Here is a 50,409-nt window from a genome sequence, read left to right on the forward strand (position 1 = left end):
TACCTTTAGCCGTTTCCTCCTTCAATGTCATCATCTGCAAAACTTTTTTCAAGACGACCATTCCTGACGGGCTGATTGAATCAGCCGAAATCGACGGAGCAGGTCAATTCCGCATCTTCTTCACAATTGTACTTCCGATCTCACTGCCTGTTCTAGCAACGATTGGCCTTTTCCTCTGCTTCTCGTACTGGAATGACTGGTTTCAATCGATGCTGTATATCGACGACCAAACTTTGTATTCGCTGCAGGCACTACTGAACAGCCTGATGAGCAACGTTGACGCGCTGGCTAAAAACGCCTCGACGATGGGTATAAGCTACGCTGAACTTGTCGCCACCATGCCCAAAGAATCGGCACGTATGGCTGTTGCGATCATTATTGTACTGCCCGTTGCTCTGGCCTACCCCTTCTTCCAGAAATACTTTATCTCCGGTTTGACGGTGGGTGCAGTCAAGGGATAAATCAAAATAAATCTGGAATGTTCAGGTTTATCATAATTTCGAGCAGGATTGGTGCGTGTCAACTTAAGGGGGGAATAGAGGAATGAGAACAAGGTTTAAAGCATGGATGAAAGCTCCGCTTTTGATCGGAGTGGTAACGCTGGCTATCTTTGGATTAACAGGCTGTTCCGGCTCAGACAACAATAACGCGGCAAACAACACGCCAGCGGAAAACTCGGGATCGAATGCAGGCGAAGGTTCCGGCGAGGTGCCTACGTTGGTATGGTGGACGATCGGCGGACAAGTGCCAGCCAATTTTGATAAGGCAATTGAGAAGATAAACGAATATACGGCGGAGAAGATTGGTGTGAAAATCGATCTCCGCGTTGCCAGCTGGGGCGATTGGGACACCAAGATCAATACGATTGTAAACTCCGGTGAGCCTTTCGACATCATGTTTACGAATAACGGAAAATACAGCCAGCAGGTCAATATGGGCGCATTCACGGATATTACCGACCTTGTGCCAGGCACGGTGCCGGATCTGCATAGCTATATCCCGGAAATGGTATGGGACGGAACGAAGATCGGGGGCAAGATTTACGCTGTTCCAACCTATAAGGATTCTTCTTTAACCCAGTACTGGGTGTTTGACGATGCGCTCGTTCAAAAGTACAACATCGACCTCAGCAGCATCAAGACACTGCAACATCTGGACAAACCATTCCGCGACATCAAGGCCGGTGAAGGCAAAGGATTCTACCCGCTGTCCTTGACTCAGGGCGAAGGTATTAACGGTTTCTTTAATGATTATGACGATATGACTCTCGGTTTTCAGCCAATCGGTGTGAAGGCGGAAGACGAGTCCCGCACAGTCGTTTCCGTTCTGGAACAGCCGGATATACAGGAAAAGCTGAAGCTCATGCATCAATGGTACAAGGACGGCATCATTAATCCGGACGCACCGACTAAGATCGAGGCCGACCCTTATCGTCCATTCTTCAGCGCCCAGGCATTCCCTGGCGCGGAAGTGAACTGGCAGATCTCCGCGGGCATTGACAAATATGACATGGTTCAAATTCTGGGTCCGATCTATACAACCAGCACGATTCAGGGATCCATGAACGCAATCTCCGCCAACTCGAAGTACAAGGAAGAAGCGCTTAAATATCTGGAACTTGTAAACACCGATTCCAAGCTGCGCAATATGCTTGCCTATGGCGAAGAGGGTGTCGATTTCGATTATGTAAACGACAATACAGTTGAACGGAAAACGGATTCGTGGCCACTGGCCGCCTATACGCAAGGCACGTTCTTCAACATGGCAGTTACGAAAGGTGCACCTGAAGATCAGTGGGATCAGGTTCGCAAACTGAATGAAGCAGCTACCTCATCCTCGATCCTTGGCTTTGCACTGGATATTAGCGAGCTTGGCACTGAAGTAGCCAATATGAAGGCGGTATGGAATAAATACAGTTATGAGCTGATCACTGGCGCATCTGATCCGGAGAAGCGGATACCGCAAATCATAGAAGAGTTGAAGAAGGCTGGCTTGGATAAGATTATGGAAGCCGCGCAAGAACAGGTCAATGCATATTTCAAATCGTAATTCTTGAGACTTGCGACAAAAACCCGAACGGAGCCGTCGTGGCCGTTCGGGTTTTCAAATCGTACTGGATGCTTTTGCATTTAATTTGAGCTTATACCGGATTGATTTGTCCGACAAATAGCTATATGTTAAAACTATAAGTCTCAATATAATCCAACTGCTAAGGAGAGCTGCATGTTTTCCTTCTTTCAAATCAAAATCTACCGCCGCAAATTTATTGCTTACGCAATTTTCACGTTATTCATGGGTCTGATTTTAAGCGTATTGACCACTCTTGTTTTACTGCAGCAGTGGTTAGAGAATGCTCAGAATCAAGCGACAGATGCATTCTCCCGAGTTGAAAGCATTCTTCAAAACGATGCCGAACGCGTTGAAGCCTATCTACAGCGAGTATACTCTAATAACGGTCTGGTAGCAGACGTACGTTTTTTTCTCTCTAACAGCGCAGAAGGTTATTTGACGGGAAGACTCCAGAACAGCCGCTATGATCAGCCTCTTGCTTCGTTTCCAGAAGACGTGAAAGCTTTTCTCGGCAGCGGGCAGGAAGATATCATTCAGGTGAGCTTACATACCGAGGAACGAGGCAACGTAGTGCGTTTCGCCAGTAATGGTGCGACGAGCTTTTTGTTTAATCTGCCCAACACGGATGAAATATTTCTAGAGACAATCCAAAGAGGATTCGTTATCCGCAAGCAGCTACTGGACGAAAATCAAATCTCACGCCAGCTCGGTGAATTTCGTTTTCTGGTCAGTAGCGATGTATTATTTAAAGGCGTGCGAAACAATCGATGGATTGAAAACGGAGTCGTCAGCGAGGCTGGGGATGTCTATCTCATGGACGTTGGAGGCAGCGCAGACCAGGATTTATTCAGAAAGGTTGCCTTGAACGAACGTAGCAAGGGCTTTATGCAGTGGGGCAAGCTGGACCGCGTGTTCTATGTGACCCATTCTTCCAATGCTTACGACTATCAATTCATCAGTATTGTGGACATGTCAGTGCTCATTCGGCAAAATGCCGGCATGCTGCTTATTGTGTTCTTAATTTTCTTGACAGCAATGGTCAGTTTTCTCCTGCTAATCGGATACAATCTTCGTGAAGACGCAGGTTTTCTGCAACGGATTATCTATTCCATTCAGCGTGTGAAATCTGCCAATTTCACGCCGATCAGTCCGACACGTTATCGGAAGAACGAGTACGGAATGATCGCGAGGGAACTCGACGATATGACGCTTCAGCTTAACCGGCATATTCGAACGGAATATTTGCTAAAACTGAGACAGAAGGAAACAGAAATGAAAGCGCTTCAAAATCAAATCAATCCTCACTTTTTGTACAATACACTAGAAATTATCCGATCCTTTGCGCTGGCAGGCCGTGCGGTTGATACGGCTGAAGCGGTAGCTACACTGGGCTCTTTATATCGTGAAATTGTGAAAAACGAAGATATTATTCTGTTGGGCAGTGAGCTGGCTTTGCTTGAAAAATACTTAAAGATTATGGAATTTAAATATCCGGACAAATTTTATTATCAGATCAATGTGGACCAGGGACTGCTGGCTCTACCTACCGTTAAATTCTGGATGCAGCCGCTCGCCGAGAATTTTTTCGTTCACGGCTTCCATTCGGACCACGAATTTAATCTGCTTGTTGTGAATGGCATGGAAAATGCCGACTCATACGTATTGGAGATTGTAGACAATGGGAACTCGATCTCGGAAGGTCGATTGGCTGATATCCGCCGTAATCTGTCTTTTGTCGGGGATTCGTCATCGGAGAGCATCGGTCTGCGCAACGTGTATACACGGCTTCATTTTTTCTATGGAAAAGGCTTTACCATGCAAATTGAAAATAATGTGGAAGCTGGTGTCAAAATTACCTTAACCATAGTGAAGGAGGCGTAACGTATGTACAAACTTCTGATCGTTGATGACGAGCCACTAATCATGGAGGGAATTAAGCGAACGTTGGACTGGGAGATGCTCGGTTTCAGACAGATCCAGACCAGCGAGACCTATGGAGATGCGCTAACGAAAGCCGTGGATTTTTGGCCTGACTTGGCGATTTTTGACGTTTGCATCGGCAAGGATCGCGGCTATAACGCCATTCACAAGCTTAATGAGCTCGGGCTCCCGACTACCTATATTATGATGAGCGGTTATGGAGAGTTTGAGTACGCCCTGGAGGCCATTCATTGTGGGGTTAAGGATTATCTACTCAAGCCGATTGATCGAACAAAGCTTCAAGCTCTGATTGAGCGAGTCATCGTTGAAAATTTGAATGGTACGCTGGAAGGTAGAAATCTGAATCACCGTGACATAGACCCCGTATTGGAAGTTCGCTACGACAGCTTATCCAAGCTAACCAACCGCATTTTGCTGATGGTTAAGGCTGAATACGACCAAAATCTCAATCTCAAAGTGTTGGCGAGCCGTTTTCGGATGAACGGAACCTATCTTGGACAGTTGTTTCTGAAGGAAACCAAGATGAAATTTTCGGAGTACATTATGGCTTACCGAATGTTATGTGCGCGAGATCGTATCCAGGCTACAAACGAGAAGATTTCAACGATTGCTCTCTCCGTCGGCTACGCCAATCTAAACTACTTTTACACGCATTTTCAAGCCTACTTCAGCAAATCGCCTTCCGAACTGCGTAGAAAGGAGTAGTGCAGAAATGATACATTCATATATCTGGAACACGTTTATCAAGGCTGTCCTGATTACAGCGATGTTGATACTACCTCTGTCCGGGTGTATCTCAAAATCGGGCACGAACGAGGAGTCTGACAAAAATATCAACACGGTGAATCTGATTTATTATACGCTCGGCAATTCTGACCCCGATCTGAAGATGGTAAACGATAAAATCAATGAAGTGTTGGCCCAAAAAATCGGAATCACGATTACATATATCAAGATTGGGTGGCAGGAGTACAATGACCGGATCAATACGTTAATTTCGACAGGAACTCCTTTTGACATCGCGTTTACCACGGATTACTCAAGCTATGTTCAGCGGGGAGCATGGCTGAGACTGAACAGCTACTTATCCAGCTTCGGCAAGGATATGTACGACGCGATCGACCCCGTATTATGGCAGGGCGTTCGCATGGAAGACGGCGGCATATACGGCGTGCCGACGAACAAGGAACTCGCGGTTCGCATGCAGTGGATGTATCCGGAGACGCTTGTCCAAAAGTATGACATCGACATTACAAAATACAACACCCTGGAGTCTCTGGACCCGCTGTTCCAAATGATCAAGGAAAAGGAACCCTCCTATCAGTTGATGGAGATAGACAAGGATTCCCAAAACTTCTTTGCCATGTACGGTTACGAATATGTGCTGGACAAACCGCTACCGCTCATGGTGCGTTCTCTGGATCCAGACGCGCATGTGATCAATATATTTGAGAGCAAGGAAGCAAGGCAGGTGCTGGATACACTCCGCAGCTATTACGTCAAGGGCTACATCAATGAGGACGCTGCCCTGAGGGAGAGCCAAAATCTCAAACGCGAAGAACGGGTTTTCTGGAAATCTGCGGGAGGAGGACCACTTTCGGAAAATAGCTGGAGCAAGGATCGCGGCTACAAGGTGGTTGCTTTTCCCGTGACGCCGCCACTGATCACAACGGAATCCGTTCGAGGCGGGATTATGGCGATAAACGCAAAGTCAGCGCATCCCGTTGAAAGCGTAAAGTTTTTGAATTTGCTCAACACGGACCCGGAGCTCCGCAATCTGTTTAATTACGGCATTGAAGGTGTGCATTATACATTGGACAAGAACGGACAGGTGCTGCTGAAATCTTCCGGAGACAGCGGCGATGACCCGGTGACAGTAGTCGGCTATGAAGGTGTGCAGTATACGCAAGGAAACTGGTTCATTCTCAAAACGATCGGCGGAAAATTTCCCGATCCGTTGGATAAGTGGGATCAGTACCGAGCAGCGAACGCGGAATACGTCAAATCGAACTTGCTCGGATTCACGCCGAATTTAACCAGTATGTCCATTCAGGTCAACCTCATAAAAATGGTTTGGGAAAAGTACTATCCGAGCCTGATGACCGGCAGTGTGGATGTGGACAGGATACTACCCAAATTCAACGAGGAGCTGAAGCAGGCGGGTCTGGACGAGGTGCGGGCGGAAATACAACGGCAGCTCGACGCTTGGCGTGTTGACCATCCATAAAGGGGAGTTGATATATATACGAAAGTTTTACTGATTTCACTAATCCCTAATAACCGGTTGCGCCTTCCTTTTATACTGGATGGCACAGCCGGTTTGTTTATAGGTGGAATACGATACGGTTCTCCGCTATATTGTCATTTAAAAAGTGTAAGGCTTAAAAGGGCTTATACAATTCCTTTGTCCATCGCTTTGCCGATCAGTGTAGCAAACAGGCTGTTGGACCAGGCGAACCATTCACGTGAAAAGTCGGAGGGATCATCCGGGTGAAAGCCTTCGTGTAAATATCCGGTATCCGCATCGGTCCGAACAAGCATATCAATTAATTCTTTGACCTCCTCATCGTTATCTGCTGTCAGCGCCTGCATGGACAATGCCATATGCCATACATAACCTCCCGGGGTATGCGGACTGCCAATGCCTTTGGCATGTTTACCCTCGAAGTAGAAGGGGTTGTCGAAGCTGAGGGCAAAGCGGCGGGTGTTCTGATAAATTTCATCCTCCACACCGACATAACCAATATAAGGAATAGATATCAGTCCTGGTGTGCCAGCATCGTCCATCAGAGAATAATTACCGTATCCATCCGTTTCGTAGGCGTAAATTCGGCCGTATTTTGGATGATTCACAATTCCGTAGGTCCGGATGCCGAAGTCGATCTCCTTGCGCAGCTTCGCTGCCCGTGCCGCCAGTCTCTCGTCCTTATAGATTACGCTTGCGATCTCGCGAATATAGTCCAGAATCACTACAGCGAACATATTGGAAGGAATATTGTAGCCGAACTCACAGCTGTCATCGCTCGGACGGAAGCCCGACCAGCTCATGCCGGTGTAATTGACAGGCATGCCGCGTCCGTTATTGTGCAAAGACTCCGTATCCTGAAGCGTCTCCCGGATGAAATGGTATGGTGATTTCTCCCCGTGGTACTGCTCCGTTTCAATAACATTCACGATGGAGGTCAGCGCCTGGTAGCAGGCAGTATCAAAGATATCAATCTGCTCCGCTTCCTTCCAGTACATATAAGCCAGCTGTACAACGAAGCAGAGGGAGTCCAGCTCGTATTTGCGCTCCCACATCCACGGGTTTAGATTGCAGTCATCCGTAGCCCGGTAATGTTTGTCACTTGCCGTTTCGTTGAAGGCATTGGTGTACGGATCAATATTGACATAGAACATCTGACGGGCGATCAGGCCGCGGAGAATCCGCTGCAGCGCAGGATCGTTTTTGGCAAAAGGAATGTAATGGCGTACCTGCTCCGTAGAATCCCGCAGCCACATGGCCGGGATATCCCCGGTAAATACGAAGGTGGTACCGTCTTCAAGCAGCTTGGTTGTTGTCTCCAGCGTATTCGGGAAGCAGTTGCGGAACAGTTGCTGCAATTTCGGGTGATGCGCAAGCCGTTCATCGGCTTCAGTAAGATACGTAGTAATGGAAGCTGGCATGTTCATAGTCTAACTCCTCCTGTAAAGTTAAGATTGTAGGATTGTACTACCGCAGAACAAAATCTTAATTTGGTTGGCATTCGTAGCAAATGTTTGCATACCTTCCCAATGAACACAATATGTCACATATGAAGTGTGATAAGAGGTTCATAATTCACATATTTGCAGCGATGCTTCGTCTGAAAATATGTACATCAAGGCAGGCCGGAAAGTACCACAGCAACGCGGTTTTATACTCTCTTAACATGACAATGCAGAACCTACATATTTACGGTGTCAACTTTGTTTCACTACACTTCGAATTGTAAGCGTTCGCAAGAAGAAATGAGCAGGAATGCGAATCAGCTACATGATTTCATGTAACGAAAAACAACTTAGAGAGGAGTGGGAGAATGAAGGGGAGTTATGCGGCAGTATCCGTGAATCCTTCAGTAAAGAACAAATCCCTTGGCAAAAGAATCTGGAAAAATTGGGAGCTCTATCTGTTCATGCTTCCCGTGTTATTGTATTTCCTCGTTTTTCATTACGGTCCGATGTACGGTATTCAGATTGCTTTTAAGAATTTCGTACCTTCGAAAGGAATTACGGGCAGCGAATGGGTCGGTTTTGACCATTTTGAACGGTTTTTCAATTCCTATTTTTTCTGGGATCTGCTATGGAACACGTTCAGCATCAGTTTCTATGAACTTGCTATCGGTTTTCCGCTTCCGATCATTCTGGCGTTGGCTTTCAATGAAGTCCGCAACGGCCCGTTCAAGAAATCGGTTCAGACAGTAACCTATGCGCCGCATTTCATTTCTGTAGTTGTTATGGCAGGGATGATCATTACTTTTTTATCACCCTCGAGTGGAATGATTGTCCGGTTCATCGAGTTTCTGGGCCTACAACCAGCGGCGTTTCTGACTGATCCGGCCTGGTTTAAGACAGTGTATGTCTTCTCGGGCGTCTGGCAGAGCACCGGGTGGGGAACTATTATTTATCTCGCGGCTCTGTCAGGCGTAGATCCCCAGCTGCATGAAGCGGCCATTATGGATGGAGCAAGCCGGTTTAAACGCATGCTGCATATCAATCTGCCGACGATCGTGCCCACCATAACTATCATGCTAATCTTGAATATGGGTAATATACTGGGCCTTGGCTTCGAGAAGATTCTGCTGCTGCAGAATTCGCTCAATATGGAGGCTTCCGATGTAATTTCCACCTATGTGTACCGCGCGGGCCTTGTGAACGCCCAGTACAGCTTCTCAACGGCTGTGGGATTGTTCAACTCGGTAGTCAACGTTATTTTGCTTGTTACTGTCAACCAGATCGCCAAACGCACCAGTGAGAATAGCCTCTGGTAGAAAGGAGTTGAAGTCTTTGGTTACTGCCATAAAAGAATCCAGGGGGGACAAGCTGTTTCTGATTAGCACCTATATCTATTTGGGCCTTGCACTGCTGGTAGTTCTCTATCCGCTAATCTATATTCTCAGCGCTTCAATCAGTTCTCCGCAGGACGTCAATTCGGGAGCAATGTGGCTATTTCCGAAGAATGTGACACTGGACGGCTACAAGCTTGTTTTTGAGAACCCGAAGATATGGAATGGTTACTGGAACACGATTATTTACACTGTGGTGGGGACTCTGGTCAATCTCGCCGTTACTCTTCCGGCCTCGTATGCCCTAAGCAGATCTGATTTTGTCGGTCGCCAGTTGTTTATGGGCCTCATTCTGTTCACGATGTTCTTCAGCGGCGGAATCGTGCCGACGTATCTGCTGGTCAAGAACCTTGGCCTCATTAACAGTATGTGGGCATTGATCCTGCCAGTGGCCGCTTCGGTTTGGAATATTGTTGTAGCCCGCACCTTTTTTCAGACGACCATCCCAAAAGAACTGCAGGAAGCGGCGCATATTGACGGTTGTACGAATTTAAAGCTGTTTATACGCATTATTTTGCCGCTGTCGGCACCGATTGTGGCCGTTATGGCCCTGTTCTATGGAGTAAGCCATTGGAACAGCTACTTCCCGTCCCTAATCTATTTGAATGATGAAGCCAAGTATCCGCTGCAGATGGTTCTGCGCCAGATTCTTGTCCTTCAGGAAATGTCGGCCGAAACCACGGGCGCTTCGATCAATGGCGAGGTGGCGAGCGCTATGAATAATAAGGCAGAAACGGCATCGTTGATCAAATACGGAGTTATAGTTGTCTCCACACTGCCCATCGTTGCAGTTTATCCGTTCCTGCAGCGTTACTTTGTCCAGGGGGTCATGATCGGCTCTGTTAAAGGCTAAACAATAGAATGTTTGTATAACAAGGGAGGAATTATTCATGCAGATTACACGCAAACCATGGAAGCTTCTGCTTTCTTCGGCTCTAGTTCTTACACTGCTGGCAGGCTGCAGCAATTCAAATGAAGGTGCAGCGAATAACAGTACCGGGGAGGTCGCTGTTTATAAAGAAGGTTTCCCAATAGTCAATGAATCCGTTACTTTGACGCTTATGGCGCCGGATGTAGGAATTCAGAACTGGGAGAAGATGGCGGTGCTCCAGCAGATGCAGGAGAAGACCGGCATTAAGCTGGAATACAAGAATGCACCGAAGGACAGCTTCGAGACCAAGAAGAATTTGGTGCTCGCTAGCGGGGATTACCCGGATATCCTTTATGCTGCCGGTCTGACGACCGCAGAGCAGATGAATTATGGAGAGCAGGGTATCCTCATACCCCTGGAGGATCTGATTGAAGAATACGCTCCCAATTTCAAGGCACTGCTGGAGGAGAATCCGGATGTCCGTAAATCAATTACAGCACCGGACGGGCATATCTATTCCTTGCCGGTAGTAGAACTTAGCCAGCACTGGTACCGCAATCCGATGTGGTATAACGGGGACTTCCTGAAGGCGCTGAATATCGACAAGCTTCCCGAAACGACGGAAGAGCTGTATACCTACCTGAAACGTGTGAAGGAGGAAGATCCAAACGGCAATGGCAAAGCCGATGAAATTCCGATTTCCTCAGTGACAACACCCGCTGCGAACCTCCGCGATATCCGTACCTGGCTGCTTGGCGCCTTCGGTATTTATGAAGAAGAAATTTACGTGGACGATGCGGACAAGGTGCATTATACACCGCTTGAAGAAGGTTATAGGGAATATTTGACCTATATGAACCGCCTGTGGTCCGAAGACCTGTTGGATCACGAGAGCTTCTCGCAGACGGCAGAGCAGAAGAAGGCCAAAACGCAGAATAATCAAGTTGCCCTCTTCTCAGACTGGCATGCCTACATGTCCAAGGGCGGAGAGCCTTCGACGGCAGATCCGATGTTTGCGCCTGTCCGCAGTGAATCCATTGCTTCTCCTGCGATTGCAAAGAACAAAGGAATCACAACTGGTGCATTTGCCATCACGGAAAGTAATCCCGCTCCGGAAGCGTCTATGCGCTGGGTGGATTATCTCTATTCTTATGAAGGGGCGATGTTCTTCAATAAAGGGCCTGAGGGCATTCTCTGGGAATACACCGACAAAGAGAATCGGGTCAAGAAGTTCTTGCCTGTACCGGACGGCAAGGAAATGGAAGATTACCGGGCAACTCTGACGCCCAACTACGGCATTCCTGCTCCAACCCTGTCCATGGATGATATTAGTAAGGGGCTGAAGACAGACTTTGACCTCTGGGTAGAGCAGGAAACCCAGCAGAAGCTTCTCGATAAAGGCGCACGGATTCCGTTCCCGACCTTGTTCTTTACCGTGGAAGAACAGACCGAAATCAGCAGCCTCAATTCTGATTTGAGAACATATGTGAATCAGATGGAAGCGAAGTTCATCACTGGTGCCGAGCCGCTTACGGGTTGGGATAATTATGTGGCGACCGTCAAGAAAATGGGTGGAGAGCGTGTTGCTGAAATCAACCAGGCTGCCTATGACCGCTGGGAATCCAACTAAACAGGCCACTGGAGACAGGCGAGGTCCAGACGATCAAACTATACCATGAACATGAATTGCAGGAGGAATAGATATGCAAATCACGAGACATCCGGATAATCCTATTGTCGTCCCGGGCGGTTATGAATGGCGAAAGGTTACGGTTTTCAACCCCGCAGTCATCATTGATAACGGCAAATTTTATATGATTGAGCGCACCGCAGGTTCCCTGACGCCATGTAAGAATTACCTGGGTCTGCTTGAGAGCGAAGATGGCGTGAACTTTACCCATGTGAGGGATGAGCCGATTGTGACGCCAGATATGCTTGGATTCCCTTATGGCAGTGTGCAGGACCCACGGATTGTCAAAATCGAAGGGACCTTCTATTTGAACTACGCCCTGCGCCCCTGTGCAATGAGCTATTATCCTACAGGGGCAGGCGTCCCCCTGCGCTCTATTCCGGAATATCCGGATGGGTGGGGGGAAGAGGAGGGGCATTGGTTGACCCGGTCCTCTATTCTGAAGTCGGATAATCTGTTGGATTGGGAGTTTGTGGCAGACACGACACCACTTGATATCAATGACCGGGACAACATTCTGTTCCCCGAGAAAATAGGCGGCAAATTCGTGCTGCTGCGCCGCCCCGAGGAATACGTGGGAGAAGCCTACGGAACGGATAATGCAGCCATGTGGATTACCTACTCCGAGGATCTTGTAAACTGGGAAGAGCCCAAGCTGCTCGCTACCGCCGGAAGTCTGTCCTGGGAATCGCGGAAGATCGGAGGCTCTACGCCTCCGGTACGCACGGACAAGGGCTGGCTGGTGCTCTATCACGGCGTCGATGAGCACATTGTCTACCGGGTGGGGGCGATGCTGCTGGATTTGGAGCAGCCGGAGAAAATCATTGCCCGGACAGCTGATTTTATTATGGAGCCGGAGATGTACTATGAGAAGTTCGGGTTCCAGATTCCGAATGTCATCTTCCCAACCGGGAATGTGGTCAAAGACGGATTGCTCTATATCTATTACGGGGTAACGGATACAGCGATTGCGCTCGCAACTGTTCCTTTGGATGAGTTGGTAGAGCATATCCTACAGGAAGCGCAGTAGCAAAACAACCTATAAAGTGAAAGTTTAGCTTTTCTGAAAGGGCGGAAGGTCCGCCAACTTAACCGGTCTTTTCGCAGCAGCCCCCTTCAAGGCATGTTCCTTGCGGTACTGCCCCGGCGTCAGACCGGTTTCTTTTTTGAACTTGCGAATGAAATTAGGCGCATCCAAATAACCGACCTGCTCAATAATTTCTTTGAGCGGTGCACTAGTGCTCTGTAGTAGCCGGATGACCTCATCCATACGTCGCTGCCAGATATATTGTGAGAAATTGCTGCCGGTCTTATCTTTGAAGCTACGGCTTAAATAAGAGGTTGAAATGGCAAACTTAAGCGCCACATGCTCCAGACTGAGGGTGTAGTCTGCGAACTGCTTGTCCACGTAAGCCAGAATGTCATCCATTAATGAAGGCTCGCTTGTCTCCGTATTTTGTTCGACCTGCGCGCAAATAGCAGAGGCCAAAGAGAGCAGACGGTTCTCAAGCTCTTCGAGGGTCTCAAAGGAGGTCAATTCCGGCATATTGGCGAACACTTCATGCATGCCAAACTCGGAGGCTGTGCGCAGAAAAGCGTTCAGCAAATCGAAGCAGATGCAGCGCAGCAGATGAACCTGCAGCGGCTCGTCTTTGATTTTATCAATGGTATCAGCAATCATCTGGGCAGCAACCGATTCATTGCCCTGCTTCAGGCTCTGCTCCAGCTTCAGCATGGATTTACGTGGAATCCAGAAGCTCTGGGCAGCGGAAGGGACTAGCTCTACGAGCTGCTCGAAGTAGGATACCTGTCCGCTACGCCGGATCATCCGGTGCTCCAAAGCTGCAGCGGCTTCGATGAAAGATTGATTAAGGAGAGCTAGGTCCCGGTAGGCCATGCCAACACCGATACTTAGAGACAGCTGCGAGTATTTGCGAATTACCTCTAGAATAGCTTCAATAACCTGCTCCATCCGGCTTTGAACCGGTATGTCCGTATCGTCAGGAAGTGAAATAATCAGGGCAAACTGGTCCTTAACCGAGAATTCCACACCGAAGATCTGTGCATCCGGACCAGGCAGACATACATTGCTCAGTATTTCCTGCAACAGATGGCGTTCCTGCCAGGACTTGTCACCTGGCACAGTTTCGTCCCAGGACAGGATCGCCGAGAAATAGAGGCCTTTTCCCTGAGGATGCTTGAAGCCTGCGCTAAGAATCATCTGTTCAATTTCAGGATCATCCGGCTTGCCATGCTTGAGCAGAAGCAGCATGCACTGATTACGGACGAAGGGTTCCTGAAGATCAATTCTGGCACTGTAATCGTGGAGAGTCTGCCGAATCCATTCCCATTCATTGCGGAGCTTGGGAGCATCATTGCCGCTTCCTCTCAGCTTGGCAAATTCCATTAGATCCCTAATTGGATGGTACTGCCGTTTGGCCAGCAGCAGTGCGGCAGCTATGCCGGTAATGACTGTTATACAGAAGACAATCAGAATCAGAGTCTGTACATGAGCGACACGACTGAAGAACTGGAAGCTTGGCATCGTTGTCACATAGGTCCAGCCATTTTCTTCAGATTGTACGGAAACGACGGAGTATGGTTCCCCGTCCAACTCCAGATTATGAATACCAGGCTCAAGAGCGGATAAATTTTTAAGTTCGTCCCGGGGAAGGCTGACGCCATGGTTGTTCGCCGTTAACACCTCTCCGGAGGGACCAAAAATATAGCTGCTACCGGAGAAATCACTCAAAATCGAGTCCATGACCCCGGTAAGATTGGATTCTTTCATTAAATAGAGAACGGTCCCGTACGGAAATGGATCATTCGGTTTGATGGGTACGAGCATGACGAGCATCGGATCCATGCGGGAATTGACCGTGACATTCTCGGCGGGACGTACCAAAGGCTGCCGGGTTTCATTCAAATCCCGTCGCAATTCTTCTGAGGTCCAGCGCTCGAACTGATAGAAGGAATCAAAGGTGACATGAAGATCAGCCAGACCGCGGTATGAATAGATGTTGGAATCGCCATGAAAATAGAGAAGCAGATCCTCTGCTATGTTACTGCTGGCCTTGTAATTCGCCAGCGTCTGAATCGCCTCCAGGCTGTAGTAAGGATGCCGAACCATATAGGGGGTCAAATGCCTGTCATAGGCGATTCTCCCCGCTAGTTCCTGGAGCTCTTTCATACGAGTATCTATGGTGCTCTTCACCTGATTGAGCTGATTGACATTGGATTGTTCAATTTCGACACGCAGGCCCTTGACAGCGTTCTCATAAACGAAAATGGTTACACCAGTTAGAGGGATAAGAAATATTAGAATGTAGGAAAATGCATATTTTAGCAGAAGCTTTGATTTGAAATGATTCCAGCTGAGCCGGAACCTATTGAGCAAGGATGGCTTGGGTGCCGGATTTGCCATAAAGCAGTCCCTCCAGAGTTAAATATTCGGATGATAAATCTTGGGATTATAAATCACTGTTCTCTTCTAGATTATACCTGTGCTAATATAAACATTATAACATTATAATCTTTAAAATGGAGCAGCTATCCAAGTTTATTATTAAATTTAGGGATGTATTGCTTTCATGACATTAATCATTTTTTTGAATTTTTTCTTTATACCGGGGTTGATGAAGGAGATGGGAAGAGTGGGCACAGAGCATATGCTGCGCAATTTGCAGCTTGTGGATGGGCGAATCATGGATATAGCCATTCAGGATGGGATTATCACCGCCATTACACCTGCATCTCAGGCGGAAGGAGATAGCGGGCTAGACTGTTCCGGGTTATATGTGTCCAGTGGATGGATTGATCTGCATGTGCATGCTGTACCGGAGCTTGATCCCTATGGCGATGATATCGACCAAATTGGTGTAAAGCAGGGCGTAACAACGCTAGTAGATGCCGGAAGCTGTGGTGCAGACCGAATCGGAGCTTTGTATACCGCGAGTCTGAAGGCTGATACCCAAGTGTTTGCTCTGTTGAATATTTCAAGAATAGGGCTCGAACGGACAGATGAACTGTCTCAGCTGGAATGGATTGACCGGGACAAGGTTCTGGAGGCGGTAGCGACCTATCCGGAATTCATCGTCGGTCTGAAAGCCCGTATCAGCCAGAGTGTTGTCAAAGACAGCGGTATACAGCCGCTCAAGCTGGCACGCACACTGTCGGAAGAAACGAAGCTTCCGCTTATGGTGCATATCGGCTCCGCTCCGCCCGCGATATCCGAGGTTCTGGAGCTGCTGCAACCGGGCGATGTAATTACCCATTACCTTAACGGCAAGTCCAACAATCTGTTCCACGCGGACGGAACACCCCTGCAAGGGTTGCTGGATGCAGTTGCCCAAGGAGTTCATCTGGATGTGGGGCATGGCACGGCGAGCTTCTCCTTCCAGATTGCAGAACAGGCCAAGGCGGCAGGCATTGCGCTGAATACCATCAGCACGGATATCTACCGGGGCAACCGTCTGAACGGACCGGTGTACAGTATGTCAAATGTGCTGACGAAATTTTTGATTCTCGGCTATAGCCTGGAAGAAGTCATCCAAGCTGTCACAGTCAGCGCAGCGGAGTGGCTCGGCAAACCGGAGCTCGGACAGATAAAGGTGGGACAGCAAGCCAACTTGACTTTGTTTGCACTGGAAGCAGGTGAGAAGCTGCTTAAGGACTCGGAAGGTGATGTTCGGGTCGCGCAGTATTATATTGAGGCAAAAGGAGTTTTTACTAATGGATCATTCATTACAGGCTAGATATGGATTGAAACGTGTTATTAATGCCAGTGGAAGAATGAGCATCCTTGGTGTTTCCGCTCCAACAGATTCGGTCATGGAGGCGATGAAGCAGGGCGGACAGCAGTACGTGGAAATTGCGGATCTTGTGGACAAATCCGGAGAATATATTTCACGCCAGCTTGGTTCGGAAGGAGCGGTTGTCGTGAACTCAGCATCCAGCGGCATTGCACTGTCGGTGGCAGCCTTTGTGACTTCCGGAGATCCGCGACTCAGCCTTCGGCTGCATCAGGAGCCGGTACTGAAGAATGAGATTATTATGCTGAAGGGCCATAACGTGCAGTATGGAGCGCCAGTTGAAACCATGGTATTCCTTGGCGGAGGGAGGGTGGTAGAAGTTGGATATGCCAATGAAGGTCGCAAAGAGCATATTGAACAGGCGATTGGTGAACGCACCGCAGCCATCCTTTATGTCAAATCCCACCACGCCGTCCAGAAAAACATGATTTCTGTAGAGGAAGCGTGGGAGGTTGCTGTGCGCAGAGGAGTGCCACTGATCGTCGATGCGGCAGCGGAAGAGGATCTGCGCAAATATGTCCAGTATTCGGATCTAGCGATTTACAGCGGATCAAAAGCTATTGAAGGCCCTACCTCCGGCATCGTCGCCGGCAAAATGAAATATGTCGAGTGGCTAAAGGTACAGCTGCACGGGATCGGCCGCAGCATGAAGGTCGGCAAAGAGACCACCTTCGGGCTGCTTCAGGCTTTGGAGGAATATCAAGACAAAGCAGACAACAGCGAACGGGAGAGGCAGGCGCTGGAGGCTCTTCAGCCGCTTGCCGGGCTTCCTGGAGTTTCGATCCACATCGTGCAGGATGAAGCGGGAAGAGCGATTTTCCGTGGGCGCATCCAGATTGATTCATCTGTTGCAGGAGTGGATGCGAGGCATGTCAATGATCTGCTGCGTAAAGGCGTAGTTGCGATATATACCAGGGACTATGGGGTTAAGCAGGGGTATTTCGATATTGATCCAAGGTCGCTTCAAGGTGATGATCTTCAAGTTATCGTCAGCAGAATACATGAAATCGTGGGGGGAAACAAGAATGAGTAACATTCAGCAGCGTTTATATAAAAATAGAGCCGCTCTTAATGTACTGGCCAGCAGTATCGGGAACGCGAAGGAAGTGTACGAGGCAGCGGAAGGATATGTATTGGTAGGCGTGCTCTCCAAGAATTACGCGACGGCCTCGGAAGCGGCAGCTGCGATGATCCAATACGGTCAGACGATTGAGGACGCTGTATCTATCGGATTGGGTGCCGGAGACAATCGACAGGCCGCAGTGGTGGCGGAGATTGCCACAAGCTATCCTGGAAGCCATATCAATCAGGTGTTTCCAGCAGTCGGGGCAACCCGCGCCAATCTGGGCGCCAAGGACAGCTGGATTAACAGTTTGGTCTCTCCTTGCGGACAGCCAGGCTACGTAAATATTTCAACCGGCCCCGTCAGTTCAGGTACCACTCCGCACGCTATTATTCCGGTTAATGCCGCCATCGCGCTGGTTCGTGACATGGGCGGCAATGCGCTGAAATATTATCCCATGCAGGGGTTGAAACTGGAGGAGGAGTACCGTGCAGTTGCCAAGGCCTGCGGGGAAGCCGGGTTTGCTCTGGAGCCTACGGGTGGAATCGACCTGGATAACTTCGGGCCCATTTTGGAGATTGCACTTCAAGCTGGGGTACCCCAGGTTATCCCGCATGTGTATTCATCTATTATTGATCCGCAGACGGGAAGTACGAACGTCCAGGATGTCGTCAGACTGCTTGAAACGATGAAATCGCTGGTGGATCGGTATGCCTAGGATTGCGGCTTTTGGTGAAGTGATGATGCGGCTGCAGGTCCCAGGCCATGGAACGCTGGTCCAGAGCAACAGGCTGGAGTATTCATTTTCCGGCAGTGGGGTTAATGTAACGGCAGCACTGGCTGGGTACGGTCATAACGGTGCTCTTATTACCACCTTGCCGGAAACGCCAGTAGGCGAAGCGGCAATTGCCTATCTGCGCAAACTTGGGGTGGATACTTCACTAATTTACCGGGGGGGCAAGCAGCTGGGGATGTACTTTCTGGAGAATGGCTTTGGAGCCCGCCCCGGCAGAGTCACTTACACAGATCGACTCGGCAGCAGTTTCAATACCGCGGAGGCAGGCAATTATGATATGGTTGCTCTTGCCTCCCGGATCGACGTTCTTCATTTATGCGGTATTACGCTGGCTATGAATGAAGGCGTTCGCAATCAAATGAAACGGCTTGCTGCGGAAGTGAAGAGTGCCGGGGGAAAAGTTGTTTTTGACTGCAATTACCGTCCTGCGTTATGGGGAGCGGATGGCTATGCTAAGGCCCGCCCGCATTATGAGGAACTGCTGGAGCTGACGGACCTGGTGCTGATGAATGAGAAGGACGCACAGTTTATCCTTGGCTTTGGAACCGGTGAATATGATAGAATGGCACAGTTGAAGCAAGCGATTCCCGAAGTGGTTGAGCGCTTCGAAATCGGAACGGCAGCGGGAACCCACCGTGAGATTAATGCTGACCATACGCATTCCCTGACAGGATATATCTATCAGCAAGGTACGTTTCTATTTTCTCGCAAGCTGACTTTCCCAGTGTATGACCGGATTGGTGCCGGCGATGCCTTTGCCAGCGCCGTCATTCATGGGGAATTGCAGCAATATCCGCAGCAGCAGACGGTTAATATGGCAGCGGCAGCAGCGATGCTGGCCCACACCACTCAGGGGGATACAGCGCTTTTTACCGAGAGCGAGGTGCTCCGGGCGCTGTCGGACCATACCGTAGATGTTGAAAGGTAGTGAACAACGAGTGTCTTTGAAACGAAAGCAAGGTCCCTTATATCAGCAAATCCAGAAAATTCTCAAAGACCGGATTTTGCATGGCGTGTATCCTTTAGGGAGCATCATCCCCTCCGAACCGCAGCTGGAAAAAGAATTCGGTGTTAGTAAAATGACGGTCCGCGGCGCTGTTCAAGAGCTGTCCCAAGAAGGTTATGTGCAGAAGAAAAGCGGTATCGGAACGATTGTCATGCGCAATACCTCCCATCAGAAGCTCTCTAAGGGCAAACGGTTTACGGAGCTGCTCGTAGAAGAGGGCCACAAGCTGGAGAAAAAACAGCTGGAATCCCGGTTAATTGCGAATGAAGCCGGAACGGAGGACTATGACCGCTATGGTCCGTATTGTCAGCGAATTGAACGGCTCTACATTTTGAATGGACAGCCTTATATTCATCTGATACACTTCTTGGCTGCAGCTGCATTGCCTGGTGGAGGTACGGCAGAAATGGTCACAAACATTCAGTCGCTGTATGACTCACTGGAGGAGAACGAAATTGTGCTGGAAAACTTCAGAGACCGTTTCTTTGTAGAGACGGCACCTCCCGAGGTGTGTCAGTTGCTGGAGATCCCACCAGGGACGCATGTGCTCAAACGCCTGCGTAACTCCTTCGATGGTGGAGGCAGACTCATTGAGCACAGTATCGGCTGCTATAACACAGAGCTTCATCATTATCTGGTCAATTACGACACTTGAAGTCGGTTAAGCAGTAGCCGGAAAGTTCGATAAGCAGCCGTGGGGCTTGAGGGACGGCTTGTGAGCAGGGCGTTGCAAACGGCTTAGAAGATGGAGGAATTAAGGGTGGCCTGAATGGAGGCTCACATCAAAAAAACCACGGAATACCGTGGTTTTTTTGATGTTAATTCATCCGATATATGGGTTATGATGGAGAAATGATGAAAGAAGACCAGGGTAGAGGAGAGATGAGATCATTACGAATTCAAACTTCATTGGCATGCTTCCCGATATCGAGGAGAGCAGACGCATACTTCAGTCTGCAGCCATTTTGGACGCTATCCTTATGCCCGAGTGGGAATACCGCTATTATTCGTACAACTCCCATTGGGGTGAGGATGAACACATGGCTTCAATGAGAGGTGGCCAAGGAGATCACTATTTTGCGCTGTTTCAACCAAATGGACTGATTATCAAAGGATTTGACCGACGGTTTAGTGGGGTACATGATGTGCTGCAAGGCGTGCCTAACGAATTTGAGGGATTTCTAAAAGAACCAGCTTTTATTATGGATATGACTACATTTTGCACATGGAAGCTGCAAAGCAGTCAGGAATGGTCGGCAAGTAAGGAACCGGCTGTCGAAGCCTACGAACTGTTGCATATTTTAACCGGCAAAGCGGATTATTACTATGCTTGGGCAACGGAGTATTACGAGATGTCACTGGACAGGTCGCTCGTACAGCGAATATTCGATATGGAGTCATTGGATGGAGAAATACTTGAAGGTCTTAATGAAGATTTGGAATTCGCTGATCTTGAGGAGGACATCCAGGAGATTGGCTTTCCGGTAAAAAGAAATGATTGAACATTGTAAGAACATCAACGGATCAAGTACCAGACGAAAGGTATTAATGCAAAACCCACCGAGGGCATTTAGCTTTAAGCGGTGGGTTTTGTTTTTTTTATCATTGATTATTAAATGATTAGCATTTCCATTGAAAAATAGATGCTCTAAATCCACAATTTACAAATCCACTAGAAACTTTTTCCTGAAACTAGCGTCTAATACTATGACTTTTTATGAGGATAAACATTACTTGGGAGCAGAAGGAGCCAAAGACAAAGCATGAATCTGAAGAAGAAATTGTCCATTTTTACCGCTTTAGCCGTTTTTCAAGCATTTGCAGTCGGTTCTGTGAATGCGCAATCAGCACCGCAAGATGACACAGCGTCAGTAAATACGGCCAAAACAGAATCGGTTGAGGTGCTAAAGAAAGAGCAACCGATTGCAGAGCGTGAAGTGAAAACGAGTAGCAGTAGCGCATCCATCAATGCTCCGTCAACTGAAGTAAAAGAAACTACAACTTCAACAGGCGCTGAGGCAACACCTAAAACAGATATGGACAAATCCGCCATTGGCGGGGGGGAAACGACTACAAACGAAACTAAACGGGATCTACGATCCAGGAAGGATCCACTGAGGATGTTGAAACGCCATCTACCCCTGCTCAAATAGAGCAACCATCCATCGGGGGGGATTCTTCCGTAGCAGCAGGCGGGAATCTGACGTTGTACATGAATAGCAACAAAATGGAGCAGGATGGGAAAACGTATCTTGCTGGCCAGCCAATGACTGTAAAGAACGGCGTATCTTATGTTGCGATCCGTGCACTGGTGGACCGTGTAGGGTACGGGGTCAAATACGATAACAAAACCAAGGAAACCATCATCATCAGTGGTGATAATGAGCTCCGATTCAAAACCAACAGCACGGTCTATACCGTAAATGGAGAGTCCAGAACGATGAAAGGCCCTGCTTATCAGCAAAAAAATACGTTCATGGTGCCGTTAACTTCCATTACTCAAGCTCTGAACATCACCTATAAAGTGAATCAGTCTGCTAAAACGGTTGTACTGAATCTAAATACTAAACCCGTTGCAAGCTTTTTGGTATCCCAAAAGGAAATTTTTGCGGGCGATAAGGTGGACTATATAACTTCTTACGTTTCTCCAAATGGACTGAAGATCGTTGACGAACGCTGGACAGGTCGTCAGGAATCGTTTGATCAAGCGGGTACATATACGATTTCATATCAAGTTCAGGATTCAAGCGGCCAATGGAGTGATCCCTATTCAATTACGATTCAAGTTCTGAGTCCTAATCTTCCTCCTGTAGCCATGTTTACAACCGACAAGGAACAATATAAAATGGGCGAAAAAATAACGTATATCGACCAGAGTACAGATGATGAAGATGATATTGTAAAAACGGTATGGGAGAACAATTCACTTGCTTTCTTTGAACCGGGTCCAAAAACGGTGACACTTACTGTTACTGACAATCACGGCGCCGCAAACACGTACTCCAAAGTCATAACCATAACCAATGAGACATTATATTCATTTTCCGATTTCAATTTACTCTTCACGCCGGTAGGGCAGAAATTTACCTTTAACGGTGGCGAAGTGACTTCTATGGAAAAAGTACCTTATACGTACACGGATGAGCCAAGTCTGCTGATCCGCAGCAACAGTCCGGAAACGGTGAATACGGAAGGCATCGTATATAAAGAATCGTCTTCGGGACAGACACGTTTCATGATTCATCATGTCAACAATACAGGCAAAAGAGTAAAAATGTACGTTATTGCAACAAATAACAACCCCAATCCGGCAGTATTTGAACAACAAAATATGGGCTTTGCAGGACCTACTCCTTATGCTACTGTAGCTGGGAAATTGTCTATTGATAAATGGTTCAAGTCGATTCAGACCGGAGCCGATCAAAAGAAAGAGGTTATTCAACCTGGAGAAAGTAAACTGATTTTGACCGAACTAAATAAAACTCCGATGAAAGAAGGACAAGTGATCTCACTCTATTCGGACGCTTATAGTGATTATTCCCTCGACTATAACGTTATCCTGGTCGAAGAAAATAAAGATCCGTTCGAGGCTTTACCAATGTTACCTGTGCTTGATCGTGACGGTGTGCACAACCGTGGAACGTACCCGAATGCTACTCGTATCATAACGTATGATCAGCAAGTGGGGGCCAAACCAGCCCGCCTGCCGCTTGGTGATAACGCAAGCGATCCCAATCTGGTTGGAACAGATCCAATGGCGTACACAGACGCATCCAATGCGGGTAATTTCGGCGTATTATACAAAATCACGTTGAACAATGTCGCTCCGCGTACACTAATCTCATTTAACCCTCGTGGAGGGAAGTACTCAGGAGTAGCTTTAGTGAACAATCAGGTTGTATCCATTGCCGATGGTAATGTTGCTGTTAGCAATTCAAGTGAACAAAGCGTTCTTTACCGCACAGGGGCATATGGAGAGAGCGTAACGATTCTTTTCTCTGCCGCGCCAGGAAGCAACCTGCCGGTCAATCTGCTCTTTACACCGCTCCCATCGGAGAAGTAATGTAGTTGTCTCTCATAAGCTAGAGCGGGAATGAATGATTCGGCTGGCGAGTTAACATCGAAAGAAAAGACTCCATAAGGGAGTCTTTTCTTATCACTGGGCAAGGACATACCGGAATAGATGCCGCTTAAAAAGCCATATGAGATGCTGCATACAGTGTTTTAGGTCAACTTGGCGAATACGAGCTTACGATTTAAGTCATTTTTTACGTGGATATCCGATGTTTGGCATGTCTTATGGCGTGTAGTGAAGCTGGCTAAGAGCGCAAATTTTAGCGACTATAGAACCACTTATTTCTACTGAGGAGGAATCAAATTCCGATGAATGTAGTCGTCAAGTTGATACGTGAATTCAAAGACCGCGATACCCGGCGTTTGTTGAAAGACTATCGAGACAAAGTGGAGCTTATCAGGAAACGGAATTTGGAAGCTTGGGACGATCAGCGGCTGCAAGCGGAATCCCTTCGGCTGCAAGAAGAAGCAAGATCAGGCACGCCTTTGGATGAGTTGCTTGTTGATGCTTATGCGTTAGTCTGCGAGGCTGCGAAGAGAAAACTCGGATTACAGCCTTACGATGTCCAAATCATGGCTGCTGTCGCTTTGCACGAGAGATTTTTGATCGAACAGCATACCGGTGAAGGAAAAACACTCTCTGCTGTAATGCCTGCATATCTAAATGCGCTGACCGGCGAAGGCGTTCATGTGCTCACTTTTAACGATTATTTGGCAAATCGAGATGCCGAGTGGATGGGCCCGATCTACCGCTTCCTCGGGTTAACCGTAAGCTCGGTTCAAGCGGGCATGAGCCTGTTCGAGAAACGGGAAGCTTACGCCAAGGATATAACCTATGTTACGGCTAAAGAAGCAGGCTTCGATTATTTGCGCGACACAATAGCATTAAATGAAGCTGATACCGTACACCGTCCTTTCCACTATGTCGTCGTCGACGAAGCGGATTCACTTCTTCTTGATGAAGCGCGGGTGCCGCTAGTCATTAGTGGCGATTCGAGTGCTTCCAAGAGTGACGGCGTTCTTTTCGCAGAAGTGGCTCGGGAGCTCCAGCCAGCAGAGCATTACGATTTCGACGAGTTCCAGCGGAACGTTTACTTGAATGATGCGGGTGCTGCTAAAGCGGAGTTGCTACTGGGATGCGGCAATTTGTACGATAGCCATAATAGTCATTTGTTAACGTCATTGAATTGTGCGCTACATGTGGAATCGTTATTAAAAAAAGACGTCGATTACATTGTCCGGGACAGTGAAATCGAGCTAATCGAAGAACATACCGGCCGTGTAGCCGAGAACAGGTATTTGCCGGACGGGCTGCAAGCTGCGCTTGTGGCGAAAGAAGGGTTGCAGTGGAATGCCGGCGGGAGAATTCTCGGTACGATCACCATTCAACACTTCATTAGCCTGTATTCGGGAATTTGCGGAATGACGGCTACAGCGCACGCTTCAGCAATGGAATTCGAAGATATCTATGCGCTGCAGGTCGTGCAAATTCAGCCGAACCAGCCAAACATACGGATCGACCACCAGCACCGAATTTACACTCATAAAGAAGCCAAATATAAAGCGCTTGTAAAAGAAATCTCTTCCGTCCATAGGGTGGGACGCCCCATTCTTATTGGTACGTCAAGCGTCGAGGAGTCTGACATGCTGGCGGAGGCGCTGGCGGTTGCCGGCGTACCTTGCCAGGTTCTGAATGCGAAAAACGATGCGAAAGAAGCCGAAATCATCGCCAAAGCGGGAGAAATCGGGGCCGTAACGGTATCTACGAATATGGCAGGACGTGGCGTCGACATTCGTCTCGGCGGCGGCAACCCTGCGCAGGCAGAAGTGGTTGCCAAGCTGGGCGGATTATACGTGATAGGTACACATGTGAACGAAAGCATGCGGATTGACGACCAACTGCGCGGGCGTTCCGGCCGCCAAGGTGACCCGGGGGCTTCCGTATTTTATATAAGCCTGGAAGACGAGTTGATGCTTCGCTTCGGCATTCATAGACTGTTTCGCGCTCCCAGGCAGGACGAGATTCTTGATGATCCGGCGCTCCGCAGCAAAATCGAGCATATTCAGCGCGTTATTATAGGCCAAAACTTCGATATTCAGCGGGAATTGAACTGTTATTCGGATATGGTGGAGGATCAGAGGCGATTTCTATACGAGGAGCGGCTCGAAATATTGAAAGGCGAGAGGAAGATGAGTCCTTCAGAGCAGCGGGTACGGCTTTTTTATATCGACGAGTTCTGGGCTGACCATCTGGCATACGTTTCTTATATTCGCGAAAGCATCCATCTCGAGAGCATTACCAGTCGCAACCCGATCGATGAATTCCATGCGCAAATTACCCAAGCATTCGAGCAAATCCCGGCCAAAATAGATCATGAGTCGGCGAATATGCTTAGAAAACTTGAAGGTTCGAATGATCCGGCGAAATGGGAACAGTTCGGTCTGAAGAGTCCTATTTCGACTCGGACTTATATGATCAACGATCAATACAGTCAAGATAAGCGCAGCTCATGGACCGGAACGACGGTATTTGCTTTTTTGGGACGCAAGATTTTGAGGTTGGTACTGTGGCCGGTACATAGGCTGTCAAAATATTGATGGGAGCGTGACGATCGATGAACAGTAGAGAACGGTTTACGAGCCGGGTCGATTCGTATTTAAAATACCGCCCGAGCTATCCAAAAGAGGCTATTGACCATTTGTACGACGTCGTAGGTTTAGGTGCGAACAGTAACATAGCAGACATTGGTTCAGGTACTGGGATCATCTCAAAACTACTTCTGGAACGCGGAAGCGATGTAATCGCGGTCGAGCCAAATCAGGCAATGCGGGAAGCCGCCGAGCAAATGTTAGAAAGTAATCCGAAATTTCAGAGTACATCAGGTTCTGCAGAATCTACTGGATTACCTGATCAGTCGGTTGATTTTATTGTCTGCGCTCAGGCATTCCACTGGTTTGATCGCTCCGCTGCCCAAATCGAGTTTCGCAGAATTCTACGGCCAGGTGGGAGAGTAATACTCATCTGGAATTCTCGTCTTACAAACGGTACTCCGTTTCGTGAAGAGTACAATCAACTGCTTCATACATACGGAACCGACTACGAAAAAGTCAATCATAAAAATATTTCTCAGACGGTGCTGCTCTCTTTTTTCAAGGAAGGTTCAATGCATGAAGCTCGATTCAGAATGAGTCAGGAGTTCGATTTCGAGGGTTTGAAAGGCCGGTTGCTATCATCTTCCTACAGCCCTGTACCCGGGCATGTAAATTATGATCCAATGATGACAGAACTGCGGAATTTATTTGATAAAAATAATCAAGATGGTCTTGTTGAATTCGATTATGAAACTGAGATTTTTTGGGGAGAAGTATAGATCATCAAAATGATACCCAGCTATATCCTCAAGCTATAGCTGGGTATGTTTGTGGAATTTACGTCCATAAAGCTTTTTCACGATTGTAAGCCTAGATGTTGATTTTAAGTCGTAATTCGGCCATCATAGCCTCCGCTTGTTGTGGATCTTCATTCAGCAGCTTCCTGTATGTCAGCATCCAATTCAGCGTTACAAGCATATGATCATATTCTTCCTTCTTGCGCTCGATCTCATTGATCTTCTGAAGAATCCATTCAATTACTTCTTGGTTGGTGCGTGCGTTCGTATCGTGATCCTGCAAAATCGTCTTTAGCTCAGCTAACGAGCAGCCGATGCCTTGAAATTTCTTAATCAGCCTTAACCGCTCAATTGCTTCGTCTGAATAGTTGCGGTAATTATTCTTTTCTCGCTGAATATGCCTGCTGTCAAGCAAGCCTTCCTTCTCGTAAAATCGAATGGTGTGGGGGGTTAAACCCATCAAGTCTGCTAATTCTTGAATTTTCATATGAAATCATACCTCCAAACGCTTGCCTTAGAGTTCACTTCATAGTTTAGACTGAAGTCATATCTTCGTCAAATGCTTAAGGAGGCGTTAAAATATTATGCGTATATTTGTTACTGGTGCAGCAGGTTATATTGGTACAGCCGTTGTCCGCGAACTCATCGGTGCGGGCCATCAGGTAGTTGGACTGACCCGTTCTGAGAATGGTGCTCACGTATTAGAAAGCTTGGGAGCTGAGGTGGCTCGTGGTGTATTAGAGGATCTGGATATACTGCGCAGCTGTGCAGCCACTTCAGACGGCGTTATTCATCTGGCATTTAACCACGATTTCTCTAATTTCGCCGCATCACTGGCAACTGATCTTCGCGCCATTGAAGCAATGGGAGAGGCGCTTACTGGCTCCGGTAAACCACTTGTTATTACAGCCCATGCGAATGGTAAAACATCGGAGGATGCGGCACTTGCGTTTATAGAACAAGGCGTGAGAGCATTGATCGTCTCGCTTGCACCTTCCGTTCATGGAGAAGGAGATAAAGGTTTCGTGCCGGAATTAATCCGGATTGCTCAGGAAAGAGGCTCTTCGGCTTACATTGGAGACGGCTCTAACCGTTGGCCAGCGATTCATCGCTTGGATGCGGCAGTGTTGTTCCGCCTCGCTGTAGAATCTGCGCCTGCAGGCTCACGACTGGATGGCGTGCACGATGAAGGCATTGCGTTCAGCGACATTGCCGCAGCTATTGGTCGTCATGTGGATGTGCCGGTAGTCAGTATCCCGCCTGAAGAAGCGCAAGCCATCTTCGGTTTTCTAGGCATGGTCGCGTCGCTTGACTTAGCAAGATCAAGTGAAGGGACGAAGGAGCTGCTCGGCTGGAAGCCTGTCCAGCATGGACTTCTCGCAGATCTGGAACAAGGACATTATTTCACAAAATAGTCTAACTGGAATGAATCAAACGCCTTGCTGTCGTTGTTATATTTAACAAAAAAATCATCGTTGCCTAAGTACTAAACCAGGCAACGATGATTTTTTTGTTTTTTTTAAATTTTTATCAACCTGAATCTAAACTATCCCAGAAGGCTAGTTTTTGCGGTACAAGTCCAAGATAAGCTATTTATCAACTGTTCGGCACTGATCACAGTAGGTGACGGTACACTTCCTTAATATCTTATAAGAAATTCTTGAAATTTCAGAAATTTATCCGATAGGGGGGTGCTAATATACAAATACAAACAAAGACGAGGTGATGATATGCAAGTGAAATTGGCAGCGGACGCCATTCCCCTCTCCAAAAAGCGGAAGTCATGGATAAGGACGATACAAAAGTATAAAGTGATGTATGCTCTCTTATTACCGGCCTTAATTTACTTTGCCGTATTCAAATACATTCCTATGGCGGGAATCTTGATTGCTTTTAAAAACTACAACCTGGCTTTGGGCGTATGGGATAGCCCGTGGGTGGGATTCAAGAATTTTACGGATTTTATGAACGGCGTTTATTTCTGGGACATCATGAAAAATACGATTGTAATATCGCTCTATAAGCTATTGTTCGGTTTCTCCGCTCCCATCCTACTTGCTTTACTGCTCAATGAAGTTCATACCCAATGGTTTAAGAAAATCGTACAAACAATTACTTATTTACCCCACTTTCTGTCTTGGGTCATTGTATATGGATTGATGGTAGCATTATTAGCCCCAGGCGATGGCCTTTTTAATATGATTTTGAAGGAAAGTGGTTTTCAGCCCATTTCATTTCTAACGGAGCCTGCTTGGGGAAGACTGCTGGTCATCGCATCTGAAATATGGAAGGACATTGGATGGGGAGCGATACTGTACCTCGCCGCATTAGCAGGTATTGATCCAAGCTTATATGAAGCTGCTCGAATGGATGGCGCTTCCAAATGGAGACAGCTCTGGCATATCACTTTACCCGGCATTCGAGGAGTCATTATTCTGATGCTGATCCTTAAATTAAGCCATATTCTGGATGCTGGATTTGACCAAATATTCATGTTTGCCAACACCTTTAACCAGGAGAAGATCGACATTATCGACACATGGGTATACCGTGAAGGGTTGGAGCGTCTTAAGATTGGCTTGGCTACTGCTGTAGGATTGTTTAAAGCTGTCATTGGATTTGGTTTAGTTTTGGCAGCAAATAAGCTCGCCAAAAAATTCGATGGGCAAATTTGGTGAGGTGGTTTTTAAAATGATCAATTTGACAATCGGGGAAAAAGTTTGGCAATCCGTCGTTTATGTTATTCTTATTTTTTTATCACTACTTTGCTTACTACCCTTTCTATATGTGATTGCTGTCTCAGTGACGCCAGAATCGGAAGTATTAAGAAGAGGGATTGTGATTATACCAGAATCTTTTACCTTTCTGGCCTATAAAGAAGTACTCATCTCTCATGGTATCTGGCAGGCGTATAAAATTACGTTGTTTCGAACGATTGTAGGCACGATGCTTAATGTGTTTTTTACGGTCTTAGCAGCTTATCCGTTATCCAAAAAATATTTGCCGGGACGCAGTCCGTTTTTACTATTCATAGTGTTTACCATGATGTTCAGTGGAGGGTTAATTCCGACTTATCTACTAATTCGCTCTCTGGGGTTGCTAAACAGTCCGTGGGTATTGATTATTCCGAATCTCATTAGTGCATTTAATCTGGTGATCATTAAAGGCTTTTTCGAGCAATTGCCTGGTGAAATCGAGGAATCAGCGAGGGTTGACGGTGCAAGTGAACTTCAATCGTTATGGCGGATCATTTTACCACTGTCTTTGCCCGTCATTTCAACCATTTCTTTATTTTACGCAGTGGGGCATTGGAACAGTTATTTTGATGCTATTGTTTATATCAATGATTCCAACTTCATGCCGCTTCAAGTAGTCTTGCGCAACATCCTGCTTAACGTCGCAACACAAAGCGCTGAGTCGCTCGCCAATTCCGGAGCTGTAAGTACGTTCGCTGTACAGATGGCTACAGTTGTTGTGACTACGGTTCCGATTTTAATCGTTTACCCATTTTTACAAAAGCATTTTACCAAAGGTGTGCTCTTGGGATCCGTTAAAGGTTAAAAGGGGATCCAACCTAACTTATTACGGTGAAACCGTGATAATATACAAGCAAAGGAGAGGTCAATATGCAGCGTAAGAAGATTTCATTTGCTATTCTGTCGGCAATCTTAGGATTGGGAACGCTACTGTCAGGATGTGGAGGGAATGAAGAAGTTACATCGACAACTTCGAGTAATTCGCAAGGGCAGTCTGGCCAGTTTGCAACCAAAATGAAAATCTCAATGTTTAACCAAGGCACTTTCAACGCTGCTGCTCCGGTACCTCCACGTGATGAAGATGTTCAACGTCAAATGTTGGAAAAAGAGATGAACATCGATTTGGATATGATGATTCCTCAAGCTGGGCAAGCAACAACCAAACTGAATACACTCATTGCAGGCGGAGATATTCCAGATTTAATCTTCTTGAAGAGTCGGGCTGATCTCGCGCAATATTACGACCAAGGCGTTCTTGCGGATTTGACACCGTATCTGGATCAATTCCCTGAATTACAGAAACGGTTTGGCAACGACTCATGGGAGGCAATGTCCTATCAAGGAAAAACGATCGGAGTTCCAGGCTATGATAATGTTAACGGTATCAGCCGAAGCTTTTTCATCCGTAATGATTGGCTGAAAAAGCTGAATATGGAAGTGCCAACGACACCGGATGAGCTGTTCGAAGTTATGAAAGCCTTTACAGAGAAAGACCCGGACGGTAATGGCAAAAACGATACGTACGGATTCATCGGCGGTATGAATAAAGAAGGTAATCTGCAAACCTACGGCTTCGATAGCTTGATGTGGATGTTTGGCGTCAATCCTCCTTCGGCCATTGAAATAAAAGATAATGAACCGATATTCCTGTTTATCGATCCCAAAATGAAAGAGGCGCTTGCTTACATTAACAAAATGATGGAAGCCAAAGTAGTAGACCCAGACTGGGTGACGATGAATTCGCCTGATCTGTTGGACCAAAAGATGTTTAAGGGTAAAGTTGGCTTCATGATCAGAGATGCCCGCAGGCTGGAGCCGGATTATCAGCAGAAAATGAAAGAAATTAGTGGCGAGGTGCCGGAATGGATCGTCATTCCTCCGATGAAAGGTCCTTACGGTGATCAAATTGTAGAGAGAAAATCATTCCAAGGCAATTCATGGGCCATTTCCGCGAAAGCGGATAAGGACAAAATCATTCGGATCTTGTCCATGCTGAATTATCTCTTTACAGACGAAGAAGCCTATCCGAATTTTGCATACGGAATTAAAGGTATTCATTGGGATGTAGTGGACGGCAAAATCAAAAATAAAACCTCCGAGTTATCGAAGGAAATGAAAGAGAAGTACCTGTGGGTCGATCATTATAGAATGCCACGCCGTGGTGATGATGCGGAGTACTTCAGCTTCCAGAATCCTAAGACGGCGGAAGCTTTCAAGGATAATCAGCAATATGTGGGGCCAACGTTGCCCGGAAATTTATTGACCCCAGACCCAAGCGATACCTTGGATGCTGACCGTACACGTTTCATTAATGAAAGTTTAGTTAAATTTATGACGGGCAAAGAGCCTCTTTCCAACTGGGACAATTTCCTCCAAACGTTGGATACCAAGTTTGACATGCAGAAATATAAGGAAACAGCAATCAAACAATTTAAAGAAGCCGGCCTTATCAAGTAAAATAAACGGAGAGAGTGGCTATTCGTAGCCCCTCTCTTTATTAGTATATGCTATTCTTAGTTTAAAACGGAACTAAAAGGAAGATGATCGATGCGAAGAAGAATCAGCTTGCCTTTAAAATTATTTTTTATTGTGTTTGCATTTGTATTAGGGTGCATAATCTTGATAAGCCAATTGTCTTATCGCTATGTCCAAAAGGAAATAAGAACCAATGACATTTTTTACACCAATCAAATCCTTGACAAGGTAGACCAGTACTTCACTGTTAATTTTTCCTCTTTCCAGACGATTCTCTTCTCAGTCGAAACATCAGTGAAAGCCAATATTGACAATACGGAAGTGATTAAAAAGCAATTAAGAGAACTGTATGAACTCAATAGTAATTACGTCAGTAATATTTATTTGATCAAAAGCGATTTATCCATTCTAGGCGGAAGTACAGCTACTCGAATATTCGATGAACCGTTATCTGAAAGAGAACCTTTGTTTGATGCGGCTGACAAGAACAGAAGGACTACCTTTGTTAGTGAACCTTACAAATCGAAGTATTCCGGCTGGACCGTTACGATGGTTCGATATCTGAACGGTGCTCCGTTTCCTATGGCCATTGCGGTTGACTTGGATCTAAATGCCATTGAAGAAACCTTGTTCAAGATTAATAAACAAGAACAAATGAATCTGGCTCTGATCACAGCGTCAGGTAAAATCATTGCCGGATTTTCTGAAAATAAAGGACTACTGAATATTCAAGATCATACGTTTTCGATCGGGGAAACGTCAGCGGAACAAATCCTGGATACGACAGAAACAAGTCTTCAACTGCATACCATGGATGGCATTCCGGTCTCCCTTCTGAAAAAACCGACGGAGAAATTCAACTGGACCATCATCTCAATCAATGATGAATCACGCTTGAAAGCAGCTTTGTCCAGATTGGAAACCTATTATATTGAGCTTCTTGCTGCAGGTCTTCTCTTAAGTTTGCTCATTTCTTTTTTGGTTGCCAAATATATAAGGAAACCACTCTATACACTCAAAACAAAAATGAAGCAAGTGGAGCAAGGCTTACTCACAACGACAATAACGATTAATCGAAACGATGAGTTTGGAGATCTTTCACGTGCATTCGATCGTATGCTGCAACAAATTGTGGAACTGATTCGGCGAGCGGAACTTCATAATGAACTTGAACGGAAGTTGGAAATCCAGGTGCTGCAGTCTCAAATTAACCCTCATTTTCTGTATAACACACTTGGTTCGATCAGCAACGTTATACGTCTCGGACAAATAGAGAAAGTAGATGTGGTGATCGGATCGCTCATTTCATTATTGGAATACGGGATAGACGATGCCTCAGAGAAGGTTTCCTTACGTCAGGAACTACGCAATGTAGCGGACTATATCGAGATCCAGAACATTCGGTATAACCGAAACTTCCACTTGATTGAACATATCGAAGCAGGGTTAATGGATTTTCCGGTTTTTCGAATGCTGCTGCAGCCTCTTGTAGAGAATAGCATCTTCCATGGTTATAACGGAGGGGGAATTGAGGGGCCTATTACGATTCATGCGTACAGGGAGGACGGTATCGTCATCATAGAAGTTGTTGATCAAGGCGAGGGAATTCCAGCTGATAAAATAAAGCATATTTTAATCTCAGAACCGAGTGAAATGGAACTAAAAAGGAAAAGAATCGGGCTAAATAATATTCACGGCCGAATAAGACTTCACTACGGAGATCAATTCGGACTGCAAATCATTAGCATACCTAAGGAAATAACCCGTGTACGCGCTTTATTCCCGGCAGAATTGCAAAAAGGAGATGCATAATGGTGAGAGACTATACCTGCTTCATTGTTGACGATGAAGACCTGATCATTCAAAGATTGGAATTGTTTTTTAATGAACTCTCTCATAGGGATAAGCGATTTGTTCTAGTGGGCAAAGCGAATAATGGGCTGAATGGGATCGAGGAGATCATAAAACTTAAGCCGGACATCGTCATATCCGATATCGTTATGCCGCGAATGGACGGAATCTCCATGATTGAGCAGCTCAAGGCGGAGCTCCCCCATACCCAATACATACTTTTGACCGCCTATTCATCCTTTGAATACGCCCAGCGAGCTATTCAAGCCAACGTATTGGAGTACATTGTAAAGGTTCCGCTGAGGGAAGCGGATTTGAATCGAGCTTTGGATAAGGCAGCTGGAATTTTAAATGAGTTTAAGAAAAAAGAAGCGGAATTTCAATCGTTAAATGTATCCGTGCTTGAAAATAAATATAGAGTGCGCAAGCAATTTTTTAACGAACTGATCAGAGGCGAAATTCCTTCTCATCGGGCATCGAATTTTGCTAATCGCATGCAGTTTCATTTCTTTCAAGCCAACTATTGCTGCTTCATCGTCGAAATGAATACGTATGAAAGTTTCCGAAACGAATACTCAGCCGCAGATCAAAACATCTTGAAATATGCGATTACGAATATTATCGAAGAAACGGTGATGAATGGTGGCAGTGGGGTAGCTGCGGATCTGTCCGATAATCGTTTTATTGGCTTTCTATCCTGGGAAAATAACCGCAGTGATATGGAAACGGAATATGCTTGCCTATCCTTGGGAGGGCAGATCGTCTCTCATTTGCATCAATATTTGAATCAAAGGGTATCTGTCGCTTTTGGAGGCCCACACCGAGGCTGGGAGTCGATCAAACAGGCGTACACGGAAGCTAAAAATGTGAGTGAGGATTTCTATTATCATACCGAGAAAGTAGTAAAAACACCGATGCATCGGTTCCAATACCATAATGACAAAAAATCAGACTTTCAGCAGAAGCTGGCTGATTTTCTTATACGGCTGAAAAGGAAGATTTCCAAGGAAGAGCTGGAGAATGCACTTGCCGATCTGAACCAATTTGTCTCGGACCATAAAATCCACAAGTCCATCATGGCACCAATGATTAGAGACTTGTACAGAGACATTACCGTAAAGTTTAAATCGGGGAACAAGATGGCCACAGAAGTCCCAGACTTCCCCATGGAATTTATGGCTTTTCAGGAGCAGCTCGCCTATATTGGCGACTTCACATTCGAATACGTACACGCGGGCCAACTATTACATCGTGCAGAAATCATGAGTGCTATGCATTTTATAGAGATAAACCTGAAACAACGCTTAACGTTGGAGGCAATTGCGGAGGAAGTGAATCTAGCACCATCGTATTTTAGCAGCTTATTCAAGAAAACAATGAACGAAGGTGTGATCAGCTACATCAACCGTAAAAAAATCCATCTCGCTCTCGAGTTGTTAAACGTCCGGGATTATTCTTTATTGGAATTGTGCGAGGAAGTAGGCATCGTCAATGAAGGTTACTTTTGCAAACTGTTTAAAGAATATACGGGTGATACACCTAAGCAATATCGGATAAAAATGACACGGTACGAATCCAAATAAGGATGCAAAAAATGTATGATTTTTTCGCGAAATCCTGTAAAAAAAAAGGGACCAAAACCATTACCATGATAGGAGCATCTAATCATGGAGGTTATCAAAATGGAGCTTATGAAAGCAGATGTAACCGTCGTAGGTGGAGGTATTGCAGGGATATGCGCTGCTATTGCAGCTGCACGCCAAGGTCTGCAGGTTTCACTTATTAATGATCGGCCGGTGCTTGGGGGAAATGCGAGCAGCGAGGTCAGAGTTCATATCAACGGGTCGGCATATCTCGGAAACAGTCCATCCTATTATGCCCGCGAGGGCGGGTTGGTAGAAGAACTCAAGTTGAAGATCTTTCATTATAATCCGTTATACAACAAGAAGCTTATGCTTTCGCTTTCGGATATGGTCTTGCTCGACATGGTTTATGATGAGCCTAACATTTCTCTATTTCTGAATACATGTGTACACGAAACGGGCATGGAGAATGGCAGAATTAAATGGGTGGAGGGCCTTCAATTAGCTTCCGAAAGAAAATTTCGTTTTGAAAGCCCAACCTATATCGATTGCTCCGGTGATGGAATTGTTGGATACCAAGCAGGTGCTCACTTCCGATGGGGAAGAGAGGCGAAGCATGAATACAAGGAAGAGCTCGCTCCAGAAGTGGCAGATCATTACACCATGGGCGATACGATTCTGTTTCAAGCCCGTGACGTAAACTATTCCGTTCCTTACAAAAGGCCTGGCTTTGCGTATGATATTACGAAGCTGGAGTTTTTCGATAGTATCAGAAAAGGATTAAACCATCGGTCTTTTCCAAGGAAAATCAATGGGCTTGGCGGATTGTGGTGGCTGGAATACGGCGGACATATGGATATTATCAAGAATAATGAAGACATCGCATTGGAACTGCGAAAATTGGTGTACGGGATATGGGATTACATCAAAAATAGCGGCGAGTTTGATGATGTGGACAATCTCATCTTGGATTATGTATGCCCAATTCCCGGTAAGCGGGAGTCGAGGCGGTTTATAGGGGAGCACATGCTGTCTCAGAACGATCTTACAGCAAAACCACATTTCGAAGATGCGGTATCCGTCGGAGGCTGGTATATGGATCTGCATGCGAATAAAGGCATCTACGATGAGGGGCCTGCTACAGCGTGGAATTTCGTGCCCGGATTGTATAATATCCCTTTCCGCAGCTTATTTTCACGCAATATTCCTAATCTCATGTTCGCTGGCCGCAATATAAGCGCTACCCATGTGGCTTTCGGGTCTACAAGAGTGATGGCAACCTGTGGTTGTATGGGGCAGGCGGTAGGAACGGCTGCTGCGTTATGCGTAAAATATGAGACAGACCCCGCGGACATCGTCAAAGCGCATATGGATGAGCTTCAAACGCAGCTGCTTCGAGACGGGCAAACGATTGTAGGGCTTCAAGAGCAGCTGGATCCTTATTTCGCTGACGGATTAACGATGCGTGCCTCGTCTCAGCGAAGCTATGAACATCTTCATCCAACCGAAGAGATCTCCTTGGAGAAAGCGTTATGTTTGGTCTTGCCGATTCAGACATCCGTGGCTGAAAGTGTGCAGATCAAAATTAAAAATAGATCCGAGCATTCGGAAACGTTGCAAGTGAAGCTGTTTGGCGGAGAGCGGAAGGAAAACTATATTCCCGCCAGCGAGCTGAAAGACTATCACTTGCTTATTTCAGCGGGTCACGATGACTGGATTACGCTGGACCTGGGCTGCAAGAAGCCTGCTGACGACAAAATCTATATCGTTTTGGAAGGCCCGGCGAGCCTTGCCGTACACGGCAATGAAGAGAAGTTATCAGGAGCGGTCAGCTTCCATTATAGGCCAGAAGTGCCTTCCAGGCTGAAGAAGCTTAATAAGAGTATTTGCTTCAAAGACCTATTGCCATCTCAAAATATGTATAACCCTCAGAATGTTGTAAATGGCTTCTCCAGACCTTATGGTTTGCCGAACGGCTGGATTTCTGAACGTTCGGAAGGACAGGAATGGTTGGAATTTGTTTTTGCAAGTCCTAAGAATCTGGATGAAATCCATCTTGTTTTCAATTCGCAGCTGAATTTGGAGCATTTCGACGATCCGATCGAGCCACTTATCCAGGACTATGATGTGACCTTAACCTTAGAAGACGGAACCGAGAGTGAAATTAATATCCGTGGTAATTATCTTTCGTTGAATAAACATCAAGTGCATGCAAAAGGGGTAACCCGAATCCGGTTTGATTTCTCTGCAACGTATGGTTCGCCTTATTATGAAGTGTTTGCTGTAAAATTTTTTGCTCCTAAAAACGCTAAGTGAGGGCGGGTGAAGTCGCGATGAAGGATTTTTTTCCTCGAAGAGGGCTGCCTAATGTCATTCAAAAGTTGGAAAATGGGGAAACAGTAACAATCGTCTATTTAGGCGGCAGTAATACTCGTTCTGAAGGATACAGGGTCATGACGGCGGATTGGCTGCGAGGGCAATATCCCAATGCGGATATCCGCTCTGTGAACGCAGGCATTGATGGGACAGGATCGGACCTCGGCTGCGCCCGTTTGGAGACAGATGTACTGAGTCATCAGCCTGATCTCGTATTTGTTGAATTTGTTGGAAACGATGGGGGAGTTCCCGAATCCAAAGCGCGGATCGAAGGAATTGTCCGACAGATCCGCAAGCGGAGCCGTTTTACCGATATCCTGTTTGTATATACGGTTAAGGAGCGGGATTTGACCTCATTTCAATCCGGCGAATACCAGAAGGGAGCTCTTATGCAAGATGAAGTCGCCGACTATTATGGTATTCCTTCGATTCATCTGGGCGTAGCGGTCAGTCAATTGGTTTCGGATGGAAAGCTTATTTTTACTTCAAGGGCAGATGTATCCATTCCCGGAGCCGTTATTTTTACACATGATTCGATCCATCCAACGATTCCCGAAGGACATCAGATTTACACAGATACAATCACCCGGTCGTTTGAGAAAATCAGAGAACTTCGAGATCACGTGGGAAAGGTAGAACATCACTTGCCGCAGGAGCCTTTGGTCCCGGCCAATCCGTGGGAGTATGCAACCATGCTGCCACTGGATATTTTTACTCATTTTTCCGCAGGGTGGTCTTACATGACCCCTGATGATTTTCCTTTAGTACGCGAGTACGATTGGTTGTTCCCCGGTCTATGGCGAGCAGTCGATCCCGGAGAGACGATCACAGTGGAGTTTGAGGGAACCCACATCGGATTATTCGATATCGGGGGGCCGGATTCCGGCAGATTGAAGGTGTCGGTGGATGGGGAGGAACCCTTTCTTATCGATCGATTCACTTCATATAACGATCATAATCGAAATCAATATGTTTTCTTACCGGTGCTACCGAATGGGAAACATACGGTTCGCTTCGAAATCGATCACAAGAAGACAGACAAAGCGGCCGTATTTGAGGCAAGTGACAATGAAAGAAGTATGGAACATGTTCGACAACATCCGGCTTGGTATGATCAAACGGTCATTCAGCTTGGGAAGTTGCTATTGGTGCAGCCGCCATTATAATTGATTAGTCCACTTGGAAGACCTATATTCTATCTGACTGCAATTGAGCAATCAATTCGGATGTAGGTTTCTTTTTTTACTTAAAATCTTATAAGAAATTCTTGAAATGAAAGAAATTTTACGTTGATGAGACATGCTATGATAAAAACCATGGAGCGGGTTTAGCCAGAAGGATACGGCTAATTGCTTCTTTATGATCATTCGGGCAAAGGGGGCATTATTATTTTGGAAGCGCTATCATTAAAGGGAAAGGCTGTGAGTTGTTTGGTCAAAAGGAAGCTGTTTTTCTTAATCGTTTTCATGTTGACGATAGTAGTTCCTTCCAGCCTGATCGGAATAAGGGCCGCTTATGCGGAGACCTTACCTTATCAGACGATTATCATCGATGACGGTAGCATTAAGATTAATGATGTTGTGACACCTGATGCGGGTAACGAGAACAATGGATATTCGGCTCCAAATTGGACCACTAGCACAGGGGTGAAGGGGTATGATCTTTCCAGCACCAAATATACAAGTACAGCAGGCAGAACGATAACATGGAATCCACGCTTGGAAGCAGGAACGGCGAAAATATCGTTCTATAAGCTGGATTGGGCGGATAAAGCAGATAGTAATGTAAAGATTGAGATTGTTCACAACGGGGTTACGGATGTCATGTTTATGGATCTGAGACCTTCGTCGGGTCCATCCGTCGGATGGGTTGATTTGGGGGAGTATGAGTTTAGTGGTGATGATACCGAATTTGTCAGGCGAACTCAACCTACGACGGGCAAGATTATTACTCGGGCTGATGCGGTCAAGTTCGAAGGAAATATCCGGCAGCAAGCACCGCCGTTGCCCCCGCTGCGCAGCCGCACACTAGAGAATCTCAGTTACACGGAAAAAGGCAGCATCGAAAATGCAAACTATAAAGCGACCTTCTATGAGGCAGCATGGGATGGAGGCAAATCTATCGTTCGTGACATGTTCTACAAGAACACGGACACAGGAAACTGGACGCCCATAAATAATGTGTCGGAAAGACTTGAGGAGCAATGGGTTTTATTGGATGGGAATGCGGGGAGCCTAACCAATTACTACGATACGATGAATAAACGCTGGGTTACATTCGACGGGATCCATTTTCCTAACAGTCACACGGCGGTTTTAACCGATTCTTCGCATGGTAGTGATTACGATTTTGAAGTGAACTGGTCCATGGCAGGGGATAAACCTGATGTTTCCTTCGCCTTTACACCTCGCCGCAATGGCAATTATGTGATTGGATATCAGTCCTTTACAACAGAAGTAGTCTCCGGTATCAATGAAGTATTAAGTGGATTCAGGTCGCACGCAAAAATGGTAGGTACAGTGGAATCAACAAGCTTGAGGGAGCTGAGCGCTCCAATGAGTCTGGTTGAGAAGAATGACGGTGCGGGGAATCCTTTGACGTATGGGGTATTTGTACCATCAGGAGAGCTTCCGGTTGAATTTGAACCGACGGGAGGCGTGACGAAACAACGGCTTGGCATGAGTCTTGTCAACAACGAAGGCAGCGTGCAGCCGATCCTGTATGCCCCTCAACTGGGGACTTATTCGCAAATGACTGCAGAAAGCACTTATCAATTTCATATGGGCCTAATCGCTCAAAAAAGTAATCTGTATGAGTCCTACGCGGATATTCTTCGCAGTGAGTACGGATATTCGGCATACCGGGAAAATGTCTCCGAGCAGTCGCTTACTGACGCGATGTTCAATATGATTGATGTGCTTAAGATAGAGCCGCAAGGGGACGACTCTGTTGATTATGTCCCGTCACCCAGCGGGTGGTGGAGCCGAGCCAAGGGCTTTATTGATATCGAAAACGAGGATAGCGTTCGAACAAGCTCGAATGCGGTTCTTCTGGGGGCTTACTATTTGACTGGGGATGACCAGCTTTACGATACGAGAGCATTGCCGTCCGTCCAGTATGGCGTATCGCGAAATGGTATCGGTTGGTCGCCGACGAAGAAGAACGTATACGGCGTACCTTCATTATGGAAAATGACCACCCTTCCGTTCGATGTTTCAAGCGTAGCCGCAGTTAATCAGATGATGGGCACTTCGGCAGGAATTGAGGCGATGGCAAAGGAAGAGTACCTCGTGCGTGACCCTGACCAGAAAGACCGGGGGCCTGTCATTCAGCCCCTGATGATGTACCGTATGACGGGAGATGCACAGTATTTGCAAGCTGCCAAGGATGCAGCCGATAGCTATATCATGCAGCATATTGATACGCCTGCATCCGTGAATGTGAGTAAAAATGAATTCATTTATTATTATAGCAAACTATGGATGGAGATCTTGGAGCTTTACGAGGAAACTCAAGATCCCAAATACTTGAATGCTGCTTATAAGGAAGCCAAAAGGTATGCAACCATGTTCGTTGCTCGTCCAGTTCCTGAGGGTAACGTTACGATTCCGCAGCCAGAGACGTATAATTATGCGGAGTCGTTCCATTGGCCGGAAAGCGGTAAATTTCAATATCCTAGGATCAAGCTACCAGAAGATGTAGCCGGAGGCGTACAAGCGGATAGTTGGCTTGTTTCACCGAGCGGATTGACGTTTGAAGCGGGAAGTACAACCGGCTATTATCGGATGAATGCTCAGGAAGCTCCATTCATGCTGAGATTATCGCTCTATACAGGTGATAAACTGCTGCAGGATATTGCTCATAATGCTGTTGTTGGTCGATATTCCAGTTATCCGGGTTATTACTATAAGGGCTTTGCCGTTAGCCAACTGGAACCGGATTTTCCCTTGGAAGGTCCAAGCGGGGCTACATCCATTTATTATCACCATATACCGGGGCAGCTCGGGCAAACGATGGATTATTTGATCAGCGAACAATCATTGAAATCGAACGGGAGTATTACATTTCCTTCTGTATTCGAAACGAATTTTTTATGGTTTAAATATCACCTCTATGGGAATAAACCAGGTCAGTTTTATGGTAATTCGGATGTTTGGCTTTGGATGCCCAAGGGGATTATTCAGACCAACCATCCTCAATTGAACTGGATAACGGGTGAGAGCGGGGATAAATTCTACATCGGGCTAAGCAACGCATCGTCAGAAGAAGTTCAGACTCCGATCGAATTGAATGAACAGATCATTGGGTTCAACCCGGCACAAGATTATACCGTAACCATCATCCGCGACAATGGCACACCAGAACAAGCGGTTATGAGTGGCGGAATCATTCAAGCCACGGTTTCAAGCAAGGGAATCACCGCTATCATTGTAGAGGGACTCAATATTGATGTGCCGCTGCATCAGGTTAGAACTGCTGATACATCGGATGCAAGCTATTTCTTCGATATTCATAGTCCAATCGATGCGGTTAAAGGCATGCTGATCGTCAAGCCAGACGAAACGGTTTATGATGCTTATGTGCAGGCCAAAACGACGAAACCAGCGACAATCCATTATTCCTTGGATGGCGGGGCTACGTATACGACCATCCCAGATACGATATATCCGATGGAATGGTCGATACGGGTGGACGATTTATCCCAAACCTTCACGTATTATGTGGAATCGGAAGGGAAACAGACCCGCAAGCGGACACTCTATCTGCCTGATCAGGTAACGGAAACTCCAGTTCAACCCGATGGGCAGGATGGTTCATCTATCATAGTGGATAATACGGAGGCGGAGACAGAAGGTGTTTGGATAAGGGATACGACGGCTAACGACTATTACTATGATAACTATGTGTATGCCAAATCGACAGCCGGCACAGCGACAAGCAAAATGAAATGGCGGCCAGAACTGCCGGAAAGTGTTACTTACAGTGTGTATTACAAGCTTCCGCAAATAACGGCAGCGACTGAAAATTGGGCAACGAATGCCTCATTTAACGTTTATTATAGCGGGGGCTCCGAGACGGTTACCGTTGATGAGACCACGGCGAATGGTACTTGGGTGCACCTAGGTGACTTTCCTTTTGCTGCAGGCGATAGCGGGTACGTGGAACTAACCAATAAGGCCAACAAGTCCAGGGTCGTTGCCGATGCGATAATGTGGGTGGATTCGAACAGGATACCGCAATTGGAATCGGCGGTGATCCAGTCCGATCGGAACGAGCTGCAGATGACTCAAAACGCACAACTGAGTGTAACCGGCTATTTGGATAACGGTTTGATCGGTGATCTGACACAGGCCAATGTGCAGTATTTTGTTAATCGTACGGATCTGGCTGAAGTGGATAGCAACGGCAAGTTAACCCTTCTAGATCTCGATGGGGCAACGGATCACATTGAGGTATGGGCCACGGTAACGATTGACGGAGTGACCTTAACAACTCCTTCTTTAACTATAACGATCAAGGACCTAACGGTTATCGTCGACAGTACAAATACAACGGGGTTATACACGACAGAAGGGTCTTGGAACCAAAGCAATCTAGCTGGATACAAAATTGGGGTTAAGTCGCGTTACACTACAGTTCAAGGATCATCAGCAACGTGGAAAGGCCAGTTTCCAGAGGGGAAATATACGGTCTCCATCTTCAAGCTCGTCCATACGACGGCAAACGATAATCATGTCAAAGTGGAAGTGAAACATAAGACGGGTACCGAGGTGACGTATATCGATGCAACGGTCGGCTCATCGGGTTGGGTTAATCTAGGAACGTTCGACTTTACAGGAGACGGCAGCGAGTATGTTCGTTTAACTAGGGAGACTCCAACAACGGTAGACCCGCCAACGCTTCCTGCCGATATGATCTATACGAGGGTTGATGCAGTTAAGTTCGAACGACATTCCGTTAGTCCAGAGCTGCTTGCAAATGAGGAGCCAGGTATACCGACACTTTCTGAATAATAGCGGTGATGCGACAGGCTCACATGTGGCAATGATGAGTTTGCGATAAATATGCGGTGGGGAAATAATGGCTCAATGTATAAGTTGTACGAGAATGTCCATTGATCCAAATAGATGAGGTTTTGGATTTTCAAATAAATCGGTCTTTTTGGAGTTGAAGATTACATTTTGCTCGGTCAATGGTTATTTACAACACAAACGGATGATCGACCTCATCCGGAATTTCAGCTAGTTTAGAGAATATCCCAATACAGCTTGGTTAACCGCTACTTTGTGTATAAGGGCTTTACTGAAAAAGCCGAACAACTTGTACAAGCGGGCATTATTTATGAAAAAGAAGATATATTCTATCTACCAGCAGTTGTTATTGAATTCGTGTGCATGGAACAGATGGTATATCGTAATATTGTAATTGACTCAAAGTAACCCCCAAATAAAACTTGATTGATGGCGTGAATCGATTCGTGAAATCAAAGAGGAAAGTTGTAAAGGGACAAGAACATAGTATTATAGCCGTAGTTTATACGACTTTTTAAATGTATGGGATAAGGTTCTAACAAGAACCTTATCCCATACACGATTTTGACGAGAACTTGGACCCATTCCCGACGGATAGCAGGGCAACTTAAAGGTGGTTGAATGAGACATGCAATCATCACCGTCAATAATGTAGACAAAAGAGATACAAATTCTATACGTTTCCTTCAAGGAGTTGGCCTTGACATATACAATGAGCAATATGAAATGGAGAAAGATTTGTCATGACGAAGATGTCAATATGGCAATAGATAAATGGATGCCATTGTGCGACAAATGGAAAATGAAATCATGTATGAATAGCCTGTTAATCATGTCGGATATATGTGAAATACCAAAAGATCTCTTCACTACTGAAGAGATCTTTTGGTGTACAACAACTTTTTAAATGAAAATCACATTACATAATGATGACGGATGAAGCGTGAATCCGCTTGCATGGTACTGTTATGGTGTCTAATGTCCACCTGTATTGGAAGCCCAGACAGGATACCAGCCCAGGGCCGGATTTTCATTGTTGTACAGTACCAGATTGCCGTCATTTTGCATGATCAGCACATTGCCTCTAAGATTGGCTGGCACATTGTCTGTTCCATACCATGCCTTAGCCCACGCCAGGTTATCCGACGTCCAATAAGGTGTGTTTTGCGGATCTGATATTACCAACTTCCCGCTGTAATAATCAATCTGGAGTTTATGTATTCTCGTGTCTTTGGTTTTGCTGTTCCATATCATTTGGCGAGACTTGACGTCCCAGATCCGCGCATCACCATAGTTATCAAATTGAAACGAAAACCTGTTATTGTTTGACACTAACCCTCCACCGGCGACATTATACATCGTGTCATAAATCAGCCGATCTCCACTGGCGGCGGAAGTTACAGGGGAAAATGAAATCAAAAACATGAGCATGGCAAGACAAGATAAAAAAACTTTTTTCATATAACATCCTCTTTTCCTGGATCTGTTTTAAGTTACTCGTCAAATATATCATATATTTTTCTTTTATGGATAAAAATTCAATTAAACTCAAGGGTCCATACAGGAACAAGAAAAATGGGAAGAAGTATGGCTTCCATGATCCGGAGCAGGATTCACAATGGTAATAAAAGTGAATACACATGATCCATTAAAGTTGTATGGGGTATAGCGTAGGTTGGGTTCGTTGCTTGATACCGAAGCCGATAACTGGCATAGCGAGACGAGAGCGTCAATCGTTGAAGCAGTCAGTAGGATGGTAAATAACTAAACAGCCGGCGGTCATATCTACCTGCGCTTTGGTGTTAAATTTGTGTCATCAAACCGCGTCGTTGAGATGAATAGAGAATAGAACTAGAACTAGTAGGTAAACATCACTTCAAGAAAGGTGGAGAGCTATTCTTTAATTAAAAGAGGGCGGTTTCCTCTTATGTATATCCTTCCGATGGCTGCATCAGCCATCGATGCACTTCAGGAAACTGCGCGCTCCATGTGGATTCGTTATGTGTTCCGCCAGGAATAACGTCGAATCGAATCTGCTTCTCTGGAACACCTGATGCGATTAAGGTCTGGTGGGTCAATGCAACGTGCTCACAGGCGGCCCGGTTGAAGTCAGGATTGTCGGTTTCCAGTTCTCCAATGCTCAGATAGACTCGAAGCGCAGGGGAGAGACTCGACTCTTGAATCAATTGGATGATCTCGCCACAGTCGTGCCACATGACAAAGGAAAATCCGCCCACACGGCCAAACTGATCCGGATAGCGAATAGCCGTATACAACGATACGTAAGCACCAAACGAACTTCCAGCAATGATCGTATGTTCCGCTTCAGGAAGCGTCCGGTAGTGGCTGTCGATATAGGGTTTAAGTGTCTGCGCCAGGAAATCCGCATACGCCTCACCTTTGCCCCCAAACTGGTACTCCGCGTTGATCGTAAAGTTATATTCATGATTGCGGTCGTCACCCCCATGATCGATAGCGACCACAATCACCTCCAGTGCTGGATCCTCCAGTGCCATCTGTTCCAGTGTCTCGTCAACACCCCACTCGCATCCACAAGACGTCGCTTTATCAAACATGTTCTGACCATCTTGCATGTAGTAGACCGGGTAGCTGCGATTGTTTTCGTTATAACTTTTCGGCAAATAAATCCAAACTCTACGCTCCGTCTGCAACTGTGGAATTGGGAATGAATCATAAATTTTCACATCGCCCGTGATGGTGTGAGCGGCCTCATCTGTAAAAACTTCTCGCCAAGGTACAGGACTGTTATTCATCATGAAGCCTCCTAGTCTATGTATTAACTAAAATCTTAACGTGATGCTCCTATGAATGCAATGGACGTTCTACTTTCCATAACTTTAGTAGTTCTAATTTTAATTTATCGGTGACAGAAAACCTACTCCAAAGGAGCGGGCATTCTGTTCGATCATTTTAGTGTCTTCGATATACAGTTAGTGAAGATTAGGAGATAATAAATTCACAAGCAATAAAAAGCTTTCCAAAGCTCCCGACATTATTATGAGTTCTAACGAACATCTGGAAGGGAGAGCTGATGATGGCATCCTCGTTCATCCCAGCTATATCGAGATGCTGTTTATCCGCGAACATTTCGAATGCGTAAGTATTATATGTTATTAGTAGAGGATGTAAGAAATAATTCGAAGGAGTGTGGAGTGGAATATGGAACCCTACAAACTCTTAATTGAGCTTCTATCACAAATAGAAAAAAACGTTTCTGGTCCTAGTGAGACAGAATATTGGGCTAAACTTCCTATCTCCATTGTACATTTGCGTCGACTCTTCAGATTTACTTTTGGTATACCGTTACAAAGCTATATTCGCTCTCGAAAGTTAGCAAACAGTGTGGAGAAATTGATGCTAACCGAGAAACGCATCCTCGACATTTCAATGGATTGTGGTTACGAACATGAGCAAACCTACATACGTGCGTTTAAACGCGAATATGGGCTTACGCCTGGCGAATGCAGACACTCTGGCAAAAACATTCATATAACACCACCTCTACACTTGTTTCCAAAAAACAATATTTGTGGAAATTTGGTGTATGGTCCGGATATGATCATGGTTCCATCCTTTCATTTAATCGGCAGAATGTATCAAATTGAGATGGCTGAATCGGTGACAAAAGCACCAGAAGCTGCTAAGCAGTTTTGGTGGAACAAACGGCATAAAGTGCCTAATACCGTAGAACCTAACATCTATTACGGACTAACCAGAATAATTCATCCATCGCTTAGTTGGACGAACTATTTACCCGCTTTGCGTGTAAATAGTTTGAACGATATTCCTGATGGCTTTACTGGTGACACCGTTCCTACTTCCTTATGCGTTGGCTTTCGCTATATTGGGAACCATCATTACGAAGAGATTGATGTGTTACGCGCAGAGGCGCTATATCACGCTATTGATAGACTTGCAGCGGAGCATAAAGGAAGATATGAGCTTATGGATAGTGGGTTCTTCTTCGAGAAGATTGATACAGATGCTTATGATGGACAGTTTTGTCAAATGGAATGGTTTGCGCCCATTAGAGTAAGGCAAACTTGAAATGATCAAAAAAGTTCATTGAGAGTCCTACTATTTTGGTATGTTCATATTGAGAAGTAACAAGAAATAGAATACATATGAAAAGGAGAAGGTATGAACTATAACGAAGTTGTTTCAATCAATGAAACCTCTTTATTTAAAAATCTACCGGAGTAATCCCCTTCAGTTATAGTTGATCTTTACCACCGAACTATTGGAAGTACGAGATATCGTTTATTTAAGGTTTTTGACATAAAATTTTTTATATTTTCTGGGGGATTGAAATGAAGATTGTCTTTAGAAATTTCGATGATTCTTATTATGATAAAGTTTGCGATTTTTTGATTGAATTATCAAATGATGATCGCAGACATATAAACTGGAATTGGGCAAGGTGGGAATGGATGTTTTTTCATTCTGAATTCAATAGAGACTTAATGGATAAAATTGGCTTGTGGTATTGTAATGAAGAGTTAGTGGGTATAGCAACCTATGACCACTATTTCGGTGAAGCATTTTTTGCTACTAAACAAGGTTTTGAAGAATTAGAAAAAGATATATTAGAATATACCACTACTACTTTCAGTAATGAAAAAGGCCTTGGGATTGCGGTTAATGACAAGGATACTCACACTCTAGATTTATTGCGCAGTAAGAAATTTGTAGAGAATGATCTGACTGAAAACATACTTGAACTTACACTAGATCATGTTAGCCTTGATTATGTAATTCTTGAAGGCATAATTTTAAAGAATATGGATATCAAAAAAGATTTATTTAAGTATCAGAAATTACTTTGGAAGGGCTTTGACCACGAAGGTCCTGTGCCTGTTGACGAAATCACTATTGATAAGAAAAAAAGAATGTTGTCAGCAAGAAATATGAATTCATTCCTACATATTGTTGCTGAAAATGAAGAGGGGGAATATGTTGCTTATTGTGGATTATGGTATAGTCAGAAAACTGATTATTTTTATGTTGAACCTGTATGTACAATTCCGGAGTATCGGCAGAAGGGACTTGGAAAAGCAGTGATGTTAGAAGCCTTGAAAAGAGGCCGCTCCTTAGGTGCTGAAAATGCATATGTTAATTCGGATAGTTCTTTTTATAAATCAGTAGGCTTTCAACAGCATTCACATTATACTTTCCATTGGCATAACAATTAATATTTCATTCATGTATTTATAGTTGTTCATCCTATTTATATCTAGTACAGCTTTTTGAAATGAGGATTGTATATGAAAAATCATTATTTTGAAAAAGCAAACAAGAACTTGTTTGCAGTATATCAAACCATATATTCACAAGCAGATATCGAGATGTGGTACGACTGGAATGCTCGGCTAAATGATACAAAATGGTCTGAAGATTGTTATTTTTTGTATTGTGATGGAGAAAAAGTGGGTGGTGCGATTATTGCTCCTAATGTAATCATGTTTCCTTTTCTAATTGCACCTTTTTGTGACAGAAGATTATTTTGGAAGTTGTTATTGCTGCAAGGAGAAGCTATGAGCTCAGAAGGGGAAATCCAATTAAAAGGTATACTCACAGAAAATATTGATATATTAATGAGTTTCGGTGCAGAAATTTGGCGACCGAGACAAATTATGTGCCGACCGACCGACAAATTAAGCTACTCACTTGATGATTGTTATTTCCTCGAAACGCCAAAAGAAAGCGATATACCAGAAATGACTAGAGCCCTCAGGAATTCATTTCTTGGTGGAATAGTTTATGAAGTCTTTGGCGAAGAAAGCATTGAAGAAATTAATAAAACAATAAAGAATTGTTTCGAATGGTACACAGCAACTAATACACTTAATCAAGTAGTAGTAGCAAAGGAAAAAAGCACAGGCAGAATTATAGGCGGCTGTATTGCAGGTGTATATCCGGAGATAGTTAACAATTTTTCAGGTATAAATGATGTGTTTGTACTACCGGAATACCGCGGGAAAGGACTTGCGCAAGCTATGATAAAACACTCTATAACAGCGGCATATTCGATTACGCCGGTTATAAAACTACATATTTTAATTGGCAATCCAGCAGAATACTTGTACCAAAGGCTTGGGTTTGTTGCAGGACCAAGATTTACAGATATGAAGTATAAGAAAAGTGACTCATACACGTAGTAATCTACGGGACCTGATAGCTCTTATGCACATGGAAACGGTCGTGTACAATGACGCGAAGATTATAGTTAAATAACTTGATGAGAGATCCGATAATTAAGCAACGGGACACGATAGCTCAATAAAAGCAAGAAGGAAGCCGATCAATGTGATCGACTGTCTTTATTCAACTGACGTGCAAAGTGAACAACACTTGAGATATGGGACAAAAACATAATCCCATTGAAAGTCGCTTGTGATCAGACAAATAACTAATTGTATCATTATACCTGTTTCATTAGCTAACGGGCAGGTTAGTTCAATCGTGTTGAGAGTACCTTATAGAAATTCACATAGGCAGGAAAGTACGGGAATCATGTGGA

General features: G+C 45.7%; 36 protein-coding genes and 1 pseudogene. 32 read left to right on the forward strand and 5 right to left on the reverse strand.

The genetic code is table 11. From position 1 onward, the window contains the following. From AMS66_RS33700 to AMS66_RS12385, 5 genes are all read left to right on the forward strand, one after another. Positions 1-461, forward strand: a 461-nt coding sequence (locus AMS66_RS33700; protein WP_236703362.1) for a carbohydrate ABC transporter permease, incomplete at its 5' end; no start/stop codon positions are given. A gap of 82 nt (positions 462-543) precedes the next feature. Beyond that, positions 544-2,049 (forward strand): ABC transporter substrate-binding protein, encoded by a 1,506-nt coding sequence (locus tag AMS66_RS12370; protein ID WP_053781096.1) that lies wholly within the window; start codon positions 544-546, stop codon positions 2,047-2,049. Between the two features lie 174 nt (positions 2,050-2,223). Next, positions 2,224-3,951, forward strand: a complete 1,728-nt coding sequence (locus AMS66_RS12375; protein WP_053781097.1) for a sensor histidine kinase — start codon at positions 2,224-2,226, stop codon at positions 3,949-3,951. A gap of 3 nt (positions 3,952-3,954) precedes the next feature. Further along, complete coding sequence (locus AMS66_RS12380; protein ID WP_053781098.1) at positions 3,955-4,716, forward strand: response regulator transcription factor; 762 nt, start codon at positions 3,955-3,957, stop codon at positions 4,714-4,716. Between the two features lie 7 nt (positions 4,717-4,723). Next, on the forward strand, positions 4,724-6,238 hold the full coding sequence (locus tag AMS66_RS12385) for an ABC transporter substrate-binding protein (RefSeq protein ID WP_082350664.1): 1,515 nt from the start codon (positions 4,724-4,726) through the stop codon (positions 6,236-6,238). Between the two features lie 164 nt (positions 6,239-6,402). Here AMS66_RS12385 and AMS66_RS12390 read toward each other — a convergent pair whose 3' ends face one another. Beyond that, complete coding sequence (locus AMS66_RS12390) at positions 6,403-7,683, reverse strand: glycoside hydrolase family 125 protein (RefSeq protein WP_053781099.1); 1,281 nt, start codon at positions 7,681-7,683, stop codon at positions 6,403-6,405. Positions 7,684-8,069: 386 nt separating this feature from the next. Here AMS66_RS12390 and AMS66_RS12395 point away from each other — a divergent pair, with 386 nt between their 5' ends. The 4 genes from AMS66_RS12395 to AMS66_RS12410 all read left to right on the forward strand — a co-directional run bounded on the left by AMS66_RS12395 (position 8,070) and on the right by AMS66_RS12410 (position 12,686). Then, positions 8,070-9,020 (forward strand): ABC transporter permease, encoded by a 951-nt coding sequence (locus AMS66_RS12395; RefSeq protein ID WP_053781100.1) that lies wholly within the window; start codon positions 8,070-8,072, stop codon positions 9,018-9,020. 16 nt (positions 9,021-9,036) lie between these two features. Further along, entirely contained in the window at positions 9,037-9,948 is a 912-nt protein-coding gene (locus tag AMS66_RS12400) for a carbohydrate ABC transporter permease (protein ID WP_053781101.1), read from the forward strand. Between the two features lie 37 nt (positions 9,949-9,985). Beyond that, positions 9,986-11,596, forward strand: a complete 1,611-nt coding sequence (locus tag AMS66_RS12405) for an extracellular solute-binding protein (protein ID WP_053781102.1) — start codon at positions 9,986-9,988, stop codon at positions 11,594-11,596. A gap of 73 nt (positions 11,597-11,669) precedes the next feature. Beyond that, positions 11,670-12,686: a glycoside hydrolase family 130 protein gene (locus AMS66_RS12410; protein ID WP_053781103.1), complete on the forward strand. Its 1,017-nt coding sequence runs from the start codon at positions 11,670-11,672 to the stop codon at positions 12,684-12,686. A gap of 24 nt (positions 12,687-12,710) precedes the next feature. On the opposite strand, the gene AMS66_RS12415 is transcribed toward AMS66_RS12410, so the two are convergent. After that, the gene (locus AMS66_RS12415) at positions 12,711-15,080 is read right to left on the reverse strand and encodes a helix-turn-helix domain-containing protein (RefSeq protein WP_053781104.1); all 2,370 of its coding nucleotides are present in this window, start codon (positions 15,078-15,080) and stop codon (positions 12,711-12,713) included. 244 nt (positions 15,081-15,324) lie between these two features. Here AMS66_RS12415 and AMS66_RS12420 point away from each other — a divergent pair, with 244 nt between their 5' ends. From AMS66_RS12420 to AMS66_RS12465, 10 genes are all read left to right on the forward strand, one after another. Continuing rightward, positions 15,325-16,410, forward strand: a complete 1,086-nt coding sequence (locus AMS66_RS12420; RefSeq protein WP_144424482.1) for an amidohydrolase/deacetylase family metallohydrolase — start codon at positions 15,325-15,327, stop codon at positions 16,408-16,410. After that, complete coding sequence (locus AMS66_RS12425; protein ID WP_053781105.1) at positions 16,388-17,500, forward strand: DgaE family pyridoxal phosphate-dependent ammonia lyase; 1,113 nt, start codon at positions 16,388-16,390, stop codon at positions 17,498-17,500. Before AMS66_RS12420 ends, AMS66_RS12425 begins: the two co-directional genes overlap by 23 nt. After that, a complete protein-coding gene (dagF, locus tag AMS66_RS12430; protein WP_053781106.1) occupies positions 17,493-18,248 on the forward strand; it encodes a 2-dehydro-3-deoxy-phosphogluconate aldolase in 756 nt (251 codons plus the stop codon). The genes AMS66_RS12425 and dagF overlap by 8 nt, the downstream gene beginning before the upstream one ends. After that, complete coding sequence (locus tag AMS66_RS12435; protein ID WP_053781107.1) at positions 18,241-19,254, forward strand: sugar kinase; 1,014 nt, start codon at positions 18,241-18,243, stop codon at positions 19,252-19,254. Before dagF ends, AMS66_RS12435 begins: the two co-directional genes overlap by 8 nt. A gap of 10 nt (positions 19,255-19,264) precedes the next feature. Then, positions 19,265-19,987 carry a GntR family transcriptional regulator gene (locus tag AMS66_RS12440; RefSeq protein ID WP_053781145.1) on the forward strand — a complete coding sequence of 241 codons (723 nt, stop codon included), beginning with the start codon at positions 19,265-19,267 and terminating at the stop codon, positions 19,985-19,987. Between the two features lie 259 nt (positions 19,988-20,246). Beyond that, a complete protein-coding gene (locus tag AMS66_RS12445) occupies positions 20,247-20,834 on the forward strand; it encodes a hypothetical protein (RefSeq protein WP_236703363.1) in 588 nt (195 codons plus the stop codon). Positions 20,835-21,095: 261 nt separating this feature from the next. Beyond that, entirely contained in the window at positions 21,096-21,485 is a 390-nt protein-coding gene (locus AMS66_RS12450; protein ID WP_053781109.1) for a hypothetical protein, read from the forward strand. Positions 21,486-21,544: 59 nt separating this feature from the next. Continuing rightward, complete coding sequence (locus AMS66_RS12455; protein ID WP_082350669.1) at positions 21,545-23,395, forward strand: stalk domain-containing protein; 1,851 nt, start codon at positions 21,545-21,547, stop codon at positions 23,393-23,395. A gap of 320 nt (positions 23,396-23,715) precedes the next feature. Further along, the gene (locus AMS66_RS12460; RefSeq protein ID WP_053781111.1) at positions 23,716-26,004 is read left to right on the forward strand and encodes a preprotein translocase subunit SecA; all 2,289 of its coding nucleotides are present in this window, start codon (positions 23,716-23,718) and stop codon (positions 26,002-26,004) included. A gap of 17 nt (positions 26,005-26,021) precedes the next feature. After that, positions 26,022-26,777 (forward strand): class I SAM-dependent methyltransferase, encoded by a 756-nt coding sequence (locus AMS66_RS12465; RefSeq protein WP_053781112.1) that lies wholly within the window; start codon positions 26,022-26,024, stop codon positions 26,775-26,777. A 91-nt stretch (positions 26,778-26,868) separates the two neighbouring features. On the opposite strand, the gene AMS66_RS12470 is transcribed toward AMS66_RS12465, so the two are convergent. Beyond that, positions 26,869-27,282, reverse strand: a complete 414-nt coding sequence (locus tag AMS66_RS12470) for a MerR family transcriptional regulator (protein WP_053781113.1) — start codon at positions 27,280-27,282, stop codon at positions 26,869-26,871. 97 nt (positions 27,283-27,379) lie between these two features. Between AMS66_RS12470 and AMS66_RS12475 the strand changes: the two genes are divergently transcribed. From AMS66_RS12475 to AMS66_RS34670, 10 genes and pseudogenes are all read left to right on the forward strand, one after another. Continuing rightward, a complete protein-coding gene (locus AMS66_RS12475) occupies positions 27,380-28,210 on the forward strand; it encodes an SDR family oxidoreductase (RefSeq protein WP_053781114.1) in 831 nt (276 codons plus the stop codon). Positions 28,211-28,525: 315 nt separating this feature from the next. Next, positions 28,526-29,473: an ABC transporter permease gene (locus AMS66_RS12480; protein WP_053781115.1), complete on the forward strand. Its 948-nt coding sequence runs from the start codon at positions 28,526-28,528 to the stop codon at positions 29,471-29,473. Between the two features lie 13 nt (positions 29,474-29,486). After that, complete coding sequence (locus AMS66_RS12485) at positions 29,487-30,356, forward strand: carbohydrate ABC transporter permease (RefSeq protein WP_053781116.1); 870 nt, start codon at positions 29,487-29,489, stop codon at positions 30,354-30,356. 65 nt (positions 30,357-30,421) lie between these two features. Then, positions 30,422-32,008, forward strand: a complete 1,587-nt coding sequence (locus tag AMS66_RS12490; RefSeq protein ID WP_053781117.1) for an extracellular solute-binding protein — start codon at positions 30,422-30,424, stop codon at positions 32,006-32,008. A gap of 312 nt (positions 32,009-32,320) precedes the next feature. Then, the gene (locus tag AMS66_RS12495) at positions 32,321-33,838 is read left to right on the forward strand and encodes a sensor histidine kinase (RefSeq protein WP_236703364.1); all 1,518 of its coding nucleotides are present in this window, start codon (positions 32,321-32,323) and stop codon (positions 33,836-33,838) included. Continuing rightward, entirely contained in the window at positions 33,838-35,460 is a 1,623-nt protein-coding gene (locus tag AMS66_RS12500; RefSeq protein WP_053781119.1) for a response regulator transcription factor, read from the forward strand. The genes AMS66_RS12495 and AMS66_RS12500 overlap by 1 nt, the downstream gene beginning before the upstream one ends. An 84-nt stretch (positions 35,461-35,544) precedes the next feature. Continuing rightward, on the forward strand, positions 35,545-37,776 hold the full coding sequence (locus tag AMS66_RS12505; protein WP_053781120.1) for an FAD-dependent oxidoreductase: 2,232 nt from the start codon (positions 35,545-35,547) through the stop codon (positions 37,774-37,776). Positions 37,777-37,793: 17 nt separating this feature from the next. Then, the gene (locus AMS66_RS12510; RefSeq protein ID WP_053781121.1) at positions 37,794-39,002 is read left to right on the forward strand and encodes a GDSL-type esterase/lipase family protein; all 1,209 of its coding nucleotides are present in this window, start codon (positions 37,794-37,796) and stop codon (positions 39,000-39,002) included. Between the two features lie 300 nt (positions 39,003-39,302). Continuing rightward, on the forward strand, positions 39,303-43,850 hold the full coding sequence (locus AMS66_RS12515; RefSeq protein ID WP_201782168.1) for a golvesin C-terminal-like domain-containing protein: 4,548 nt from the start codon (positions 39,303-39,305) through the stop codon (positions 43,848-43,850). 196 nt (positions 43,851-44,046) lie between these two features. Further along, positions 44,047-44,204 (forward strand): annotated as a pseudogene (locus AMS66_RS34670) (hypothetical protein); the annotation flags it as partial. 639 nt (positions 44,205-44,843) lie between these two features. On the opposite strand, the gene AMS66_RS12525 reads toward AMS66_RS34670, so the two are convergent. Both AMS66_RS12525 and AMS66_RS12530 read right to left on the reverse strand, forming a co-directional pair. Then, complete coding sequence (locus AMS66_RS12525) at positions 44,844-45,329, reverse strand: hypothetical protein (RefSeq protein WP_053781124.1); 486 nt, start codon at positions 45,327-45,329, stop codon at positions 44,844-44,846. A gap of 464 nt (positions 45,330-45,793) precedes the next feature. Further along, on the reverse strand, positions 45,794-46,645 hold the full coding sequence (locus tag AMS66_RS12530) for an alpha/beta hydrolase (protein WP_053781125.1): 852 nt from the start codon (positions 46,643-46,645) through the stop codon (positions 45,794-45,796). Positions 46,646-47,048: 403 nt separating this feature from the next. Between AMS66_RS12530 and AMS66_RS12535 the strand changes: the two genes are divergently transcribed. From AMS66_RS12535 to AMS66_RS12545, 3 genes are all read left to right on the forward strand, one after another. Beyond that, entirely contained in the window at positions 47,049-47,936 is an 888-nt protein-coding gene (locus AMS66_RS12535; protein ID WP_053781126.1) for a helix-turn-helix domain-containing protein, read from the forward strand. Between the two features lie 263 nt (positions 47,937-48,199). Beyond that, positions 48,200-49,081 (forward strand): GNAT family N-acetyltransferase, encoded by an 882-nt coding sequence (locus AMS66_RS12540; RefSeq protein WP_053781127.1) that lies wholly within the window; start codon positions 48,200-48,202, stop codon positions 49,079-49,081. A 72-nt stretch (positions 49,082-49,153) separates the two neighbouring features. Then, positions 49,154-50,047 carry a GNAT family N-acetyltransferase gene (locus tag AMS66_RS12545; protein WP_053781128.1) on the forward strand — a complete coding sequence of 298 codons (894 nt, stop codon included), beginning with the start codon at positions 49,154-49,156 and terminating at the stop codon, positions 50,045-50,047. The last annotated feature ends 362 nt before the right edge of the window (positions 50,048-50,409 follow it).

Source organism: Paenibacillus xylanivorans (assembly GCF_001280595.1).
GTDB lineage: Bacteria > Bacillota > Bacilli > Paenibacillales > Paenibacillaceae > Paenibacillus > Paenibacillus xylanivorans.

Excerpts from the sequence above, each read along its gene's own strand:
- AMS66_RS12370 (WP_053781096.1), top strand. The coding sequence starts at position 544 with ATGAGAACAAGGTTTAAAGCATGGATGAAAGCTCCGCTTTTGATCGGA.
- AMS66_RS12375 (WP_053781097.1), top strand. The coding sequence starts at position 2,224 with ATGTTTTCCTTCTTTCAAATCAAAATCTACCGCCGCAAATTTATTGCT.
- AMS66_RS12380 (WP_053781098.1), top strand. The coding sequence starts at position 3,955 with ATGTACAAACTTCTGATCGTTGATGACGAGCCACTAATCATGGAGGGA.
- AMS66_RS12385 (WP_082350664.1), top strand. The coding sequence starts at position 4,724 with ATGATACATTCATATATCTGGAACACGTTTATCAAGGCTGTCCTGATT.
- AMS66_RS12390 (WP_053781099.1), bottom strand. The coding sequence starts at position 7,683 with ATGAACATGCCAGCTTCCATTACTACGTATCTTACTGAAGCCGATGAA.
- AMS66_RS12395 (WP_053781100.1), top strand. The coding sequence starts at position 8,070 with ATGAAGGGGAGTTATGCGGCAGTATCCGTGAATCCTTCAGTAAAGAAC.
- AMS66_RS12405 (WP_053781102.1), top strand. The coding sequence starts at position 9,986 with ATGCAGATTACACGCAAACCATGGAAGCTTCTGCTTTCTTCGGCTCTA.
- AMS66_RS12410 (WP_053781103.1), top strand. The coding sequence starts at position 11,670 with ATGCAAATCACGAGACATCCGGATAATCCTATTGTCGTCCCGGGCGGT.
- AMS66_RS12415 (WP_053781104.1), bottom strand. The coding sequence starts at position 15,080 with ATGGCAAATCCGGCACCCAAGCCATCCTTGCTCAATAGGTTCCGGCTC.
- AMS66_RS12420 (WP_144424482.1), top strand. The coding sequence starts at position 15,325 with ATGCTGCGCAATTTGCAGCTTGTGGATGGGCGAATCATGGATATAGCC.
- AMS66_RS12425 (WP_053781105.1), top strand. The coding sequence starts at position 16,388 with ATGGATCATTCATTACAGGCTAGATATGGATTGAAACGTGTTATTAAT.
- dagF (WP_053781106.1), top strand. The coding sequence starts at position 17,493 with ATGAGTAACATTCAGCAGCGTTTATATAAAAATAGAGCCGCTCTTAAT.
- AMS66_RS12435 (WP_053781107.1), top strand. The coding sequence starts at position 18,241 with ATGCCTAGGATTGCGGCTTTTGGTGAAGTGATGATGCGGCTGCAGGTC.
- AMS66_RS12445 (WP_236703363.1), top strand. The coding sequence starts at position 20,247 with ATGCTTCCCGATATCGAGGAGAGCAGACGCATACTTCAGTCTGCAGCC.
- AMS66_RS12450 (WP_053781109.1), top strand. The coding sequence starts at position 21,096 with ATGAATCTGAAGAAGAAATTGTCCATTTTTACCGCTTTAGCCGTTTTT.
- AMS66_RS12455 (WP_082350669.1), top strand. The coding sequence starts at position 21,545 with ATGAATAGCAACAAAATGGAGCAGGATGGGAAAACGTATCTTGCTGGC.
- AMS66_RS12460 (WP_053781111.1), top strand. The coding sequence starts at position 23,716 with ATGAATGTAGTCGTCAAGTTGATACGTGAATTCAAAGACCGCGATACC.
- AMS66_RS12465 (WP_053781112.1), top strand. The coding sequence starts at position 26,022 with ATGAACAGTAGAGAACGGTTTACGAGCCGGGTCGATTCGTATTTAAAA.
- AMS66_RS12470 (WP_053781113.1), bottom strand. The coding sequence starts at position 27,282 with ATGAAAATTCAAGAATTAGCAGACTTGATGGGTTTAACCCCCCACACC.
- AMS66_RS12475 (WP_053781114.1), top strand. The coding sequence starts at position 27,380 with ATGCGTATATTTGTTACTGGTGCAGCAGGTTATATTGGTACAGCCGTT.
- AMS66_RS12480 (WP_053781115.1), top strand. The coding sequence starts at position 28,526 with ATGCAAGTGAAATTGGCAGCGGACGCCATTCCCCTCTCCAAAAAGCGG.
- AMS66_RS12485 (WP_053781116.1), top strand. The coding sequence starts at position 29,487 with ATGATCAATTTGACAATCGGGGAAAAAGTTTGGCAATCCGTCGTTTAT.
- AMS66_RS12490 (WP_053781117.1), top strand. The coding sequence starts at position 30,422 with ATGCAGCGTAAGAAGATTTCATTTGCTATTCTGTCGGCAATCTTAGGA.
- AMS66_RS12500 (WP_053781119.1), top strand. The coding sequence starts at position 33,838 with ATGGTGAGAGACTATACCTGCTTCATTGTTGACGATGAAGACCTGATC.
- AMS66_RS12505 (WP_053781120.1), top strand. The coding sequence starts at position 35,545 with ATGGAGGTTATCAAAATGGAGCTTATGAAAGCAGATGTAACCGTCGTA.
- AMS66_RS12510 (WP_053781121.1), top strand. The coding sequence starts at position 37,794 with ATGAAGGATTTTTTTCCTCGAAGAGGGCTGCCTAATGTCATTCAAAAG.
- AMS66_RS12515 (WP_201782168.1), top strand. The coding sequence starts at position 39,303 with ATGTTGACGATAGTAGTTCCTTCCAGCCTGATCGGAATAAGGGCCGCT.
- AMS66_RS12525 (WP_053781124.1), bottom strand. The coding sequence starts at position 45,329 with ATGAAAAAAGTTTTTTTATCTTGTCTTGCCATGCTCATGTTTTTGATT.
- AMS66_RS12530 (WP_053781125.1), bottom strand. The coding sequence starts at position 46,645 with ATGATGAATAACAGTCCTGTACCTTGGCGAGAAGTTTTTACAGATGAG.
- AMS66_RS12535 (WP_053781126.1), top strand. The coding sequence starts at position 47,049 with ATGGAACCCTACAAACTCTTAATTGAGCTTCTATCACAAATAGAAAAA.
- AMS66_RS12540 (WP_053781127.1), top strand. The coding sequence starts at position 48,200 with ATGAAGATTGTCTTTAGAAATTTCGATGATTCTTATTATGATAAAGTT.
- AMS66_RS12545 (WP_053781128.1), top strand. The coding sequence starts at position 49,154 with ATGAAAAATCATTATTTTGAAAAAGCAAACAAGAACTTGTTTGCAGTA.